Consider the following 42376-nt stretch of genomic DNA (forward strand, 5'->3'; position numbering starts at 1 on the left):
TGATCAGGATCACCCCATCCCGCTCCAGACGCTCAACCAGAGCCAGCGCCTCAGAGGAGATCACAGGCCCTATGAGGAAGTCCACCCCGTCCCGGCCCACAAGCTGCCGGTAGAGGCGCAACGCCACCTGAGGATCCCCCTCGCTGTCCTCGTAGCGCACCTCAACCTCCCGCCCGGCTATCTGCCGGTCGTTCAGATCCAGGAAGAGCTCCATCCCCTCCCGGATGCTCTCCCCCAGAGAGGCATAAGGACCGGTGAAAGGCAAGAGGCCTCCGATCCTGATGGGCTCACCCTCTCCCCCCTGAGTGCCCGCGCCGTCTCCCCCACAGCCCGTAATTCCCAAGAGCGCCGCCCCGGCGAGCCCGCCCCCGGCCAGCCTCAGGAAATCCCGCCGGCCGATCCTCCTCTTCTTCTTCTTGCCCAGATGCCCTTCAGCCCTCATAGACTCCTCCTCAATACCGGCAAGCTCCCCACCTTCGCCTCCCGTATCTCATCGCGACGGTGCTCCGCCGGAGTGTTCACCCCGAGGCATGCTCCAGACGGTTCAGGAGCTCCTGGTGTATCTCCGCCGCCCGTTCGGGAGTGATGACCTCGTCGTCATCTACCTTCTGAACAGACGCACTGGTCTCATCCACGTACAGATGCTCCCCGATGAGCCTCGCCCGCTCATCATACGGCCAGACGAAAGCCTGGCGGGTCTTGAAGTGGTAGTACGATTCCCCGTCGTCTACCTCCACACCGAATTCCCCGAGAATCTCGCCGGTGACCAGGAAGTTGAAGGTCAACTCGTCGCACAGGCCCCAATCGGCGACCGCGATCATGTCTTCCGAATTCCACATTACGTATCTTCCGGCGCTACGATAGAAATCGAGCACGCCCTGCTTGCCCCGGATCACCGTCGGCTCGCCCCAGTTGATCCGGTAGACGGGTTCCTCGACCATCATGTCCGGGGCGACTATCCTCTCGTACTGTCCGGACCCCTCGAGATGGACGTGGAGCCGGTAGTTCTCGAGAATGGCCCGGTGATGCGGATCTTCCGTAACCTCCAGAAGCTCCGCAACCGGGTCCATACACCGGTAGATCTCCTCCTCGAACCTGTTCACCAAAAACCTCCCTTTGCCCCGTTCTCTTCTCTATGAGCTCCTGTAGGCAGTGCGGGCGAACTCCACAAGAGGAGCGGGAGCGACAGTAGCCCTTATCTCAACCTGCCGGTGCTCCTCCACCTGCGGCTTCGAGCTGTTGGGCTCCTCCCCCCACAAGAGCACCACCTCGGTACCGGGCTCGGCGACTTCCTCCTCCACCATCGCCAAAGAGAGCATCGCCCGTTCGTTGTAGCTGTAGCCGCAGTAGGTGGAGATGCCGACGGACTCGCCGCCGCTCAGCACCCGGTCATACTGATGTACCGCATACCAGGCGGAGGGCATGTTGATGTACTTGGCGGGAAGAGCCTCCCTCTCGAAGAGCGTGCCGAAGACGCGGGCCACGTCCTCCCCGTCCCACACCAGCGTCACCTTCTTCCGGCCGGGGTTTCCGGACATCTCCTCCAGCGCTTCTCTGCCCACGAAGTCGTGGTCAAACTTAACCATGTGCCCGTAGCCGAGATCGTAGGGCGTGAGGTAGTAATCGGTTATGTCCTCCGAATAGAAGCTCCCTCCGAGCGAAGCGGTAGCCTCATACCCGTCCGCGGGCAGCCACTCCCTGTAGGGTTTCATCTTCTCCCCGGTGTAGACGGCCGGAAGGGGACACGGTATCCAGCCGGATTCTGAAGTGGCGGTCTGATAGGCCAGAGAGCCCGCCTGCTTCAGGCCGAACTTCTCGCCGGCCTCGAGTATGGCCTCCCGAACAGCCTCAGCGTCCTCCCAGGGCCCGGAGAGCTCATACCCGGCCTGCCCGGCCATCCCATGCCGCAACGCCCTCACCCCGCAGCCCCCAATGACCACCCCAGCCGTGTTGAAGAACTTCACCTCCGGCAGATCCCCCTCAACAACCTCCCGCATCAGAGAGAGCGCCCGAGGCCCCTGAACCTGATAGCGGTACACCTTCGGCGGCCCCTTCCTCACCGCCGAGTTCTCATCCCGCTCGAACGTCACGTCATACCCGCCGGTCTCGGCCCAGTACTGCACCCAGTTGGGCACCGCCGGACGCCCGACCAGATCTAACCGGTTCTCATCCAGATAGTAGAGGATCATGTCCCCAATGACGTACCCTTCGTGGTTGCAGGCGACGAACTGCTTGGCCTTGTCGGGCGTAAAGCCCTCGAAGCTGTTTACCCCCAGCTCGGAGAGCAGCCTCAGAGCATCAGGCCCCTCTATGTAGAGGTCGGTCATGTGGTGGGACTGGTCCAGCAGCACACAACTCTCCCTCCACCCCCGCTGCTCCTCCCGCCAGTTGCTGAACTCAGCCGGTACCCCAGGAAAGACCCGCGGCCCCGTCTGAGAGTTGTACAGGATCTCAACGGGACCGCTTACCTCTCCGAGCAGATCTTCAAGGCTCTTCCTCTCCCGTCTCATGACTCCCTGACACCTCCTCTCGATGTAAGGACAGTTTAGATTACTCTAGACAAAATTGTCAACAAAATTGACGACTTAGAGTGGAGCCGGCGGCACGCTGGCCATATTCAGCGGGGATTCCGGGATGCCGCATACCTCGCGTAGGCGTCGAGAGCGGCCGGGTCGAGGAGGGAGTCGCGGCCTGCGACCTCTTCCGGGTTAGCGCCGAGCAGGATGCGCTTGACCGGCACCTCGAGCTTTTTCTGGGAGAGCGTGCGGGGCACGGAGGGAACGGCCTCGATGGTGTCCGGGGCGTGGCGCGGGGAGAGCTCCCGGCGGACCGTAGAGACGATGCGTCTACGAAGCGCCTCATCCAGCTCCACCCCCGGTGCGGGGACGACGAAGAGCAGCAACTCTCCGGGGCCGCCTTCGGGGTCCTCGAGGTGGACGACCAGGCTGTCGGCGACCTCTTCCATGGACTCGACGGCGGCGTAGATCTCTCCGGTGCCGAGCCGCACGCCGCCGCGGTTGAGCGTCGCGTCCGAGCGCCCGGAGATCACACAGCTTCCGCGCTCGGTGAAGCGCACCCAGTCGCCGTGGCACCAGACGCCGGGGAAGCGTTCGAAGTAGGCGGCGCGGTAGCGCCTGTCTCCGGGGTCGTTCCAGAACCCGACCGGCATCGAGGGCATGGGGGCGCGGATCACGAGCTCGCCGAACTCGCCCACGACGGGGTGGCCGCGCTCGTCGTAGGCGGCGGCGTCGACCCCCAGGCAGGGGCCGGAGATCTCACCCCGGTAGACGGGCTGGAGCGGGCTCCCCTGCACGATGCCCGTGCACACGTCGGTTCCGCCGCTGCCTATGTTCAGCAGCACGTCGGGGCCGAGCTGCTCGTAGACCCAGTCGAAGCCCTCGGGGGGCAACGGGGAGCCCGCAGCCCCTATCTGCCGCACGCCGGAGAGGTCGAACTCCCGGCCGACCTCGAGGCCGGCCTTGCGGCAGGCCATCAGGTACGCCGGGGCGACACCGAGCATCGTCGCGCCGGTCCGCTCGGCCAGGCGCCACTGGAAGGCGAGATCCGGATACAGCGGGTTGCCGTCCATCGTGACTATCGCCGCACGCAGCAGCAGGGCCGAGACGAGGGCGTTCCACATCATCCAGGCGGTTGTCGTGAACCACATGAGCCGGGCTCCGGGACGGAGATCCCAGGTCAGCCCGAGGTTCTTCAGGTGCTCGAGGAGGATGCCTCCGTGCCCGTGGACTATGGCCTTGGGCTTACCGGTCGTACCCGAGGAGAAGAGTACGTAGAGCGGGTGGTCGAAGGCGACCGGCTCGCAGCCAAGCGGCCCGGACTCCGAGAGGAGCTCCTCCCACCCCGTTGCCGCCGGCAGTTCGTCCTCCGGCCCGCCGATATAGGGAACGTGCACGAGGTGCTCAACGGTGGGCAGGGCCCTGCGGATGGCCTCCACCTCCGCCCGGCGGTCGATGCGCTTCTCCCCGTAGCGGTAGCCGGCGATCGCGAGCAGCACCTTCGGTTCGAGCTGGCCGAAGCGGTCGGTCACGCTGCGGGGACCGAACTCCGGGGCGCAGGCCGCCCAGATGGCCCCCAGGCTCGCGGTAGCGAGGAAGGCGACCACGGTTTCAGGGATGTTGGGAAGGTAGGCGACCACGCGGTCGCCGGGGCCGACCCCGAGGCGCCGGAGCCCGGCGCGGGCCCGGGCCACCTGCTCGCGCAACTCGCCGAAGGTCAGCTCGAAGGGGACGCGCGTCTGGGAGTGGGCGAAGATCGCGACCTCCCCATCGTCGCCGGCGGGCGCGAGGATCCTCTCCGCGTAGTTCAGGCGCGCGCCCGGGAACCAGCGGGCGCCGGGCATCTCGCGCGAGGCGAGCACCCGCTCCGGAGGGGTGTGCGCGCGCACCCCGTAGAAGTCCCAGACAGAGCGCCAGAACGCCTCGAGATCCCCCACCGACCATCGCCAGAGCTCGTCGTAGCCCTCGAACCCAAGCGCCCGGTTCTCGCGCAGCCAGCGCAGGTAGCGTCCGATCTCGGTGATCTCCAGGACGTCCGGCGGAGGCCGCCAGAGCACCTCGCCCGTCAGAGCCACTGCAGGATCTCCCCCACTCCCTCTACTACGGCGTCCGGACGCCGGCGCTCCGGCACCCGCGCCAGGTCGACCGACCCGCTGGTACCGCTGCGCACCAGGATGGTACGCGAGCCTCCGAGGCGTCCCAGCCCGATGTCCATGTCCAGGTCGTCGCCGATCACCGCCATCTCCTGAGATCTCACCCCGAGCCGCTCGCAGGCCGCGCGCACCGCGGCCCGCGACGGCTTCCCGACGATCACCGGACGCGCTCCGGTGGCCTTCGCCAGCGCCGCGGTCACCATCGCACCCCGGCTGAAGATCATACCGTCCGCCCCCCAGTATCCGGGACCATAGCTGGCCGTAAGGAGCCGCGCGCCCCGGGTGATGGCGCGTGCGGCGCGCTCCAGAGATTCGAAGTCCACCTCGTTTACGTGGGTAACGAAGACCACCTCGGCATCCTCGCCGTCCGTGAGCTGCACGCCGGCCTCCGCCATGCGCCTGCGGGCGGTCTCGGAGCCGAAGACCATGGCCCGCCGCCCGTCGTGGCGGCGTTTCAGATACCCCAGCGCGCTGCACACCGGGGTCAAGACCTCGTCGTCGCGCACGGGAAGCCCTCCCTCGCGCAGCCCCCTCGCGAACTCCTCGGGGCGCAGGTGCGTCCCGTTGGTGAACAGCACCAGCGGGCGTCCCGAAGCCCGGATCTTCTCCAGCACCTCCGGCGCCCCGGGGAGCGGGCGCGGGCGGAAGTCAGCGTCGCGGTGTACGAGCGAGCCGTCCACGTCGAAGACGAACCCGCGGATGCCGTCAAGCTTCATGTCGCCAGACAATGGTGTCTCCCGTACGTTCATCCTCTAACCGGAAATAGGAGATGGACTTGCGCCTGGAGAGCTCGTGCAGAAGCCGCACGAGCGGGGCGCGCCCCGGACGGACCAGCGGCTCCCGCTGCTTGCCGCGCTCGGCGACCATCGCGTCGACCTGCTCCGCGGGCATCGTCAGGCGCAGCAGGAGCTCCTCGTCGGAGATCCGCCGCCCGAAGCGCTCGCGGGCCCCGTCCAACGAGATGGGGCGAAGATCCTTCAGCTCGGCCGCGCGGGGCGTCGAGAGCACGCGGTCGGCGATATCGGGGTCGACGGGCGCCGGGGGCTCGTAGTAGTGGCCGAGGAAGTAGCGCACCATCTCGTCCGAGACCCTCGACCAGCGCTCCCCGGAGATGACGTTCATCACGGCCTGGGTGGCAACGAACTGCGAGACTGGGGTGACCATGATCGGATAACCCATCTCCGCCCGCACCCGGGGAACCTCCTCGAGCACGGCATCGAAGAGATCCGGCCTCCCCAGCTCCTGCAGCTGCCGGCGGGTGGTGGTGATCATCCCGCCCGGCATCTGGTGCCGGAAGTAGGCGCCGTCGAACTCCCTCGGGCTGCCGGGCGGCAGGCCGCGCTCGCGGGCCAGCTCCTGAAAGTATTTGGAGACGGTATCGAGGGCCTCCGCATCCAGGTCGCACGAGAATCCCTCGGCCTCCATGTTGCGCAGCGTGGCCCCGGCGGGCGGGTTCGAGCTCCCGCTGCCCAGAGGCTCCACCGCGGTGTGCAGCGTCCGCACCCCGGAGCGCAGCCCCTCGACGTAGGCGAGGGGGCCGAGCCCGATCGTGCAGTGGCTGTGCAGCTCGACGGGGCGGGGCGCGAACCGCTCGATAAAGCCGGGGATGAGGGTGCGCACCGCCTCCGGCATCAAGAGCCCTCCCGGGTCCTTGAGGTAGAGCCGGTCGATATCTTCGGAGCGGGCTACGGCCGAAGCCCGCTCCAGGTAGTAGTCGTGGGTGTGGACCGGGCTTATGGAGTAGGTCAGCCCGACGACGACCTCCTCGAAGCCCTCCTCGCGGGCGATGTGGGCCATCCGGATGAGCGCTTCGGGCTGGTTCGAGGGGTCGACTATCTGGATCCTGCGCATCCCGTTGCGCACCCAGCAGCGGAAGGCGAGGCGCATGACGTCCTCGCCAGCGGGCACCCACCGGATAAAGCGCATGCCGGTCGTGATCAGGCCCAGCGGCGTGTTTGGCATGGCGGCGCTGACCATCCGGATCCGCTCCCAGGGATCCTCCCGGTGGAAGCGGACCGAGATCGCCATGTGCGTGCTGGAGGTGAAGTCCAGCGCGTGGAAGCCGACACGGTCCATCGTCGGGGCGATCGCGAACACATCCTGGGTGGTAAGCCCCGTCGCGGACCACAGGCTCTGGTTACCGTCGCGAACGGTCGTATCTATGATCTCGATCTTCTCGCTCATGCTGCCAGCACCGCCTCCTCGAGCCAGGCCGTGTCCACCGCGGCATCCGTAAAGTCCGGGTGGGCGAGAACGTGCATAAGCAACTCCCGGTTGGTGGGAACCCCTTCCACCACCAGGCCGCCGAGCGCCTCGCGCATCTTCCCGACGGCCTCGTCCCGGTCACCGGCGTGGAAGATCAGCTTCGCGATCAGGGAGTCATAGTAGGGGGGTACCAGCGTCCCCTCCTCACAGTGGGTGTCGACCCGCAAACCGGGAAGCTCGGGAACCGAGAAACGGGTGATCCTGCCGGGCGTGGGGCGGAAGCCGTGGGCGGCATCCTCCGCGGTCAACCGGCACTCTACGGCATGGCCGCTGAAGCTCACCTCCTCCTGCGAGACCCCGAGCTTCCCGCCCGCCGCGACCCTGAGCTGGTCGGCCACGAGGTCCCGCCCGGTGATGGCCTCGGTCACCGGGTGCTCGACCTGGATGCGGCAGTTCATCTCGAGGAAGAAGAACTCGCCGCTCTCGGCGTCGACCACGAACTCGACGGTGCCGAGGTTGCGGTAGCCGATCTCCCGGGCGAAGGTGACGGCCGCGCCATGGAGCGCCGCGCGCGTTCCCGGTTCCAGCGCGGGAGCCGGGGCCTCCTCGACGATCTTCTGGTAGCGGCGCTGCACGGAGCAGTCGCGCTCTCCGAAGTGGAGCACCCCGCCGTGATCGTCCGCCGCCACCTGAACCTCGACGTGGCGCGCCCGGCGTATTAAACGCTCCACGTAAAGGCGCTCGTCGCCAAAAGCCGCCCCCGCCTCCGCCGAGGCGATACCGAACAGCTTCTCCAGCTCCTCCCGGCTCCAGGCCAGCTTGATGCCCCGCCCGCCACCGCCGGCCGCGGCCTTGAGCAGCACCGGATAGCCCACATCGTCGGCAAAGCGCACGGCGTCCTTGAGGGTGCGTACCTCGCCGCCGGGTACGACCGGCAACCCGGCCTCGGCCGCGACCCCGCGTGAGCGCAGCTTGTCCCCGGCAAGCTCTATCACCTCCGCCGGAGGACCGACGAAGCGCAGCCCGTTCTCGTGCGCCGTGGACGCCAGCGCCGGGTTCTCGGAGAGAAAGCCGTAGCCGGGGTGGATGGCATCGCAGCCGGTGCCGAGCGCCGCCTGCACAACGGCCCCGACGTTCAGGTAGCTCCGTGCCGGCGCGGCAGGGCCGATGCACACCGCCCGGTCCGCCATGCGGGCCGCCAGGCTGCCGCGGTCGGCCTCGGAGACCCCCACGACCACCTCCAGCCCCAGCTCGCGGCAGGCCCTGACGATCCGCACCGCGATCTCACCCCGGTTGGCCACGAAGACGCGCCTTATCGTCATCGGTCAGGCTCCACCCGAAAGAGCGGCTGGCCGTACTCCACGAGAGCCCCGTTCTCGGCGCAGACCTCGACTATCCTCCCGGACACCCCGGCCCTGATCGAGTTCATCATCTTCATGACCTCGATCAGGCAGACCACCGTGTCCGGCTCGACGCGGCTCCCGACCTCGACGTAAGGCTTCGCCCCGGGCGCCTCAGCCCGGAAGAAGGTCCCGACCATCGGCGCCTCGATCGTCAGGGTGCCGTCCGGGCTGGAGACCGTCTCCTTCTCGCCGGTCGCAGACTGTCCGGCGGGCGGTACCTCCTCCCGCTGCTCCGCAGCCTCCACCTCCCGGCCCGTTGCGGGAGTATCCTCGAGCGGTGGCGCCCCGCCGCGCCGCACGTACAGCCGCAGCCCGTTCGTCTCGATCCTCAGCTCGTCCAGGTCGGACTCGTCGATGATCCTCAGGATCTCACGAACATCATCGTCCGAGAGCGGCATTTCAGGACCTGCCTCCGTTGTCGGGGACCACGCCAAACGTTCCCATGACGAGCTCGATGGCCGAACGGGCCTTCGGAAGCCCTTCACTCCTGCGGCGCGCGGTGGTGACGGGCCGGGACTGGACGATGAACAGCGAGCCGGGCATCTCACGACCCCGGGCTATCGCCCACTCGATATCCTGGTGGGTGCCGAAGTGCCGTTCCACCCGGCGGGCGATCTCCACCAGCGCCTGCAGGTGCTCCTCCTCCAGACAGGGCACCCCCTGACGCGCCTGCTCAACCTCCACCACCCGCACCCCGGCAGAGGAAGGATCGGGGCGGTACTCCAGGTGCTTGCGGCCGATGGACCTGTGCAGCACCTCTCCGGTCACCTTGCTCAGGCGGTACTCGTCCGGGGTCACCTCCCCCGCCACCACCGCCTCGCCCAGACCCCAGCTCGCGTTCACCGCTACCGTGCTGGGATCCCCGCTGAGGGGGTTGCAGGTGAACATCACCCCGGCAACCTCGGCGTCGACCATCATCTGCACGGCCACCCCCATCGCCGGCTCGCCTCCCGCTGCGGCCATCCTGGCGCGGTAGCTCAGCGCCTCGGGGCTGTAGAGGCTCGCCCAGCACTTGCGGACCGCCTCGCACACGCCTTCCGCGCCGCGCACCCACAGGTAGGTCTTCTGCTGGCCCGCGAAGGTCGCCTGCTCGCTGTCCTCGCCCACCGCGCTGGAGCGCACCGCGACCGGCGGGTTCTCCTCCCCGGCGAGCTCTGCGAGCTCACGGTACCGGTGGATTATCTCGCGCGCCAGCCCTTCGGGCAGGGATGCGGAGCAGACAGCCCCGGAGAGCTCGCCGGAGATCCTCCGCAGCCCCCCTACATCGTCGGGGTCGGCGGAGCGCAGGCTCCGCCCCACCCGCTCGCGGATACCGTTCTCCTCGAGGAACCGCCTGAAAGCACCGGTGGCGATGGCAAACCCGGGCGGCACCGGTATCCCGCTCGCCAGAAGCTCCCCGAGGTTCGTGCTCTTCCCGCCGAAGCGGGGTTCTGCCGCACGCCCCAGCTCCTCCAGCCGGACGGTATGCCGGGTCGCCGCCGGGTTAGCCATCCAGGATCACCACCCGACCGCTCGTGCCGTCGACCCGCAGCCGCTGGCCGGTCTTGATCCGGGAGGTCGCCGTCCCGGTGCCGACCACGGCGGGCAGCCCGTACTCCCGCGAGACGATCGCGGCGTGGGACATGATCCCGCCGATATCGGTGACGGTGGCCTTGATCTTGCTGAAGATCGGAGCCCAAGCCGGCGAGGTGGACGTACAGACCAGGATGTCCCCGGCCCGCACCTCGGAGATCTCATCGAGCGAGCGCACCACCCGCGCCGGCCCCTCGACCTCACCGGGCGAGGCGGCGGCACCGGAGAGCTCGTTGCCCCCTCCGTCGCGCTGCGCCCGCGCCCACTGCTGCAGCTGCTGCGGCGTGACCCCCCAGAGCATGGCGATCGCGGGGTCGACGACCGCCTCCGGCATCCTTCCCAGCGCGGGCGGCGGCGTCCACCCCTCGAGCCTCTTCAAGAGCTCCTTGCGCCGCCTTGCGACCTGCGGCCAGTGATGCGGCCCGAGAGCCTCGCCGCCGGTCGACCAGGTGAGAGCGAGCTCCTCGAGGGCCTGCATCACCTCGTAGCGGGAGAGCTGGAAGATGTCCTCTCCGTCCTCGAGAAACCCGTGCCGGGCGAGCAGGGCGCCGAACTCCCGGATCTTGTTAAAAAACCGCGACTGGAACCAGTAGTCGCAGTAGAACTTGTGCTCCTCGACGTACGGGAATACCTTGCGCGAGAGCCCGAGCAGCTCCCGGAAGGTCCGCCGCGCCTCCTCGTCCAGCAGCGCCTCGTACTCCCTGACGAGCCGGTCTCTCCTCTCGGCCAGCTCGCGCGTGGGCCGCTCGATGTCCTCACCGGCCTGCAGCGCCGCGATGTGCCCGATGAGCGAGCTGTAGGGGATGCTGGGGTCATCGTGCCAGCTCCCGTAGTAGTGGTAGAGCCCGTCGCCGGTCCCCATGTTGAACCAGGGGTCCTTGACCTTCTCGAGCTCCTCCAGCCAGCGCCGGCCGGCGTCGCTGCGCCCGAGCTCGGCCTCGATCTCATCCGGCGAGCGCCCCTCCCGGAAGGCGTCCGCGACCCCGAGATCTATCGCCAGCCGCGCCAGGCGCCGCAGCTCGGCGTCCGGACGGAAGAGCACGACGTCGATGCCCGCGACCATCTGGGAGATGTGCTGGTCGGGTATGTCGGGCAGGGCCTGCTTGCAGAACTCCGAGAAGGTCAGGTACGCGCCGTAGCCGAGCAGCAAAAACTCGAAGTGGTACTGCCACATCCGCTCGATGCAGTCGAGCGCCCGCCGGTAGCTTGCGAGCAACGTGGCCCAGCTCGGCTCTCCGCCCTCGAAGACGACGGCATCCGGCTCATACTCCGGAAGCTCGGGCACCGGGATCTCGGAGACCTCGCGGTTCAACGCCTCCATCCGCTCCCGCCACCGGCCGTAGAGCTCGTCCCAGTTCTCGAAGTAGTAGCCAGCGCGCTGCTGGAAGAAGCGCGCCCGCTCGGCCATCTTCTCGGGATCGGTCACGGGGTTGGAAGAGATGTACACGTAGCCGTTGACCACCCGGTAATCCACACCGGCCGCCGCCGGCACCGCGAACGCCCGGTTCTGCCATCCGCCCAGAGCGTAGTAGGGCGTGTCGACCTCGACCATGTCGAAAGCGGGCATGGGCACCGGGAAGTGCATCGAGTTCCAGAACCACAACCGGTTCTCGTCGTGCTCCCGCCGCCGCTCGTCGAAGAGCGCCCACGGTGGATACATCTCCTCCCACCCCTCGCATCCCTCCGGCGTCTCGATCGAGAACGGGCTCGCAAATTCCGCCATGACTACACCATCCTTCCGGCGATTCCGCGGGCGATCCTGTGCGCCGCCGCTTCTATCGTGACCATAGGGTTCACCCCCAGCCCCGTGGGCAGTACTGCCCCATCGACCACGTACAGATTCTTCACCTCCCAGGTCTGGCCGGTGGCGTCACAGACCGAGTCCTCGCGCGAGTTGCCCATCCGGGCCGTGCCCATCAGGTGGAAGGAACCGAGCGTCACCTGGGCCGGTCCCCAACCGCAGCGATCCGCGGCCGCGAGCAGCCGCTCGCGGCCGCCGCGCCCCGGCTCGTAGGAGACCCAGCCGGCATGCGACGAGTAGATGCGCCGCGCGCCGCCGGCCTCAAGAATCTGCGCCGCACCGTCGAGTCCCCTGCGCATCACCTCGCGGTCGAAGTCCGAGAGCGCCCAACGCGCCACGGGAAGTCCGTCGCGGCCGACCGCGATCTCGCCGCCCTCCCGCGCCCGCTGAAGCGCGCCGTAGCCGGCCGTATAACGGAGCGCCTGCATCAGTTCGGCGCTCTCGCGTGAACCCCGCCAGGGCGCGAAGATGGCCAGGATGCCGGGCGGAGTGGCGGCCTGCTCGTACTTAACGCCATAACCCTGGCCCAGATTAAGGTGCTCATCGGAGTAGGTGGCGCCGAGCGTACCCTCCCAGGGATTGACCTCTTCGTCGAAGATGCCCCAGGTGATCAGCACCGGATGCAGCATCAAATTCTTCCCGATCGCCGGACTGTTCATGCCCGACCTGACCATGATCGCCGGCGTGTGAATGGCACCGGCCGCAAGCGCCACAACCCGCGCACGCACGGTTACCCTGTGCCCGTCGGCGGTCCGCGCCTCCACACCGCGCGCCCTTCCGCCCTCGATCAGCACGCGGTCGACCGGCGTGCGTACCAGGATGCGCGCGCCGCCGTCGTAGGCGTCCTGCAGCCATGTCTTGAGCGTCGACTGCTTGGCCCCGATCTGGCAGCCGTAGTGACAGAGGCGGCAGACCTCCTCCCTGCACCCCCTGCAGTTGCGCTGCATCACCTCCGAATGCCACCCGAGCGCCTTAAGCCCCCGGCGCATGAGCTCGTCGCGCTTCGAGGGGATGCTGCTCTCCGCACTTATCGAGAGCCGCTCCCAAACCGCGTCAAGGCTCTCGTCGAAGTCCCTGCCGGCCCAGTCGGAAAGCCCGAAGCGCTCCCTCCACTCCTCGCGTACGAAGTCCGGCGGGCGGAAGCACCAGGTGTAGTTCACGACCGTGCCTCCCCCCAGACACGAACCGGCCAGTAGCCCGATGCTCTGGTCCTCGGTCGCTATGCTGCCCCCGTTGAGGTAGAGGCGCGCGTACCCCGACAACTCCTCACCATCGAAATCTTCCTCACTGTAGTAGCCGCCGGCCTCAATGATGATCACATCGAGCCCCGCAGCAACGAGCACGCCCGCAGCCGTGCCCCCGCCGGCCCCGGAGCCGACCACACAGACATCGCACTCCAGCTCGGTGTCCGCACTCACCTCGAACGGCTTCACGGTCTTCGGCGGCGGGTCCTCGGGCGGCCCGAGCGGCCCGGGATATCCGAGCGCTTCGTATACCGGGTTTGGCCTCTCGCCCTCGTGCGGCAGACAGTAGTAGCTCAGCAGAACCCCCTTGCGGAGCGCCTGAAACACCGCACGGGACTGCACGTCGGGCGCGTCCGCGAAACGCAGCAGCGTGCGCTCGCGCTCGGCCCGGGGAAGCGACGAGAACGACGCCTGCCCGGAACCGGCGAGCCGTGTGTCCCAATCCTCCAGCAGAGCCGCAAACCGCTCGCGCTCGGCAGCCGACGGGTTGGCGCCGACCGCCGCGATCATGGCCTCCGGTACGCCGCGCTCGGTCGCAGATGGCAACCCCTCCCCACCGGGAACGAAGGTGTCGCAGATCGAATCGAGCGCCCTGCGCGCCCCGCCGCTGAGCGTGAGCACCACGGCTATATCACCCCCTCACCGCCCCCCGAACGGCGAATCGTAAAAGATATGTGACACCTCACATACTTCCCCTTCCCTCAAACACCTCCTCCTTCCACCCGGAATATACACTCGCCAGACAATATTGTCAACAAGATTGCGGTCAAAAAAGCGGCTCTACCCTTCGACCCGCAGGACTGCCTTGCCGGTAAACTCTCGCTCCATCAGACTCCGCGCCACCTCTCCAACCCGCACCCACGACTCCTCAACAGAGATGTGCGGCCTCAGCTTCCCCTCGGCCACCAGCCGCACCAGCCTGGCGAGTCCGTCGCCGGCGGGTTTCTTCTTCAGTTCGTGGAAGATGATCATTCCGTAGAGCCGTGCTCCGCCGGTGAGGAAGAAGCGGCGGGCGTCGAAGGTGGTCTCGGGGGTGGCCGAGACCCCGAAGGCGACGCAGAGGCCGTCGGGCGCGAGCATCCCGAGCGCGTTGCCCAGCACCTCTCCGCCGACGGAGTCCAAAATCAGGTGGTATGGTCCGTACTCGGCTGCCGCGGCCCCGGTCTCGTCCACCACTGCTTCGTGCGCTCCGGCTCCCAGAACCAGTTCCCGGTGCTCTTCCCGGCGCACCAGCGCGACCACCCGGGCTCCGGAGAGGTTCGCGAGCCGGATCGCGAAGTCCCCCGCTCCGCCCGAGGCTCCGGTTACGAGGACGGTTCGCCCTGCCACGCCGCCTGTGAGATCCAGCGAGTAGAGCGGGGTGAGGCCGGCTATGGGGAGGGTGGAGGCCGTCACGAACGTCACCGGCTCCGGGAGCTCTGCCAGCGACCGGGTCGGCACGGCGACCATCTCTGCCCACGCGCCTTCGGGGACGAAGCCCACAACCCGCGCTCCTTCCGGGGGTCCGGAGCCGTCGGCCGCCGCCCGCTCGACGGTCCCGGCCAGGTCCCAGCCCGGCCGCCGGCCGTCCGGGGCAGCCTGAGCCCGGCGCACCTCGCCCCGGTTGAGCGAGAAGGCTGCGACGCGCACCAGCGCTTCGTCTGCGGCGGGTGTGGGGGGCTCCACCCGCTCCAGCGTCAGGCGCGTCGGGGTACCCGTATCTACGACCACCGCTCGCATAACGCGCTGCCTCCGCTACCCGTCTCCGCCGAGGCCCAGGAGTTCTATGGCGTTCTCCTTGAGGATGAGGGGCTTCACCTCGTCCCGGAAGCCCGCCCTCTCGAAATCCTCGATCCACCTCTGCGGCTTTATGGCCGGGTAATCGGAGCCGAAGAGCATCTTGTTCTTAAGCAGGGTATTGGCGTAGTGGATGAGGTTCTCCGGGAAGTACTTGGGCGACCAGCCGGAGAGGTCTATGTAGACATTGGGTTTGTGCAGGCACACCGAGAGCGCCTCGTCTTGCCAGGGGAAGGAGGGGTGGGCGAGTATGATCTTCATCTCCGGGAAGTCCACCGCCACATCATCGATGTACATCGGGTTGGAGTACTTGAGCCGGATGCCTCCCCCGCCCGGCATCCCCGTCCCCATACCTGAATGTCCGGTGTGGAAGAGGGATATGAGCCCGGCTTCGGCGATAGCCTCGTAGAGCGGGTAGGCCATCCGGTCGTTGGGATAGAAGTCCTGCAGGTTGGGGTGGAACTTGAAGCCCCGCACGCCCTCTTCGATGAGCCTTCTGGCCTCCCTCACGCCCATCGCACCGCGCGCCGGGTGGATGCTGGCGAAGGGGATGAGCACGTCCGGGTTCTCGCGTGCGGCCTCGAGTATCTCTTCGTTGGGGACCCTCTCCTCCCCTGTTTTCATCTCCATATCTACCGTGAAGATGACGGCCGCCATCCGGAGCTCCCTGTAGTATTCGGCCACCTCCCAGGCGTTTGGGTGCTCGCTCTCCCCGAAGTACTTCTCCGCCGCCTCCGCGAAGGCGTGTTTGGCGCCGGGGTTGTGCCGGGAGGTCTCGGCGTGCGTGTGCACATCTATGGCTTTGAGCTGCTCTACGTTCATCGCTCTCCTGACCTCTCTCGCCTACCGGGGCCCCATCCGGATCCCGCCGTCCAGCCGGATGGTCTCGCCGTTTATCATCCGGTTCTCGATTATGTGCTTGACCAGCGCGGCATACTCCTCCGGCCTCCCCAGCCGCGGGGGGAAGGGCACCTGCCGCTCCAGCGACTCGCGGGCCTCATCGGGCAGACCGGCGGCCATCGGGGTCTCGAAGAGACCGGGCGCCACGGTCACGATCCGGATCCCGAACCGGGCGAACTCCCGGGCGATGGGGAGTGTCATGCTCACTATGCCGCCCTTGGAGGCGGCGTAGGCGGCCTGCCCGATCTGGCCCTCGAAAGCGGCCACCGAAGCGGTGTCGACGATCACCCCGCGCTCGCCGTCCCCGCGCGGTTCCTCCTCCGAGATGCGCGCTCCGGCCAGGCGGATGACGTTGAAGGTTCCGACGAGGTTGACCCGAACGGTCTCGGCGAAGAGGTTCAGGGGGTGCGGCCCCTTGCGGCCGAGAACCCTCGCGGCGGTGCCGATGCCGGCGCAGTTCACGGCTCCGCGGAGCCCGCCGAAGGCGCGCCCGGCCGCCTCCACCGCCTCCCGGACGCTCTCCTCATCGGTCACGTCGGTGCGCACGAACTCCGCCCTCCCGCCGATCTCCGCCGCGACGCTCTCGCCGGCCTCCTCGCGGATATCCGCGATCACCACGTTCGCGCCGCTCTCCGCGAGCGCGCGGGCGGTTGCGGCCCCGAGCCCGGAACCGCCCCCGCTGACCAGAAACGTGCCGTCCCGCAGCTCCACGATAACCCCCTCACCGGCCTCTGAAGTCGGGCTTGCGCCGTTCGGAGAAGGCGGCCATGCCCTCCCTCGCGTCCTCAGTGGTGAACAGGAGCGCGAACAGATCCCCCTCATGCTCTATGCCGCTCGCGAGATCGGTGTTTCTGGCGATGTTCATCGCGATCTTCGCATTCCTGACGGCGAGCGGGGCGTTTCTGGCTATCCGGCGGGCCAGCTCCTTCGCCGCCTCCAGGGCTTCGCCCTCCTCGACGACGCGGTCTACCAGCCCGATCTCCTTCGCCTCACTCGCGTCGATCATCCGGCCGGTGAAGACGAGCTCGCGGGCCACGCCGCTGCCGACCACTCTCGGCAGACGCTGGGTTCCCCCCGCGCCGGGCATGATGCCAAGTGTAACCTCCGGGAAGCCCAGCCGGGCGTTTTCGGCGGCGATGCGTATGTCGCAGGCCAGAGCCAGCTCCAGCCCGCCCCCCAGGGCGTAGCCGTTGATGGCCGCGATAACGGGGACCGGAGCGGTCTCTATGGCCTCCATCATCCGGGTCCCGATCCGCCCGAACTCCCGGATCTCCAGGGGGTTCATCTCCTGCATACCGCCTACATCCGCCCCGGCCACGAATGCCTTCTCGCCGGCCCCGGTTATGACGGCGGCCCGGACCTCTCCCGGCGAGATCGCGGCGAATACCTCGGTGATCTCCTCCTGGACCCGCGCGTTCAGGGCGTTGAGCTTCTCCTGACGATCTATGGTGATGACGGCCACCCCGCCTTTCCGGTCTAACCTGATATGTTCCAAACTCTCTCCTCTCGGGCCGGTTGGATCGTTCCCCTTCAACTGCTTTCAGCTCTCCCGCGCTCTTCCTCGGCGAGCACCCGCCGCAGGAGCTTGCCCACGGCGCTCTTGGGCAGCTCGTCCCGGAATTCGAGCAGCTTCGGCACCTTGTAGGGCGCGAGACTCCCCTCGCAGTGGGAGATAAGCTCTTCTTCCGTCACGGCACTGCCCGCCCTCTTTACGACGAACGCTTTGACGGTCTCGCCGCGATATTCATCGGGCACGCCGACGACCACGGCCTCCACGACCTCCGGGTGCTCGTAGAGGACCTCTTCGACCTCGCGCGGATAGACGTTGTAGCCGGAGGTGATGATCACATCCTTCTTGCGGTCGACGATGTAGAAGTAGCCCTCCTCGTCCATGCGGGCGACATCCCCGGTGTAGAGCCAGCCACCCCTCAGAACCTCGGCCGTCTCACCGGGCATGTTCCAGTACCCCTTCATGACCTGAGGCCCCTTTATGATGAGCTCTCCGGGCTCCCCCGGGGGGAGATCCTCCCCCCCGGTCCGCAGATCGACTATCTTAGCGTCCAGGGTCGGCATGGGCACCCCGATGCTCCCGGGAACCGGCCCGCGCAGGTAGGTGTTGATGGTTACCGTCCCGGCCTCAGAGAGGCCGTATCCCTCCCAGATGTCGCGGCCGGTCTTGCGCTTGAAGGACTGCATGAGCTCCACCGGCACGCTCGCTCCGCCGGAGATGTAGAGCAGCACCTCGTCCAGTCCGTACTCCTCCATCCCGGGGTAGTTGTGCAGCGCCACGAAGAGGGTCGAGACTCCACCGAGCATGGCGGGTTTCTCGCGCCTTATGAGCTCCATCATCTCATCCACCTGAAACCGGGGTACGATCAGCAGGTTCATCCCGTAGTGGATGGAGGTCAGCAGCACAACCACGGTCCCGAAGATGTGGAAGAAGGGCGCCACGGCGACGGTCTTGCCGCACTCGAGAACCCGCGGATCTTCCAGCGCGAGACTCATGTTCGCCTCTATGTTCACCAGCAGGCTGCGATGGGTGAGCATCGCGCCCTTAGAAACACCGGTCGTTCCCCCGGTGTACTGCAGTACGGCCAGGTCCTCAGCAGGGTCTATCTCCGCCTCCGGCACAGAACCAGAGCCAGCTCCGAGGAAGGATTCGAAGGTAACGTCCGATCCTCCGAGATCCGCCACCTCACCGACCACGACCGCCCGCCTGAGCGGCAGGGACTCCCGCACCGCGCACACTTTAGGATACGCACTCGCGTGCACCACTATCGTCTCCGCGCCCGAGTTGCGCAGGATATGCTCCAGCTCGCGCTCGACGTACACGGGGTTGACCTGGGTGACGATCGCCCCCAGCCGCGCAGCTGCGAAGAAGGAGACGACGTACTCCGGAGAGTTGGGGAGCATGAGGGCCACCCGGCCGCCCTTCCTCACCCCGCTCTCCGCAAAGGCAGCGGCGAGCCGCTCGCTCTCCTCGAGCAACTGCCCGTAGGTCGTCTGCCGCCCCCGGAACGTCATCACGGGCCTCTCCCGGTAGCGCTCTACGGCGGCCTCGAGGAAGCGGGTGAGAGAGGTCTCTATGGTCCTGTAAGAGATTTTCCCCTCGTAGAGCGAGAGCCAGGGTCTTCTCTCATCCGCCATCTACCCCCACCTCCGAAGGCCCGAAGCCATCCGAATACACCGCCCGTCCCCGGCCGGCTATCCAACCGGCGGGCTGGGCGGCATGGCGACCTCCTCGATGGTCTCTATGACCTCAACCTCTATCCTCTCCCCGTCCCACACGTTCTCACCTATGTAGTAGTTCTGGATGGGGTTGTTGGTCTCAGGGTCTATGGTTATAGGACCGCGCGGGCTCTCTATGGAGATCCCCCTCAAAACCTCTATTAGAGCCTCGGGCTCGGTGCTCCCCGCTTCTTCTACCGCCCTTGCTATGACCTGCCCCGAATCGTACCCCTGGCAGTTGAAGGCGTTGAGCAGCCGGTCGTGCCTGCTCTGGAACTCCTCGACGAAGCGGCGGTTGGTCTCGTTGTCTATGCCGGGCAGGTAGTGAGAGCCGGAGATTATGCCCTCGGCCGACTGGCCGGCGGGGTCGGTGACGAGCGGGTCTCCGAGCTCGACCGTTCCGGTGAGCGGTATCTGGCCCTTGAGTCCGAAGCTGTCGTACTGCTGGATGAAGCGTATGGCGTCGGTGCCGGAGAGGAAGGCGAACACCAGTTCGGGATTGGCTCGTCTTATATTGGTGAGATACGTCGCGAAATCGTTGGTCCCCAGAGCGGGATAGGCCTCCTCTATTACCTCTCCGCCGGCCTCCTCGTAGGCGAGCCTGAAGCCCTCTATGGCCTCGTAGCCGGCGACGTAATCCGGAGCGACTGTGAACGCGGTTCTTCCCACGTTTTCGGCGATGTAGCGGGCGCCGGCCGAACCGTTCTGGTAGTTGGAGAAGGAGACGCGGTAGGCGTAGTCGCTCTTCTGCTCCCAGGAGAGCTCGTTGGCCGCAGCGTTGGCCACGATCAGCATGACGCCATCCCGCTCCAGACGGTCGATGAGCGCGAGTGCCACAGTAGAGATTATTGGCCCCACGATGAAATTCACTCTATCCCGGCCCACAAGCTGCCGGTAGAGGCGCAACGCCACCTGAGGATCACTCTCGTCGTCCTCGTAGCGCACCTCAACCTCCCGCCCGGCGATCTGGTTGCCGTTCAGCTCCAGGAAGAGCTCCAGCCCCCTCCTGATATCCTCGGCGAGCGGCGTGTACACACCGCTGAAAGAGAGGAGCGCTCCGATCCTGATGGGCTCATCCTCTCCCCCCTGAGTGCCCGCGCCGTCTCCCCCACAGCCCGTAATTCCCAAGAGCGCCGCCCCGGCGAGCCCGCCCCCGGCCAGCCTCAGGAAATCCCGCCGCCCGATGCTTCTGCCCGAATAACCTTCGCCCTTCACCGGCTCCTCCTCACCTCCAGCACGAGATGCCTTCCCGGCTTCTACCCCACCTCTGACGGGTTAATTTTGATCTCCCTCCGGACTATAGTTCAAATACCGGTTAAGTCTTTCAGGTATATGCTTCGAATATAGCAAACCCGATATATGCGGCGTGGGCTAACGAGCTACTCTTGCTCTCCCGATGCTCCTGCTTCTGCGGCTTCGACGCCATGCTCGGAGAGGGCGCGGCGGGCGACGGCGAAGGCGGAGTTGGCGGCGGGGACCCCGCAGTAGATGGCGCTGTGCAGGATGACCTCTTTTATCTCGTCGGGGGTGAGCCCGATCCTGAGGGCGGCCCGGACGTGCATCTCGAGCTCGTCCAGCCTCCCCAGAGCTATGAGAGCGGTCATGGTCATGCAGCTGCGGGTCTTGCGGTCGAGGCCGGGGCGGGCCCAGATCTCACCCCACGCATACCGGGTGATGAAGTCCTGGAAGTCCGAGGTGAACCTCGTCGCCGAGGCCAGCGCCCGGTCTACGTGCTCGTCGCCGAGCACCTCCCGGCGGATTCTCATCCCGCGGTCATAGTTCGGGTCGCTCAAGATCCCCTCCCCTCCAGCACCGGGGAGAGGTGCTCGAGCAGGGCCTCGGTGAACGCCTCGGGCTGCTCGATGTTGGCGAGATGCGCCGCGTCCTCTATGATCACCATGCGGGCATCCGGTATCGCCTCGCGGAGGCTCTCGCCGTGCTCCGGAGGGGTTGCGGGGTCATCGGCGGCGGAGATCACCAGGGTGGCGGCCCGTATCCTGCCCAGCCGGTCCCGCAGGTCCATCTCCCTTATGGCCTCGCAGCATCCGGCATAGCCCTCGGGGGGCGTCTCGCGCAGCATGCGCTTCGCCCGCTCTACCACCTCCGGCTGCCCCTCGCGGAACGCCGGGGTGAACCAGCGCTCGACCACGGTATCTGCCAGCGCGTCCATGCCCTCGCTCCGGGCCACCCGCGCCCGCTCGTCCCACAGCTCCCTGGGGCCGAGCACGGCCGCGGTGCAGCAGAGCACGAGGCGCTCCACCCGCTCCGGCACCTCGCCGGCGAGCCACATCCCCACCATCCCGCCGAGCGAGAGGCCGCAGAAGGAGAAGCGCTCCACCCCCAGCCGGTCGAGCGTGGCGAGAACGTCGCGGCCCAGCTCCGCGATGGAGTACGGCCCGGGAGGCACGGGCGAGCCGCCGTGCCCCCGGTGGTCGTAGCGCACGAGCCTGAAGCGCTCCCTGAGAGCGGGTGCCTGCGGGTCCCACATCCTGTGGGTCGTCCCCAGCGAGCTGGAGAGCACCAGCACCGGGGCGTCCTCGGGGCCCTCGATCACGTGATGAAGCTCTACCGTCACTTTTATCCCTCCCTCCGGTACTTCTCCAGCGCCCGGTCCACGAACTCCCCGGCCGCACCCAGGTAGCGGGCCGGGTCCAGGGCGGCATCTATCTCCTCCTCCGGGAGAACCTCGCGCAGCCCGGGCTCGGCGAGTAGCTCCTCCCGCAGCGACCCTCCCCCCTCCACGACCCTCCGGCAGGCGGCCTCGACCATCTCGTGGGCCTTGAGCCGCCCCAGATGCGCGGCGGCCAGGGTGGTTACGTTCTCAGCCAGGATCAAACCCTCCGTGATCCCGAGGTTCTCCTGCATCCTGCCGGGGTCGACCTCCAGTCCCTCCAGCGCCTCGCGCACCGCGGCGGCGGCCCCGCCGGTCAGGGCCAGGGATTCGGAGAGGGCCTCCCACTCGGAGTGCCAGGCCCCGGCGGCCCGCTCGTGCTCCTGGGCCAGGGCACCGTAGAGGGTGCGGGCGTGGTCCTGCACCCGCCGGGCGGCGGCGGAGGCGGTGACCGAGAGGATGGGGTTCCGCTTGTGCGGCAGGGTTGAGGAGCCGCCGCGCCCGCCGCCGGAGGGCTCCGCGACCTCCCCCACCTCCGTCTGGGCCATGAGGATGATGTCGAGCGCCACCTTGTGCAGGGTACCTGCGGCGAGCGCGAGCGCCCCGCCGAGCTCCGCGATCCTGAACCTCGCCGTGTGCCAGGGGAGCTCGGGCTCGGGGAGCCCGAGCTCCCGGGCGTACTCCCGCAGCACCTCCGGCCCCTTCTCCCCCAGGGAGGCGAGCGTCCCCGCCGCCCCGCCGAGCTGGGCCGCTAGGCCCCTCTCCCTCGCCTCCCGCAGCCTGCGGCGGGCCTCCAGGGTTGCCACGAGCCACCCGGCGGCCTTGAGGCCGAAGGTCGTGGGCAGGGCCTGCTGCAGGAGGGTCCTCGCGGGCATGAGGATGCCGCGGTGCTCCTCGGCGAGCCGGGCGCAGGCGGCGCACAGCGCGTCGAGCTCGGAGAGGATCAGGGCGAGGGCCTCCCGGCAGACCAGCATGGCGGCGGTGTCGGTGATGTCCTGGCTGGTCGCGCCCTTGTGGACGTGGCGGGCGGCCTCTTCGGGGACCTCCGCGGCCAGGGCCTTCACCAGCGCGGGGACCGGGTTGCCCGCCGCCCGGCCGCGCCGGCCGAGCTCCTCCGGGTCGGGGTCCATCTGCCGGCAGCGGCGGGAGATCTCCCCGGCGGCCTCCTCGGGGATCAGGCCCACCCGCGCCTCCGCCCGGGCGAGCGCGGCCTCCGCCTCCAGCATCGCCCGCACCCAGGCCCTCCCCGAGACCGCCTCCCGGAAGCGGCCGGGTACGAAGATCGGACCGAAGAGCTCCCCGCTCATGCGGAGAGCTTGAAGAAGGCGGTCTGGCCCTCGCCCTGCAGGCGTATGTCGAAGCGGTAGAGGCTTCCGGCCTCTTTGCGGGCGATCAGGGTGCTCCTCACCCGCTCGTCCCCTATGGAGCGCAGCACGGGGTCCTGCCCGTTGGCCTCCTCCTCGTCTTCGAAGTAGATGCGGGTTATGAGGTGCTTCAGGAGCCCCCGGGCGAAGACCGCGACCATCACGTGCGGTGCCTGGGTGGTCCCTCCGGGGCCGGGCACGGGACCGGGCTTGAGGGTGACGAACGAGAAACGCCCCTCTTCCTCGGTGCCCGAGCGGCCGAAGCCGTGGAAGCCCTCCTCGAGGGGGAGCTCCTCGCGGCCGTCGGCCGGGTGGTCGTAGCGGCCTGAAGGGGCGGCCTGCCAGATCTCTACGAGCCCGTCCGTCACCGGTTCCCCCGCACCGTCGTAGAGGGTCCCCTCTATCCGTATGGCCTGCGGGTGGCCGGGAGGGACGAGCTTCGACCAGTCCTCCCGCAGAAGCCCCAGGCTCAGGTAGGGACCGACCGTCTGGGAGGGGGTGAGCCGGAGACTTTCCTTCCTCCCCATCATGCGTGCGGCCTCTCGAACGGGGTGGCGTCCCGGCCCTCGAGCACGATGTCGAAGCGGAAGCCCAGGGCCTCCTCCGGGATGGTCGCCTCCAGGTCGAAGGAGGAGATCATGCGCCCCCGCGCCTTCTCGTCGCGCACGGAGTTGAAGATCGGGTCCTGGAAGAAGAGCGGGTCGCCGGGGAAGTACATCTGGGTAACCAGCCGGCTCCTGAAGGCCCTCCCGAACAGGGAGAAGTGGATGTGGGCCGGACGCCAGGCGTTGTAGTGGTTCTGCCAGGGGTAGGCCCCGGGCTTTATGGTGATGAAGCGGTAGTAGCCGTCGTCGTCGGTGAGGGTCCTCCCCGCCCCGCTGAAGTTGGGGTCTATGGGGGCGGGGTGCTGGTCCACCTTGTGCCGGTAGCGCCCGGCGGCGTTGGCCTGCCAGATCTCCACCAGCGTGTTTCTGACCGGCCGGCCGTCGCCGTCGAGCACCCGGCCGTGCACGATGATCTTCTGCCCCTGCGGCTCGCCCCCGTGCTGGCGGGTGAGGTCGTTGTCGAGCTCGCCCGGCTTGCGGTGGCCGTAGACCGGCCCGGTGATGTCCGAGAGGGTCTTGGGCAGGATGATCAGGGGCTCTTTGGGCGCTCTGAGCCGCGTCCCGACGTAGCCGGGGTAGAGGTAGGGCGGCTGCTCGAGATCGTCCTCCTGCGGGACGAGGATTTCCCGCTGCTGCTCCTGTGCTGGTCCGTGCTGCTGCACCCCTCCGGCCTCCTCTCAGTCCACCTTCTCGACGACCATGGCGATGCCCTGCCCCACCCCTATGCACATGGTGGCAAGCCCGTAGCGCACCTCTTCTCTGCGCTTCATCTCGTGCACGAGGGTGGTGAGTATCCTGGCCCCCGAGCACCCGAGAGGGTGCCCCAGGGCTATGGCTCCCCCGTTGGGGTTGAGCCTCTCGTCCTCGGGGTCCATCCCCCACTCGTAGAGCACCGCCAGGCTCTGTGCCGCGAACGCCTCGTTCAGCTCGATGAGCCCCACTTCGTCCATCCCGATGCCGGCCCGATCCAACGCCTTCCTCGTCGCCGGTACGGGCCCTATGCCCATCACCCGGGGCGGCACCCCGGCAACCCCTATGCTCCTTATCTTCGCCAGGGGCTCGAGCCCGTGGGCCCTCGCGTACTCCCCGGAGACCACAAGCACCGCCGCGGCCCCGTCGTTCAAGGGAGAGGAGTTGCCCGCGGTCACCGTGCCCCCCTGCTTGAAGACGGGCTTGAGCTTCGCGAGCTTCTCCAGAGAGGTGTCGCGCCTGGGCCCCTCGTCGGCCTCGACGAGCCTCTCCTCCTTGCGGGTCTTCACCGGCACGGGAACGATCTCGTCCCTGAAGCGCTTCGCATCCTGGGCGGCAACCGCCTTCTGGTGGCTCCTCAGGGCGAAGCGGTCCTGCTTCTCGCGCGAGATGTCGTAGCCCTCGGCGAGCTCCTCGGGCTTCTGCTCCTCGGCGGTGAGCTTGAAGCGCTCCTGGACGAGGTTCTCCGCGGTCATCCCCAAAGAGTCGGTGTGGCCCATCTGCTCCATCCTGGGGTTCGTGAGCCGCCAGCCCAGCGTCGTGTCGTACATGGTCGTATGTCCGGTGGGGTAGGCCCTCTCCGGCTTCGGCACCACCCACGGCGCCCGGCTCATGGACTCCACCCCGCCGCCCACGTAGACGTCGGCCTCCCCGAGCATGATGGCCCTCGCCGCCTGGGAGACGGCCTCGAGCCCCGAGCCGCACAGGCGGTTTACCGTGGCTCCTGCCACCCCTTCCGGGAAGCCCGCCAGCAGCAGGCTCATCCTGGCGACGTTGCGGTTGTCCTCCCCCGCCTGGTTGGCGCACCCGAAGTAGACGTCCTCCACCTCGGAGGGAGGTACGCCGGTGCGCTCCATGAGGGCCTCCAGCGCCAGAGCCCCCAGGTCGTCGGGCCTCACCGGGCTCAAGGCCCCGCCATGTCTGCCGATGGGGGTCCTCACCGCCCCCACGATCCAGGCCTCGCCGACTCCTCCGTACGCCATCAAACTCACACTCCTCTAACCGGTAATCCGTCCGGCTCCTTTTCTGGACGCCTCCGTGCGGGCCTTCAGCTCCCTCAAGACCTCCAGCTCCTCCCGGGCAGGCGGCTCGGTCGTCTCGAGGTCTTCGGAGACGCGCAGCTTCCAGCCCGTCTCCCGCTGCACATCGTCCACGCTCACACCGGGGTGCAAGGCGGTGAGGGTCAGCTCCCTGCTCTCGGGGTCGGGCCTCAGAACGCCGAGGTCGGTGATCACGGCCACCGGCCCCGCCCCCGGATAGCCCAGCCCCTTGCGCGATTCGCCGCCCTCGAGGTGCCCGACGGAGGTGATGAAGTCCAGCCTCTCTACGAAAGCCCGCCGCTTGTGCCGGAGCATCACTATAACCTCTTTAGCAGAGGCGGCTATCTCGGGGGCCCCTCCCGCTCCGGGAAGGCGGACCTTGGGGGTGCGGTAGTCCCCTATGACGGTGGTGTTGAGGTTGCCGTAGCGGTCTATCTGCGCGGCCCCCAGGAATCCGACGTCTATCCTTCCCGCCTGCAGCCAGTAGTTGAAGATCTCCGGCACCGAGACCACAGAATCCGCGTACTCGGCCAGCTCCCCGTCTCCTATGCTGAGCGGCAGGACCTCAGGCCTGGCCCCGATGGCACCCGATTCGTAGACGAGAATGGCGCCCGGCGCGTGAGTCTTCCGCGCCAGGTTCGCAGCCTCCGAGGGAAGCCCTATCCCCACGAAGCACACCACCCCGTCTTTCAGCTCCCTCGCGGCGGCGATCGACATCATCTCATCCGCGGTGTAGGCGCTCAAGCCTTGATCACCTCTTCCTTCCGGATGCTCTTCAGGTGGGAAGCGTAGTCCTCAACCTCCAGCACGTGCCGTTCCATCCACTGCAGAAACTTCTCCCGCTCGCGGCTGATCCCGTCCCACTCCTCGTAGAAGGTATTGTCCCGGGGGTAGTAGCCGTGCGCGTAGGAGGGATAGGCCCCGCCGGGCACGGCACAAACGGCGTCGACGGCCACCGAGGGCAAGACGATCTGGAAGGGTTTCGGCTCGAACTTCTCCACGACTTCCTCGACCGTAACGATGACACGCTCCGCGGCCAGTGCGGCCTCCTTCTGGATGCCCGTTATCCCCCAGATGGCCACGTTGCCCTTGCGGTCGGCCTGCTGAGCGTGGATTATAGTTACGTCCGGATTGAGCGCGGGGACGGCCATGAGCTGCTCGCCCGTAAACGGGCACCTCACGGGAGCAATGGTCTCCGTGACTTCGGGCAGATCCGTGCCGACATACCCCCTCAGCACGGCAAACGGCAGGTTGGACGCCCCGGCCACATAGCGGTTCGCCATCCCGGCGTGGGAGTGCTCCTCTATCTCGAGCGGGCGCGGCCAGCCGTTCTCGATGGCGTCCCTGAATCGGTGCAGAGAGCCCACGCCAGGGTTCCCTCCCCAGGAGAAGATGAGCTTATCTGCGCAGCCCATCCCGATCATCTGGTCGTAGATGAGATCCGGGGTCATGCGGATGAGCGTCAGGTGACGCTTCCCCTGGCGGATGATCTCGTGCGCCGCAGCCGAGGGAATGAGGTGCGTAAAGCCCTCAAGCGCTACCGAGATCCCATCCCGGACCAGTTCACCTACCGCTTCCCGCAGATCTACTACCTTATCCACCGCTCTCCCTCACCGGTGCCGCCATACAACCGGATTCCTCCCGCGCGTGCCGAAACGCCCTTTTCTCCATCCTGACATTTTGATGCTCCCGAAGCTATAGCGCAAATACCGAATGCATCCAGTAGATATATCTTTCAGGTATACTACCGGCATGGATCTGCGGCGTCTGAGATATTTTGTGGCGGTTGCGGAGGAGCGGAGCTTCAACCGCGCGGCCCGGCGGCTACACATGGCGCAGCCGCCCTTGAGCACCCAGATCAAGCAGCTGGAGAAGGAGCTGGGAGTCCGGCTCTTCGAGAGGAGCAGCCGGGGCGTGAGGCTGACGGAGGCCGGGGAGCTGCTTCTGGAGGAGGCGCAGCGCATCTTCGTGCAGCTGGATCAGACCGTCAGCATCGTGCGGCGGGTGGGGCACGGCGAGGTGGGCCGGCTCACGCTGGGGTTTGTGCCCTCGGCCTCGAATGAGGCGCTGCCGACCATTCTGCGCGCGTTCAGAGACCGCTTTCCGGAGGTCGAGCTCTTCCTGCGCGAGATGCGTCCGGACCGGATCGTGCAGCGGCTGCATGATGGGCAGATAGACGCGGGCTTCCTCTACCTGCCGCTGGAAGACGCCTCGCTCAACGTAGAGTGTGTCTCGCGCGAGGCGCTGGTTTTGGCGCTGCCGGAGACCCATTCTCTCGCCTCGGAGCCCGAGGTCGAGCTGCGGGCTCTGGCGGACGAGCCTTTTATCTTGCCCGCGCGCTATCAGAGGATGCCGGGGCTCTACGGGCAGGTCACGGAGACGTGCCGCAGGGCCGGCTTCGTTCCCGATGCGGTACAGAAGGACGTGTGGCTGATGCAGACCATCGTCGGGCTGGTCGCCGCGGGCATCGGTGTGGCCCTGGTACCGGCCTCGGTGCGGAACCTGCGGCGGACGGGCGTGGTCTACCGGCCGGTGCGCGGGCTCTCGCCCACGGTGGAGCTGGGTGTGATCTGGCGCCGGGAGGACACCGGGGCGGTCCTGAGCTCGTTCCTGCAGGTGGTGCGGGAGGAGTCTCGAGACAGGTCCGCCTCGGCGCGGGAAGAGCTCTGTTAGAATTCCCCGTGTCAGGGGTGAAACGGAGCGGGAGGCGGAAGATGCGAGCCGAGGAGATCCAGGGTCTTACCGTGGGCGGGCTGCTAGATCTGGTGGCCGGGCGGCGTCCGGATCACGACGCGCTGGTCTATCCGGAGCACGGTCTGCGCTACTCCTACGCTGAGTTCAGGGAGGTCGTCGAGCAAGCGGCGCGCGCCCTCATGGCGCTCGGGGTCAAGAAGGGAGATCACGTCTCCATCTGGGCCCAGAACCTGCCGGAGTGGGTGATACTGCAGTTTGCGACCGGCAAGATCGGGGCCGTACTCGTCACCGTCAACCCGGCCTACCGCTCGGCGGAGCTGGAGTACGTTCTGGACCAGTCGGACACCACCACCCTCTTCCTCTCCACCGGTGTGAAGGGCGCGGACTTCCCCCAGATCGTCTACGACACCGTTCCCGATCTTGCCGGCTCCGAGCCCGGCAGGCTTAGCTACGAGAAGCTTCCATACCTCAAGAACGTGGTCGTCTTCGACGATGGAGAGCACCCCGGCATGTTCCGCTGGCGGGACGTGATGGAGCTGGCGGACCGGGTAACACCGGAAGAGCTGGCCGAGCGCCAATCCTCGCTCGACGCCGAGGAAGTTATCAACATGCAGTACACCTCCGGGACTACCGGCTTCCCCAAAGGCGTGCAGCTCACGCACTCCAACATTGTCAAGAACGCCTTCTACATCGGCGAGTGCATGAAGCTGGGCCCGGAGGATAGGGTCTGCATCCCGGTCCCGTTCTTCCACTGCTTCGGGTGCGTACTCGGGACGCTCAACACCGTCACGCACGAGGGTACGATGGTGCCGGTCGAGCAGTTCGACCCGGAGAAGGTGCTAAGGGCCATCCACGAGGAGCGCTGCACGGCGGTGCTCGGGGTGCCGACGATGTTCATAGCGGAGCTCGAGCACCCCAACTTCGAGCGGTACGACACTTCATCGCTCAGGACCGGCATCATGGCCGGAAGCCCGTGCCCGATTGAGGTTATGAAGAAGGTAGTGGACGTGATGGGGGCCTCGGAGATAACCATCGCCTACGGCCAGACGGAGGCCTCCCCCGTCATAACCCAGACGCGGACCGAAGACCCGATAGAGCTCCGGGTCTCCACCGTGGGCCGGGCGCTGCCGGACGTGGAGGTGAAGATAGTGAGCCTGGAGACCGGCGAGGAGGTCGGTCCGGGCGAGCAGGGCGAGCTCTGCACCCGCGGCTACCACGTCATGCGCGGCTACTACAAGATGGAGGAGAGGACCCGCGAGGTCATAGACGAGGACGGCTGGCTGCACACCGGGGATCTCGCGGTCATGGACGAGAACGGGTACGTCAGGATCACGGGCCGGGCGAAGGACATGATCATCCGCGGAGGAGAGAACATCTACCCGCGCGAGATCGAGGAGTTCCTCTACACCCACCCGAAGATAAGCGACGTGCAGGTCTACGGCGTCCCGGACGAGAAGTACGGCGAGCAGGTCGCAGCCGCCATCAAGGTCAAGCCGGGCGAAGAGCTCACCGCGGAGGAGGTGCGGGAGTTCTGCCGGGAGAGGATAGCCCGCTACAAGATCCCACACTACATAGACTTCGTGGACGAGTACCCGATGACGGCGAGCGGCAAGATCCAGAAGTACAAGCTGCGCGAGGCCGCAATCGAGAGGTACGGCTTGCAAAAGGCCGCCGCGACGGAGACCGCGTAGCAAGGGAAGATAAGACAACCGGAGCCCGAAGGCTCCGGTAGGGTACCATTTGCCGAGTTTACGGCAAGGGGGTCGAGGCGTCCCGGATCAGGACCACCGTCTGCGCCTTCCCTTGGTGGAAGCCCGAGCGGGGATCGAGCGGATCGCTGGGTTTCACCGCGCTGCTTATGATCCAGGTGCCCTCGGTTAGCGTCCTCACGGTGGTGTCCGAGACCGACTCCATCTCGTCGTTCTTCAGGAGCAGTCCTCTCTCTTCCCCGGTGCAGTTCGCTCCGGTGTCCGTCGTCTTCCGGGCGCTCGGGCAGAAGAGGACCCGGTTCTCGCCACTGGCGTACTCGTAGAAGGTCGCCTCGGCGGTGATCAGGGCCTCATAAGTCTTGCCCGCCGGAACGGTGACCTGGACCCGCACACACTCGTTCCAGGCATTCACAGCGCTGCACTCATCGGTGAACTGCATCCCGCTCTTTATGAGCTTCATGCCGAACGCGCCGGAGTCCAGACCGTCGAGCTTGTCGGCGTTGAGGTTGGCCACCCTCGCACTAGAGTTGAGCATCATGGGGGGCTGCCCGGGTCCGACCAGCAGCCTCAGCGCAGGCCCCGGTCCCTGCTTTATGAGGGTGCTCACCGTCTTGGAGTAGTTGTTGTGTCCCAGGTGGAAGAGCCCTCTGTAGCCGCCGTGGGCGAAGACCGCCGGCGCCGATACCAAGACTAGCGCTACCACCACGGCCAGCACCGTCACCTTTCCTCTACCCAACATCCCGCGCATCTTCTTCACGTGCCGGCCTCCTTTCCCTGTACCGTTCCTTTCCGCTAGACCGAGGTTAGCTTGCGGAGGGCGACCTTCCTATCCCAGATTCCTGGGGTTTTGCGGCGTCCGCCGCCACTCCCCGCGCTACCCTTGCGGTGGCGGCACTATCTCCAGGCCGTACCTGGGGGCGACCGCCAGGAGCTTCTCGACGTCCTCCGGGCCGGGCGGGGGCGGCGGGGCGGACGGGTCCGTCGCGGGCGTGGCTATCTCCTCGAACATCTTCTCCAGCCCCGCGGGGGTGACCATGATCAGGGCCCGGCTGGTCCTCGTCCCCACGTTCTTGAACCTGTGCAGGGTGCCCCTGGGGATGTACACGAAGGAGCCCGCGCCTCCCGGGAAGGTGTGCTCGCCCTCCAGGAACTCTATCTCCCCTTCCAGCACGTAGAAGCTCTCGTCCTCCCGGTGGTGGATGTGCGGCGGCGGTCCGGCCTGCGGAGGGATTACCGCCTCCCACAGCGCGAAGGCGCCGTTCGTCTCCTCGCCCGTGACCTTGAAGGCGTACAGGTCCCCCACCAGGTACAGCAGGTTCCCCTCGCCCGGCGGGACGTACGTCACAGTCCTTTTCGCCACGTCCTCCATGCTCATCTCCTTTCCTCAGGGGAGCCTTGCCTGTACCCGGAGTCTGCCGCCGCGCCGGGCGGCAGACCAGACACACCGCACGCACACTACCCACACAGTCGCGACCGTGTGGCATTATGAGCACCGTCGGGCTTTGGTAACATGTGATGCGTAATGGAGTCGTGTTCGGGCAGAGGGCCGAGCTGAGAGCGGTTGCCGACACTTCGTTCGGGGCGCGGCTGAGACGGTTGCGGGAAGTCGCGGGTCTGACGCAGGAGGAGCTGGCGGCGCGGGCGGGACTCAGCCCCAACGCCGTCGGCGCGCTGGAGCGCGGCGTGCGGAGACGGCCCTACCCGCACACCGTCCGGTCGCTCGCAGAAGCGCTGGAGCTGTCCGAGAGCGAACGGGCTGCCCTCCTCGCTTCCGTACCGAAGCGGGGTGCTGCCGCTGCTACCGCCGCACCGGAGATCGTTGCGGAGTTCGCCGTTACGGTGCCTCACACCCCGCTCCTGGGCCGGGAACGGGAGCTGGAGGAGATCGAAGCCTTCCTGCGGAACCCGGGGGTGCGGCTGCTCACCCTTACCGGGACCGGCGGCGTGGGAAAGACGCGCCTCGCTATCCAGGCGGCGCGAGACACCGCGGGGCTCTTCCCCGACGGCGTGGCGTTTGTCGCCCTGGCATCGCTGGGGGATCCCTCCCTCGTCGTCCCGACCGTCGCGCGTTCGCTGGGTCTGAGGGAGGCAGGTGGCCAGAGCTTGGGCGAGGCCCTGCGCGCCCGCCTGCGAGGTAAGCGGCTGCTCCTGGTGCTCGACAACTTCGAGCACCTGCTGGAGGCGGCTCCCGAGGTCGCCGGGCTCATCGAAGACTGCCCCGATCTCGTCGTGCTGGCCACCAGCCGCGCTCCCCTGCGCGTCCGGGGCGAGCAGGAGTACCCGGTGGGCCCCCTGGCGCTGCCCGCCTCCACCCGGTCGCCGGCCGCGGAGGAGGTCCTCGGCTCGCCCTCCGGGCGACTCTTCGCGGAACGCGCCCGGGCGGTCTCTCCGGCCTTCAGGCTTGAAAGGGGTAACGCCGCCGTGGTCGCGGCGATCTGCTGGCGACTGGCCGGGCTGCCGCTCGCCCTGGAGCTGGCGGCGGCGAGGGTGAGGTTCCTGGACCCCGCCACGCTCCTCGCGCGCCTCGACCGGGCGTTGTCCGCGCCCTCCGGGGCGCGGGACCTTCCCGAGCGTCAGAGGACTATGTGGGCGACCCTCGACTGGAGCTACGACCTCCTTCCGGAGGCGGAGAGGGCTCTGTTCCGGCGGCTGTCGGTGTTCGCCGGGGGCTTCTCGCTTGAGGCGGCGGAGGAGGTGGGCGCGTCGGGGAGCATCGCCGCCGAAGACGTGCTGGAGCTCCTCGGACGGCTGGTCGAGCAGTCGCTGGTCGCGGCGGAGCCCGCCGGGGAGGAAGGCGGGGTGCGCTACGGGATGCTGGAGCCGGTGCGACAGTACGCGCGGGAGAAGCTGGTGGAGAGCGGGGAGGCCGAAGATGCTCAACGGCGACACGCCGCCTACTTCTTGCGTCTGGCGGAGGAGGCGGAGCCGGCCCTGATCGGCCCGGAGGAAGAGGTCTGGATGGACAGGCTCCAGCGCGAGCACGACAACCTCCGAGCAGCCCTGCGGTGGGCGAAGGAGCGGGGCGAGGTCGAGGCCGGGCTCCGCCTCGTCGGGGCGCTGAACTGGTTCTGGTGGATGCGCGGGTATCTCGCCGAGGGGCGCGGCTGGATCGAGGGCTTCCTGGAGGCCGCGCACGGCCTCCGAGCCACCGACGGCACGCGGGCCAGAGCCCTGCTCGGGGCGGGCAGGTTGGCTATCGCCCAGGGCGACCTCGACAGGTCTTTCGCGTTCCTTGAGCAGAGCCTCGCGATGTATCGCAGGCTCGGGGACGAGGCCGGCATCGCCGGGCTCCTCGCCGAGCTTGGGCAGGCGGCGCGCGCCCGGGGCGATGATGAGCGGGCGGAGGCGCTGAGCGAAGAGGGCCTGCGCCTGAGCAGGGCCCTGCAGGACCGCAGGTCCGCCGCCATCTCGCTCATCACCCTGGGGAACATCGCCCGCCGCCGGGGCGACCTCGGACGGGCGGCGGATCTTTTCGAGGAGGCTCTCGCGCTCTTCAAGGAGCTGGGCCACGGGCGGGGCCTGGCCTACTCCTTATGCAACCTCGGCGTCGTGGCGCTCGAACGCGGCGAGGCCGGACGCGCCCTGGAACTGCACCAGGAGAGCCTCGGACTCTACGAGGCGCTCAAGGACAAGGCGGGACGGGCCTTCGCCCTGACGAATCTCGGAGATACGGCGCATGCTCTGGGAGAGGAGGACCGGGCCTTCTCCCTCTACGAGGAGAGCCTGGCCCTGCACCGTAAGCTGGGCAACAAGAGGGGCATCGAGCGCGCCCTCAAACGACTCGAACGGGGACGGCAGAGCGCGAAGCTCCGGGAGGCGTAGCCACCTGAAGAGGTTCCGGGCGTAGTTTTCCTCCCTATCCCGGCTGCGCTTTCTGGTACATCAGGGACCGCCCGAAAAGTCCGGATGGATCCAAACCGAAGCCCTTGCGAACCGACGAAACGTGGCGAAGAGTTCCCATGCCCTTCCCGCTCATGACGGCGAGGCGGGAGTTCGAGAGGGTTTCGGCTACGGCCTGGTTCTCTCTTCGCTGTAGCTAGACGACTACCAGTCGCCGTCCTTCACATAAGGATGACTCCATAAGATCACAGACAGCATCAGAGCCTTGGTCCAGGCCTGGTGCATCTTGTCCACCTCTTCGTCACTATGGTCTTTCCGAGCCAGGAAGGGGCGGATGGCAGACATAGGATAGACGACGGCCCATAGGTAGCGGAAATGCACGATAGGCACAGAGTCCACATTGTCGGTCTGGTTCTTCTTGGTGCGATGGTGGCGCAGGCCGATCTCATGCTGGTAGTTGAGCCAGTCCTGGTCGTAGGTGCGGTTGCAGGTGTCGAAGATCCACTGAACGAAGCGTGGGTGAGCAGCCCCTAGGTACCGTTCGTCCGGCGTGCCATCGGGTCCTGCGAAGTAGGACATGAAGATGGGACCGAAGAGGCTCATCCAGTGCTCGAAGAGGGCGTCTGTCTGGTCGGAGAGGGCCTCCCCAACCATGCGCAGGTACTCGTGATCCTCCTCGCTGAACTGGATGGTCTGCTTGAGCTTCTCAAGATCCTCAAGAGAAACAGGCGATCGGGCGACTTCTGCGGTGCCGTAGGTGTAACCTGGAATATCTGCCATGGTGGTTGGTGTGCCTCCTTCCTCTCCCGCTTTCCCTTAGCGGTTAGCTCCTACACACCCGCATGTTGGCACACAGCGACGCCTGGCGCATCTGTAGCAAGGTCTATTGCACTCAGCACTGTGGATCTGGAACGGGCTGTACTCCCCCAGCCTGACAAAAAGGCACAAGCCTTGCCGGGCTGCTCTCAGAGTGCGTCCAACTTGCCTAATATGGGGCCTTTTCGAGCAACGGTGCGTCAAACGGCCTGCAATGGTCTTTCCCTCATTTCTTCGACAACCTGTACCCAACGCTGTTGAGGTGGCTGCGAGGCATAGGCGAGAGGGGCTGGGAGTCCTACCGCTCGGAAGGCGGCGGTCCTTCGACCGTGAGACCGTGGCGCTCGGCGAGCACGGGGATGGAACCCAGGTCCATCTCCAGCCCGTACCTGGCCATTATGGCGCCGAGCGCTCGCTCGTCGGGAGGCCCGTTGTGGGCGGGCGGGAGCAGCGGCGCCACCTCCGCGAAGTAGCGCTCGAAGCCTGCGGGGGAGATGATCTCCAGCGCCCGCGCCGGCCCGTCCCCCACGTTCCAGAAGGCGTGCGGCACGCCCCGGGGCTTGAAGACGAGGTCCCCGGGCCGGGCCACGCGGACCTCGTCGCCGACCTGGACGCCGATCTCTCCCTCCAGCACGTAGGTGTACTCGTCCTCGTACCGGTGGGTGTGCACCGGCGCGGCAAGCGCCCGCGGCCCGATCGGGTGCTCTACCAGCGCGAAACTGCCGCCGCTCTCCTCCGCCCCGACCATGAACCGCACGCCGAGCCCGCCGATCACCACCTTCTCACCCTCGTTCGCCGCCAGCACGATACGCGCCCGCGAGTCTCCTTTTACGCCCATGAACGGTCTCCCTTCCCTGTTTCGCCGATGTTTCGTTGCCCTGGCCCCACCGGGCGACTCCCCGCCCGGAGACACCTCTGCCGAAAAGCGTAGAGAGGATCGGGTTTATCAACACTCCCTCAATCGCGGCCCCTCCCGGTCACTCCCCGGGAGGCGGCGGTATCTCGCAGCCGTACTTCGCGGCGGTGGCCACGAGCCTCTCCACGTCCGGCGGGCCATCCTGGACCGGCGGGGAGGACCTGTCGGTGGCCGGCTCTCCGGCCTCGAAGAAGAACCTCTCGAAGCCGCCCGGCACGACCGTCACCAGGAACCTGGCGGGCGCCGCTCCCACGTTCTTGAAGGTGTGCATGGTCCCTTTGGGGACGTGGATGAAGGAGCCGGCCCCGGCCCCGACGGTGTTGCCGCCGACCAGGAACTCCAGCTCGCCTTCGAGGACGTAGAAGGTCTCGTCCTCGCGGTGGTGGAGGTGCGGCGGCGGGCCACCTCCGGGAGGGGAGAGCGTCTCCCAGAGCGCGAAGGCTCCGCCGGTGTCCTCGCTCACCGCCTTGAACGTGTACAGGTCGCCCAGAAGCCACACCGATTCGCCCTCTCCGGGCGGGAGGTAGGTGGCGCTCCGATTGCTCGTCTCCACGGTCCTGCTCCTTCCGGGTTGTGTCCGACATTGCTAAAATGAAATGTAGCATGTGGTACGAGAGCCGGGTATCCCAGATCTCTGGGATATTTGCGATCCGGTCCGGTTGTGAAGGGTGGGCGATGGAGACTCCGTACTCTCTGGAGGAACGGGCCTTCCGGGAGATCAAACGCCTCTGCTACGCGGGGCTCGACGCGAGGGCGCTCCGGCTCGAAGTAGCCGAGGTCTTGAGGCGTGTGGTGCCGTTCGACAGGCACTGCCTCTTCACCTCGGACCCTTGGAGCGGGCTGCCGACCGACGTGGTGGTGGAGAGGGTGGGGGAGGAGGAGATGCGCTTCTTCCTCGAGAACGTCATGTTCGAGGACGGGGTGAACACCTACGACTGGATGGTGCGGAGCCGGCGGCCGGTAGCGCTGCTCTCCGAGGGCACCGGCGGCAGGCTCGAGCGGGCCCTGCGGTACCGCGAGATCCTTGCGCCCAACGGTTTCGGTTATGAGCTGAGGAGCGTCTTTGCCGTCGGCCGGCTTCCCTGGGGCGGCGCGGAGCTTGCCAGGGAGCGCGGGCGTTCCGACTTCGACGCCCGAGAGGTAGCGTTCGTCCGGCGCGTCGCTCCCCACCTCGGGGCCGGGCTCAAGGCGGCGGTGTTGCGCGAGCAGGCTTTGCCGGAGGCGGAGGGAGGGAACGTTTCGGGGGTCTTGACCCTGGACCGCCGTATGCGGGTGATACAGCACACGAAGGCCGCGGAGGATCTGTTGCGGGAGATCGGGGACCTCGGGCCGGGGTGGCTCGAGGGCGAGGGGCTTCCGGCGGTTGTCTGCGCGGTGGTGGGCGCGCTGCGGAGCGCCCTCGATCCTGGGGCCGGTGCGGATGGCGAGTCCGCACCGCGCGTCTGCGTCAGGGCACGCTCGGGGCGCTGGATGACGCTTCAGGCCGACCTCACCGAGCCGACCGGCGCCCGCCCGAGCGAGGTGGTGGTCGTCATCGAGCCGGCGGGACCCAAAGAGGTGGGGTGGCTGCACATGGCTGCCTACGGGCTGAGCCCCCGGGAGCGGGAGATCGTAGAGCTCATCGTTCGCGGGGCCCAGAACAGGGAGATAGCCGCTGCTCTGTACATCTCCGAGTACACCGTCCAGGATCACCTCAAGAGCATCTTCGAGAAGGTTGGGGTGCGGGGTCGAGGCGCGCTGGTGAAGAAGCTCTTCCTAGGCACCATCTTTTCGTAGCTCTTTGGATAGTCTCTCCCGAGAACCAGAGCAGAGGCCCCGGTTATAACTGCGTGGACGAGTACTAATGGCCGTGAGTGGCAGCACGGAGCGCGCATTTGCCCCGTCAGACGGCACGGCCTAAACTAGTCGGAGGAATCCGCGCGTGAAAAGCAGAAAGGACGAGACGCATGAGCATAGAGCGCATGGTTCTGGCGCTGGGCATAGCCATCGCCGTAGGCACGGTGCTGGTCACGATCTTCGCGATAATCTCCTTCATCGCCGGGGCTCACCACCCCTGATCTCCAGCGCCTTCCGGGCGGTCCGGAATAGCCCGGAGAACCGGGTGAGAGCGTTCCGCGGCAACAGGCTGCGGCTCTTCCCGCGATCCCGGAGCTTTCGCCTTGCCCGGGCTGCTTCCGCCGCGCGCAGCAGATCCCGCCGGTGCTGCCGGTACGTATCGTACTCGTACATCTCTCGTCTCCCTCCTGCCGATCTTCCGGATCAAGGCTAACCGGAAGCTAAACGCCGGGGACCGGCCGTCGGGCGGGAGACTCGCCCGCGAAATCGTACGGGGAGGCGACCTGTACCGGGGTACAGGCTCTAGAGCTCCACGAGGCCGCGCCGGGCGGCTAAGGAGACGAGCTCGGTGCGGTTGTTCGCGCCTAGCTTCCGCATGAGGGAACTGATGTGGAACTTGACGGTGCGCTCGCTGATAAAGAGGCGGGAGGCGATCTCCTTGTTCTGCAGCCCCCGGGCCAGGAGCCGGAGGACCTCCAGTTCGCGGGGCGTCGGCCTCCCGGGGCTCCCCTCTTCCCCGCTGACGTGCCGCAGGAGTTTTCTGGCAACCACGGGCTGCAGCAGCGAGCCGCCCGAGTAAACCACGCGGATGGCGTCGAAGATCTCCTCCCGGGTGGTTCCCTTGAGCAGATAGCCATGAGCTCCGGCATGGACGGCGCCCAAGATACGCTCGTCGGTATCGAAGGCGGTCAGCACCAGCACCCGCGCCTCCATTCCCGACTCCTTCAGGCGCTTTAGAACCTCCACGCCGTCCATTCCGGGCATCTCCAGGTCCAGCAGCACCACGTCCGGTCTGAGGCGCTCGGCCTCCCGCACTGCCTCCTCTCCGTCTCCCGCCTCCCCCACAACCTCGAAGTCCGGCTGGGTGCCGAGCACGGCCGCGAGTCCCTCCCGGAGCACCGGGTGGTCGTCGGCGAGGAGTATGCGGATCATGACCCCTCCAGAGGGAGGGCCACCTCCACACGTGTACCCGTCCCGGGCGTGCTCTCCAGGTTCAGCTCCCCGCCCAGCAGCCGGACCCTTTCGTTCAGCCCCACGAGCCCGAACCTCCCCTCCGGGATGCGCCCGGGGTCGAAGCCCGCCCCATCGTCCTCGACCACCAGCCTCACGCTCCCCGGCTCCGCCGTGAGCTCGATGCTCACCTTCCGGGCCCCGGCGTGCCGCACGACGTTGGCCAGCGCTTCCTGACAGATGCGGTAGATGCCGGTCTCCACGCGGACCGGAAGCGGGCGGTGTTCTCCGGTGGCCCGCAACTCCACCCGCAGGCCACCCCGCTCGCCGGCTTCCTCCGCGAGCCGGCGCAGGGCCTCGGGCAGGGTGCTGTCCTCAAGCGGCGCGGCGCGCAGGTCCATCACCGACCGGCGCGCCTCTTCCAGGCCGGCGCGCGTGAGCTCCAGAGCCCGCCGCACGGCGGTCCGGGCCCGGCCGGGCTCCATCTCCATCAGGGCGTCGGCGGTCTCCAGCTGCAGGGCGGCCGCCGTGAGCCCCTGGGCGAGGGTGTCGTGAATCTCGCGCGCCAGGCGGTTGCGCTCCTCGACCGCCCCGAGCCGGACGTTGCGGGCCGAGAGCCGGGCGCGCTCGACGGCTACACCCAGGAAGTCCCCGACGGTATACAGCAGCTGCAGCTCCTCCGGAGAGAGCCGCCGCCACTCCGGGCTCGCCACGTTGAGCACGCCGAGCTTCTTCCTCCCGGCGTAGAGCGGGATGCTGGAGTGGTAGCGCAGGCCGCCGGTCCCGTCCACAAGCCCGGCGAGCCGGCTGCACCCCACGACGTTAACGTTGGCCGCACCGCGCATGTCTCCGGCCCGGTAGGTGTCCAGGCAGTAGCACCCGCCCTCCATGCGCCGGGGGTTACCGGCCAGTCCCGGTGGCAGGTTCTGCGCAGCGGCCAGATACGGCTCACCGGTGCTCTCGTTCAGGAGCCAGACCCACCCTGCCTTGAGGTTCATGAGGTCCACAGTCCGGGCCAGAGCGGAGCGCAGCAGCGCGTCCAGGTCCCCGGAGCGGTTGACCTCCCGGGCGATGGCGTTCAGGATCGAGAGCTCCCGGTTGCGCCGCCGCAGCTCACTCTCTGCCGCTCCCTCCCGGAAAGCACCTCCGTCGCGCTCGGTGTACACATCACCAAGTTTATAATAGTTTATGCGGCCCGTGGGTCCCGGCTGGGAGAGGGTGAACTGACGTGACTCCGGAGAGAATCAGAGCGGCAAAGCTGCGCGGCGTAGTAGACCGCCGGGGGTCGGGATCCATGCTGGGATTCTTCAGAGACCTCTGGACGCTTATGAGCCTCGAGGCCCTCAAGCGCACCGTGCGGGAGTTTCAGAGGGACGACGTAACGGCGCTGGCCGCCCAGCTGGCATACTACCTGGTCCTGGCCATCTTCCCCCTGCTGCTCTTCCTGGTCGCGCTGCTGGGGACCTTCGGCAGCCAGGATCTCGCCGAGAGCGTGCTCGGCTACTTCCGGCAGGTCGTTCCGGTACAGGTCTACGAGCTCATCGACACATACCTGGGCAACGTCCTCTCCGGAGAACGGCCGGCGCCGGGTCTGGTCTCCTTCGGCATCCTGGCCACCATCTGGGCGGTGTCCAACGCGTTCGCGGCCCTCATCCACGCGCTCAACAAGACCTACGACGTGGAGGAGACCCGGCCCTTCTGGAAGGTGCGCCTGCTCTCCGTCTTGATGACCTTCGGGCTGTCGGTCTTCATCATCCTGGGCGTCCTGCTTTTAGTCGGCGGCTCCGCCCTGGGGGGCTGGCTGGCCGGGCTCCTCGGCATGGGCGAGCTCTTCGAGGTGGTCTGGAACCTCGCGCGGTGGCCCATAGCGCTCCTCCTGCTGGGCGTCGCGCTGGCGCTGATCTACTACTTCGCCCCGGATGTGGAGCAGCCTTTTCGCTGGATCACCCCCGGAGGCGTGATCGGGCTGCTGCTCTGGGTTCTGGCGAGCCTGGCCTTCTCCTACTACGTCAACAACTTCGGCGCCTACGACCGCACCTACGGCTCCATCGGGGCCGTGATCGTGCTCCTGCTGTACCTGTACATATCCTCGATCATGATCCTCTTCGGCGCGGAGTTGAATGCAACGCTGGCCAAGATGAAGGAGGAGCGCTCCGGGAAGCAGATAATCGAGGGAAGGCCGGAGGAGTGCTAGAGACCGCTTCTGAACCTCCGCTCCTCTTCCGCGTCCATTGCATAGCCGTGGACCTCCTCCGGGAACCGGCCCTCCTTGACCTCGGAGACGTATCGGCCCGCCGCCTCCACGATCGTCCCGGCGAGGTTTGCATAGCGTTTCAGGAAACGCGGGCTCAGCTCCTCCTGCAACCCGAGCATGTCCGGCGTGACGAGCACCTGCCCGTCGCACCCCGCTCCGGCCCCGATCCCGATCACCGGCACCTCCAGCGCCCGACTGATAGCCTCCCCCACCGGAGCGGGAACTGCTTCGACCACGACCATGAAGGCCCCGGCGGCTTGCAGATCCCGCGCGCCCTGTAGCAGCTCCCGCGCCTCCGCAGCGGTCTTGCCCTGCACCCGGAAACCGCCGTACCTGCCCGCCGACTGCGGCAGAAGCCCGACGTGCCCCACGACCGGGATGCCAACCCGGACCACGGCCTCCACCGCCGCAACCATCTCCGAACCGCCCTCCAGCTTCACGGCGTCGCATCCTCCCTCCTTCACCAGACGCGTCGCCGAGCGGACGGCCTGACCGGGGCTCTCGCCGTAGGAGCCGAAAGGCAGGTCCCCGACCACCAGCGCCCGGCTCGTTCCCCGCACCACGGCCTTCACGTGGTGGATCATCTCCTCCAGCGTCACGGGCACGGTGGAGTCGTAGCCCAGAGTCACCATACCCAGCGAATCCCCGACCAGGATCACCTCCACCCCGGCCCGCTCCAGCAGCCGGGCCGTGGGGTAATCATAGGCGGTCAGCATGGCGATCCGCTCGCCCCGCCGCTTCATCTCCAGAACCGAAGGTACTGTGACCCTCTCCAACCGCGCCACCTCCTGCCCTTTAGAAATCCGGCAACCCTCTGGTATAATAACGGCTCCTCGGAGGAGTGGCCGAGCGGCCGAAGGCGGCACCCTGCTAAGGTGTTATACCTCTAACGGGGTATCGAGGGTTCGAATCCCTCCTCCTCCGCTCTCCCCGGCAAGAACGGAATTTAACCCGCTTTTAACCCAACCCCCTTTGCGGGTTCGCAACACATCGTTACAATAACTCGCATGAACGGAACTCTGATCCTGCGGAGGAGCGGCTGTGAGTGACAAGGGTCCGATCATAAAACCGCACACCGTCGCGGCGGCCGGGATGGCCTCCGCCATAGCGGCTTTCTTTACCTCCAGCATCGGGGTCGCGGGGACCCTGATCGGGGCCGCGTTGACCTCCATGATCATCACCACCGCCTCGGCCTTTCTGAACGTGAAGCTTGAGAGCGCCTCCAGCAGGCTGGCCCGGATCCCGCAGACCGTGCGTCAGAGGGTCGCCACTTCGGCCCGGCCGGGCGGCGGCGGAAGCCCGGAACCCCGACCGGCTTCCGGCGGTATGAAGCTCTACGGCAGCCGGCGGCGCTTCTCGAAACTCTCGCCCCGGCGGCGCAAGTCGGTGCTGGCGACCGGTATCGCGGCTGGCGCCCTGGCGTTCTTCCTGAGCATGGGCGGGATAACGGCCGTGGAAGCCGCCGTCGGCAAGTCCTTCACCTGCTTCTGGCAAGACTGCACCGCCGAGGCGGGAATCGGCCAGCAGGCGCCGAGCACTACCCTCGGTGCGATTACCGAGCGGGCCCGGAGCGGAGCCACCGCCCCCGAGCAGCCCACCGCCCCTCAGATCCAGCAGCCCGGGAGCGTGCAGCAGGAGCAGCCCGGATGGCTGGACCGGGTGGGAGGTAGCGGCCAGCAGCAAACGCAACCCGCACCCGGCATGCAGCCCGCTCCGGGGTCTCAGCCCGCCCCGGGAACCCAGCCCCAGCCCAC

The 42376-nt window shown here is 67.3% G+C and carries 38 protein-coding genes, 1 tRNA gene and 1 pseudogene; 7 read left to right on the top strand and 33 right to left on the bottom strand.

What is annotated here, in order from left to right; translation table 11 throughout:
- From E0L93_RS14255 to E0L93_RS14370, 25 genes are all read right to left on the bottom strand, one after another.
- Window positions 1-442 (bottom strand): ABC transporter substrate-binding protein (locus E0L93_RS14255; RefSeq protein WP_165874390.1); only part of this gene is annotated, 442 nt, incomplete at its 3' end.
- A 76-nt stretch (window positions 443-518) separates the two neighbouring features.
- Window positions 519-1103, bottom strand: coding sequence for a hypothetical protein (locus E0L93_RS14260; protein WP_132692752.1), 585 nt, complete (start codon window positions 1101-1103; stop codon window positions 519-521).
- A 30-nt stretch (window positions 1104-1133) separates the two neighbouring features.
- Window positions 1134-2510, bottom strand: a complete 1377-nt coding sequence (locus E0L93_RS14265) for an aminomethyl transferase family protein (RefSeq protein ID WP_132692753.1) — start codon at window positions 2508-2510, stop codon at window positions 1134-1136.
- A 107-nt stretch (window positions 2511-2617) separates the two neighbouring features.
- On the bottom strand, window positions 2618-4591 hold the full coding sequence (locus E0L93_RS14270) for an acetoacetate--CoA ligase (protein ID WP_243638251.1): 1974 nt from the start codon (window positions 4589-4591) through the stop codon (window positions 2618-2620).
- On the bottom strand, window positions 4582-5397 hold the full coding sequence (locus tag E0L93_RS14275; RefSeq protein WP_165874391.1) for an HAD-IIA family hydrolase: 816 nt from the start codon (window positions 5395-5397) through the stop codon (window positions 4582-4584). The genes E0L93_RS14270 and E0L93_RS14275 overlap by 10 nt, the downstream gene beginning before the upstream one ends.
- Window positions 5375-6853, bottom strand: a complete 1479-nt coding sequence (locus tag E0L93_RS14280) for a biotin carboxyl carrier protein (protein WP_132692755.1) — start codon at window positions 6851-6853, stop codon at window positions 5375-5377. Before E0L93_RS14280 ends, E0L93_RS14275 begins: the two co-directional genes overlap by 23 nt.
- Window positions 6850-8196 carry an acetyl-CoA carboxylase biotin carboxylase subunit gene (locus tag E0L93_RS14285; RefSeq protein ID WP_132692756.1) on the bottom strand — a complete coding sequence of 449 codons (1347 nt, stop codon included), beginning with the start codon at window positions 8194-8196 and terminating at the stop codon, window positions 6850-6852. Before E0L93_RS14285 ends, E0L93_RS14280 begins: the two co-directional genes overlap by 4 nt.
- Window positions 8193-8675 (bottom strand): acetyl-CoA carboxylase biotin carboxyl carrier protein, encoded by a 483-nt coding sequence (gene accB / locus E0L93_RS14290; RefSeq protein ID WP_132692757.1) that lies wholly within the window; start codon window positions 8673-8675, stop codon window positions 8193-8195. Before accB ends, E0L93_RS14285 begins: the two co-directional genes overlap by 4 nt.
- A 1-nt stretch (window position 8676) precedes the next feature.
- Window positions 8677-9768 (bottom strand): PEP/pyruvate-binding domain-containing protein, encoded by a 1092-nt coding sequence (locus E0L93_RS14295; RefSeq protein WP_132692758.1) that lies wholly within the window; start codon window positions 9766-9768, stop codon window positions 8677-8679.
- Entirely contained in the window at window positions 9761-11572 is a 1812-nt protein-coding gene (locus tag E0L93_RS14300; protein ID WP_132692759.1) for a PEP-utilizing enzyme, read from the bottom strand. Before E0L93_RS14300 ends, E0L93_RS14295 begins: the two co-directional genes overlap by 8 nt.
- A gap of 2 nt (window positions 11573-11574) precedes the next feature.
- Window positions 11575-13518, bottom strand: coding sequence for a GMC family oxidoreductase N-terminal domain-containing protein (locus E0L93_RS14305; protein ID WP_132692760.1), 1944 nt, complete (start codon window positions 13516-13518; stop codon window positions 11575-11577).
- Window positions 13519-13674: 156 nt separating this feature from the next.
- Window positions 13675-14613 (bottom strand): zinc-binding dehydrogenase, encoded by a 939-nt coding sequence (locus tag E0L93_RS14310; RefSeq protein ID WP_132692761.1) that lies wholly within the window; start codon window positions 14611-14613, stop codon window positions 13675-13677.
- A gap of 15 nt (window positions 14614-14628) precedes the next feature.
- Window positions 14629-15492 carry an amidohydrolase family protein gene (locus E0L93_RS14315; RefSeq protein WP_132692762.1) on the bottom strand — a complete coding sequence of 288 codons (864 nt, stop codon included), beginning with the start codon at window positions 15490-15492 and terminating at the stop codon, window positions 14629-14631.
- Window positions 15493-15513: 21 nt separating this feature from the next.
- Window positions 15514-16281, bottom strand: coding sequence for an SDR family oxidoreductase (locus tag E0L93_RS14320; protein ID WP_132692763.1), 768 nt, complete (start codon window positions 16279-16281; stop codon window positions 15514-15516).
- A gap of 10 nt (window positions 16282-16291) precedes the next feature.
- A complete protein-coding gene (locus E0L93_RS14325; RefSeq protein WP_132692764.1) occupies window positions 16292-17065 on the bottom strand; it encodes an enoyl-CoA hydratase/isomerase family protein in 774 nt (257 codons plus the stop codon).
- A 35-nt stretch (window positions 17066-17100) separates the two neighbouring features.
- Entirely contained in the window at window positions 17101-18717 is a 1617-nt protein-coding gene (locus E0L93_RS14330) for a long-chain-fatty-acid--CoA ligase (protein WP_132692765.1), read from the bottom strand.
- Window positions 18718-18774: 57 nt separating this feature from the next.
- A complete protein-coding gene (locus E0L93_RS14335) occupies window positions 18775-20013 on the bottom strand; it encodes an ABC transporter substrate-binding protein (protein WP_207890527.1) in 1239 nt (412 codons plus the stop codon).
- A 164-nt stretch (window positions 20014-20177) separates the two neighbouring features.
- A complete protein-coding gene (pcaC, locus tag E0L93_RS15940) occupies window positions 20178-20591 on the bottom strand; it encodes a 4-carboxymuconolactone decarboxylase (RefSeq protein ID WP_165874392.1) in 414 nt (137 codons plus the stop codon).
- A complete protein-coding gene (gene pcaD, locus E0L93_RS14340; RefSeq protein WP_165874393.1) occupies window positions 20588-21373 on the bottom strand; it encodes a 3-oxoadipate enol-lactonase in 786 nt (261 codons plus the stop codon). Before pcaD ends, pcaC begins: the two co-directional genes overlap by 4 nt.
- 2 nt (window positions 21374-21375) lie before the next feature.
- Complete coding sequence (gene pcaB / locus E0L93_RS14345) at window positions 21376-22716, bottom strand: 3-carboxy-cis,cis-muconate cycloisomerase (RefSeq protein WP_132692766.1); 1341 nt, start codon at window positions 22714-22716, stop codon at window positions 21376-21378.
- Window positions 22713-23300: a protocatechuate 3,4-dioxygenase subunit alpha gene (gene pcaG, locus E0L93_RS14350; RefSeq protein ID WP_132692785.1), complete on the bottom strand. Its 588-nt coding sequence runs from the start codon at window positions 23298-23300 to the stop codon at window positions 22713-22715. The genes pcaB and pcaG overlap by 4 nt, the downstream gene beginning before the upstream one ends.
- The gene (gene pcaH, locus E0L93_RS14355) at window positions 23300-24001 is read right to left on the bottom strand and encodes a protocatechuate 3,4-dioxygenase subunit beta (protein WP_165874396.1); all 702 of its coding nucleotides are present in this window, start codon (window positions 23999-24001) and stop codon (window positions 23300-23302) included. The genes pcaG and pcaH overlap by 1 nt, the downstream gene beginning before the upstream one ends.
- 54 nt (window positions 24002-24055) lie before the next feature.
- Complete coding sequence (locus tag E0L93_RS14360; protein WP_132692768.1) at window positions 24056-25330, bottom strand: thiolase family protein; 1275 nt, start codon at window positions 25328-25330, stop codon at window positions 24056-24058.
- Between the two features lie 15 nt (window positions 25331-25345).
- Complete coding sequence (locus E0L93_RS14365) at window positions 25346-26131, bottom strand: CoA-transferase subunit beta (RefSeq protein ID WP_132692769.1); 786 nt, start codon at window positions 26129-26131, stop codon at window positions 25346-25348.
- On the bottom strand, window positions 26128-26988 hold the full coding sequence (locus E0L93_RS14370; RefSeq protein WP_132692770.1) for a CoA transferase subunit A: 861 nt from the start codon (window positions 26986-26988) through the stop codon (window positions 26128-26130). Before E0L93_RS14370 ends, E0L93_RS14365 begins: the two co-directional genes overlap by 4 nt.
- Window positions 26989-27139: 151 nt before the next feature.
- Between E0L93_RS14370 and E0L93_RS14375 the strand changes: the two genes are divergently transcribed.
- Together E0L93_RS14375 and E0L93_RS14380 are read left to right on the top strand one after the other, a co-directional pair.
- Window positions 27140-28060 (top strand): LysR family transcriptional regulator, encoded by a 921-nt coding sequence (locus E0L93_RS14375; protein ID WP_132692771.1) that lies wholly within the window; start codon window positions 27140-27142, stop codon window positions 28058-28060.
- Between the two features lie 41 nt (window positions 28061-28101).
- A complete protein-coding gene (locus E0L93_RS14380; RefSeq protein ID WP_132692772.1) occupies window positions 28102-29772 on the top strand; it encodes an AMP-binding protein in 1671 nt (556 codons plus the stop codon).
- Between the two features lie 58 nt (window positions 29773-29830).
- On the opposite strand, the gene E0L93_RS14385 is transcribed toward E0L93_RS14380, so the two are convergent.
- Together E0L93_RS14385 and E0L93_RS14390 are read right to left on the bottom strand one after the other, a co-directional pair.
- Window positions 29831-30529: a hypothetical protein gene (locus E0L93_RS14385; protein ID WP_132692773.1), complete on the bottom strand. Its 699-nt coding sequence runs from the start codon at window positions 30527-30529 to the stop codon at window positions 29831-29833.
- A gap of 135 nt (window positions 30530-30664) precedes the next feature.
- Window positions 30665-31159 carry a cupin domain-containing protein gene (locus E0L93_RS14390; RefSeq protein ID WP_132692774.1) on the bottom strand — a complete coding sequence of 165 codons (495 nt, stop codon included), beginning with the start codon at window positions 31157-31159 and terminating at the stop codon, window positions 30665-30667.
- A gap of 161 nt (window positions 31160-31320) precedes the next feature.
- On the opposite strand from E0L93_RS14390, the gene E0L93_RS14395 reads away from it, so the two are divergent.
- Window positions 31321-33612: an ATP-binding protein gene (locus tag E0L93_RS14395; RefSeq protein WP_165874395.1), complete on the top strand. Its 2292-nt coding sequence runs from the start codon at window positions 31321-31323 to the stop codon at window positions 33610-33612.
- A 222-nt stretch (window positions 33613-33834) separates the two neighbouring features.
- Here E0L93_RS14395 and E0L93_RS14400 read toward each other — a convergent pair whose 3' ends face one another.
- The 3 genes from E0L93_RS14400 to E0L93_RS14410 all read right to left on the bottom strand — a co-directional run bounded on the left by E0L93_RS14400 (window position 33835) and on the right by E0L93_RS14410 (window position 35915).
- Window positions 33835-34410, bottom strand: coding sequence for a protoglobin domain-containing protein (locus tag E0L93_RS14400; protein ID WP_132692776.1), 576 nt, complete (start codon window positions 34408-34410; stop codon window positions 33835-33837).
- Window positions 34411-34744: 334 nt separating this feature from the next.
- On the bottom strand, window positions 34745-35284 hold the full coding sequence (locus E0L93_RS14405; protein WP_207890528.1) for a cupin domain-containing protein: 540 nt from the start codon (window positions 35282-35284) through the stop codon (window positions 34745-34747).
- A gap of 139 nt (window positions 35285-35423) precedes the next feature.
- Window positions 35424-35915 carry a quercetin 2,3-dioxygenase gene (locus tag E0L93_RS14410; protein ID WP_132692777.1) on the bottom strand — a complete coding sequence of 164 codons (492 nt, stop codon included), beginning with the start codon at window positions 35913-35915 and terminating at the stop codon, window positions 35424-35426.
- A 122-nt stretch (window positions 35916-36037) separates the two neighbouring features.
- Between E0L93_RS14410 and E0L93_RS16495 the strand changes: the two genes are divergently transcribed.
- A complete protein-coding gene (locus tag E0L93_RS16495) occupies window positions 36038-37138 on the top strand; it encodes a helix-turn-helix transcriptional regulator (RefSeq protein WP_132692778.1) in 1101 nt (366 codons plus the stop codon).
- 582 nt (window positions 37139-37720) lie between these two features.
- Here the strand turns inward: E0L93_RS16495 and E0L93_RS14420 are convergent.
- Both E0L93_RS14420 and E0L93_RS14425 read right to left on the bottom strand, forming a co-directional pair.
- The gene (locus E0L93_RS14420) at window positions 37721-38350 is read right to left on the bottom strand and encodes a response regulator (protein ID WP_132692779.1); all 630 of its coding nucleotides are present in this window, start codon (window positions 38348-38350) and stop codon (window positions 37721-37723) included.
- Window positions 38347-39534: a GAF domain-containing sensor histidine kinase gene (locus E0L93_RS14425; protein WP_132692780.1), complete on the bottom strand. Its 1188-nt coding sequence runs from the start codon at window positions 39532-39534 to the stop codon at window positions 38347-38349. The genes E0L93_RS14420 and E0L93_RS14425 overlap by 4 nt, the downstream gene beginning before the upstream one ends.
- Window positions 39535-39662: 128 nt before the next feature.
- On the opposite strand from E0L93_RS14425, the gene E0L93_RS14430 reads away from it, so the two are divergent.
- On the top strand, window positions 39663-40562 hold the full coding sequence (locus E0L93_RS14430) for a YihY/virulence factor BrkB family protein (protein ID WP_132692781.1): 900 nt from the start codon (window positions 39663-39665) through the stop codon (window positions 40560-40562).
- On the opposite strand, the gene panB is transcribed toward E0L93_RS14430, so the two are convergent.
- Window positions 40559-41407, bottom strand: a complete 849-nt coding sequence (gene panB, locus E0L93_RS14435) for a 3-methyl-2-oxobutanoate hydroxymethyltransferase (protein WP_132692782.1) — start codon at window positions 41405-41407, stop codon at window positions 40559-40561. The two genes, E0L93_RS14430 and panB, sit on opposite strands and share 4 nt — an antisense overlap.
- Before the next feature lie 50 nt (window positions 41408-41457).
- Between panB and E0L93_RS14440 the strand changes: the two genes are divergently transcribed.
- Together E0L93_RS14440 and E0L93_RS14445 are read left to right on the top strand one after the other, a co-directional pair.
- A tRNA-Ser gene (locus E0L93_RS14440) sits at window positions 41458-41546 on the top strand.
- A gap of 117 nt (window positions 41547-41663) precedes the next feature.
- Window positions 41664-42376: pseudogene (locus E0L93_RS14445) on the top strand (hypothetical protein); the annotation flags it as partial.

It is taken from the genome of Rubrobacter taiwanensis, assembly GCF_004337705.1.
In the GTDB taxonomy this organism is placed as follows: Bacteria; Actinomycetota; Rubrobacteria; order Rubrobacterales; family Rubrobacteraceae; genus Rubrobacter_C; species Rubrobacter_C taiwanensis.

Excerpts from the sequence above, each read along its gene's own strand:
- E0L93_RS14300 (WP_132692759.1), bottom strand. The coding sequence starts at position 11,572 with ATGGCGGAATTTGCGAGCCCGTTCTCGATCGAGACGCCGGAGGGATGC.
- E0L93_RS14310 (WP_132692761.1), bottom strand. The coding sequence starts at position 14,613 with ATGCGAGCGGTGGTCGTAGATACGGGTACCCCGACGCGCCTGACGCTG.
- E0L93_RS16495 (WP_132692778.1), top strand. The coding sequence starts at position 36,038 with ATGGAGACTCCGTACTCTCTGGAGGAACGGGCCTTCCGGGAGATCAAA.
- E0L93_RS14405 (WP_207890528.1), bottom strand. The coding sequence starts at position 35,284 with ATGGGCGTAAAAGGAGACTCGCGGGCGCGTATCGTGCTGGCGGCGAAC.
- E0L93_RS14360 (WP_132692768.1), bottom strand. The coding sequence starts at position 25,330 with ATGGCGTACGGAGGAGTCGGCGAGGCCTGGATCGTGGGGGCGGTGAGG.
- E0L93_RS14420 (WP_132692779.1), bottom strand. The coding sequence starts at position 38,350 with ATGATCCGCATACTCCTCGCCGACGACCACCCGGTGCTCCGGGAGGGA.
- E0L93_RS14265 (WP_132692753.1), bottom strand. The coding sequence starts at position 2,510 with ATGAGACGGGAGAGGAAGAGCCTTGAAGATCTGCTCGGAGAGGTAAGC.
- E0L93_RS14400 (WP_132692776.1), bottom strand. The coding sequence starts at position 34,410 with ATGGCAGATATTCCAGGTTACACCTACGGCACCGCAGAAGTCGCCCGA.
- pcaB (WP_132692766.1), bottom strand. The coding sequence starts at position 22,716 with ATGAGCGGGGAGCTCTTCGGTCCGATCTTCGTACCCGGCCGCTTCCGG.
- E0L93_RS14315 (WP_132692762.1), bottom strand. The coding sequence starts at position 15,492 with ATGAACGTAGAGCAGCTCAAAGCCATAGATGTGCACACGCACGCCGAG.
- E0L93_RS14390 (WP_132692774.1), bottom strand. The coding sequence starts at position 31,159 with ATGGAGGACGTGGCGAAAAGGACTGTGACGTACGTCCCGCCGGGCGAG.
- E0L93_RS14380 (WP_132692772.1), top strand. The coding sequence starts at position 28,102 with ATGCGAGCCGAGGAGATCCAGGGTCTTACCGTGGGCGGGCTGCTAGAT.
- pcaG (WP_132692785.1), bottom strand. The coding sequence starts at position 23,300 with ATGGGGAGGAAGGAAAGTCTCCGGCTCACCCCCTCCCAGACGGTCGGT.
- E0L93_RS14280 (WP_132692755.1), bottom strand. The coding sequence starts at position 6,853 with ATGAGCGAGAAGATCGAGATCATAGATACGACCGTTCGCGACGGTAAC.
- E0L93_RS14385 (WP_132692773.1), bottom strand. The coding sequence starts at position 30,529 with ATGTTGGGTAGAGGAAAGGTGACGGTGCTGGCCGTGGTGGTAGCGCTA.
- accB (WP_132692757.1), bottom strand. The coding sequence starts at position 8,675 with ATGCCGCTCTCGGACGATGATGTTCGTGAGATCCTGAGGATCATCGAC.
- E0L93_RS14375 (WP_132692771.1), top strand. The coding sequence starts at position 27,140 with ATGGATCTGCGGCGTCTGAGATATTTTGTGGCGGTTGCGGAGGAGCGG.
- E0L93_RS14295 (WP_132692758.1), bottom strand. The coding sequence starts at position 9,768 with ATGGCTAACCCGGCGGCGACCCGGCATACCGTCCGGCTGGAGGAGCTG.
- E0L93_RS14430 (WP_132692781.1), top strand. The coding sequence starts at position 39,663 with ATGCTGGGATTCTTCAGAGACCTCTGGACGCTTATGAGCCTCGAGGCC.
- E0L93_RS14285 (WP_132692756.1), bottom strand. The coding sequence starts at position 8,196 with ATGACGATAAGGCGCGTCTTCGTGGCCAACCGGGGTGAGATCGCGGTG.
- E0L93_RS14330 (WP_132692765.1), bottom strand. The coding sequence starts at position 18,717 with ATGGCGGATGAGAGAAGACCCTGGCTCTCGCTCTACGAGGGGAAAATC.